A 56430-nucleotide genomic window follows, 5' to 3' on the forward strand; every position below is an offset into this window, starting at 1 on the left:
TTTTAAAAAATAACTACCTCCAATTAAAACTATACATATTATAGCTAATATAGGAACATAAAATTTTATTATGACTCCCCTCCTAAAAAAGCATAGTATGAAACCTATTTTCTTAATGCATAAATAATTGATTCGACATTTTTCACCATTTACCTGCATGCAAAGATAACTACCCGTTTTTCCAATAAAAATCGAGCCACTTTAAACGTTGTCGTTCCTATATTATTTTTGGCCAATCTTAAATAATAATAAGCAATAAAGTCTCTTAGTTTTTCTCCCAATGCCTATATACTTAATTTCCCAATCATTTTTATTTAACTCGTTAATAATTGCAATATTGGGTGTAACATGTCCAGCCGAACCTCCACCAGTAAAAACAATCGTTTTTTTAGACATATGGTTTGAATATCTCCTTACTTTATATAAAATCATTAACTAATAAAATCATATGGTTTTAATACTTATATATAAAGAATTATAAAAACATTTATGATTCTATTTTAAATACAAAGCAAAAATAGCTTAATACAAAAAAAGAGTCGATCACCTTCGACTCTTAAATTTCTTCAACTATAGCGCCAGTTAGTTCAATAAGGATTCTAGGAGACATCTCCCTTTTAGTTTTTTTATTGGGCTAAATATTTATGTAATTCTTGGATAAGAATGTTAGCACCATCTTTACTTAACACTATCCTACCATTTTGAAAAAAAAAGTTTTTATCATCAATTACCCCAGTAATCATACATGTTTTATCCGAATAAAATTGTTTAAGAATTATTCGTTGTTCGTCAATAAAAACCTCTAAAGGTTCATTTGTTTCAAGCTTTAACGCTTTTCTGAGTTCTTTAGGTAATACAACTCTTCCTAATTCATCTACTTTTCTCACAATCCCGCTTTTTCCCAATAAATTATCATACTTAGTAATTATTATCGAATTTTTTTCTACATGAATTTCTAAGGGATCTCTGCCTTCAATATTCATGGTTTTTCTTAATTCTTTCGGTAAAACAATTCTACCTAATTCATCTAACTTTCTAACAATTCCCGTTGATTTCATTAGTATAACTCCCCATTTATCTCTCTTTTTGTATAACAACGTATTAGCTAAAAACATACACGTTGAGTTTAGTTTTATAATATCAAAGTGTTTAAATATTCTCTCCAATTAGCGATAGGTTATTTTTGGTAATTTTTTACAAACAAAAAGAAGATACTCCAATAATGGCTTTATGATAAAAAAAAGAACATGGAATATAATTCCATGTTCTCGCTTTTTATTTGATTAAATACTACTTTCTTATACAACTAACGCGCCAGTTAGTTGTATAACGATTTGTATTTAGCAGTGTACAATTTTTTCATCCATTAAATGTGAAAATTAAGTTTGCTTAACAAAGATTTTTGAGATTTCCAATTTATCATTCATAGCTAATGAATCGATTAAATAATGTATACCTTCTAATCCTGTAATTCCTAAGTCAAAATATGTTATAATTCCCGTTATTAATCCGAACCCACTTGTAAAAAGTTTAATAGATCTAAATCCAAACGATTCTAATATTAGATAACAAGTATGATATGAAAAGGTAAAAATAACGAAAAAAGCAAAATCTCTAATATTTTGTTTCCAATTTATTTTTTTAGATTCGAAATAATAGATTAGACTCTTCCCAATAAGATAAATAACAGCATATAATAATGCATCTTTAAATGTATTATCTACCCCACTAAGTAATAAAACAGCTAAAATTATACTTATAATAATTCCCTTTTTCATTTGTAATTCTCCTAGATGAGTTAAATTCTGAATTTCAAGTTAACATTACTATAAGGCTCCTTAATTAGGAAAAATGTTTGAATACAATATATTGACTTTATTAAGTGTATCTTCCTTCTTTAATTAAGTTGCAATTTACTACTAGAAAAAGTTACCGTGGCGTTTTAAGATTCATGTGCTTTATTATTTCTATTTAGGTACTAGCCTTACCTAAGTAAGACAACTATGCATACTCTATTTATGTAGTTTATTCAAGGAGGAGTTTACGATGTGTAGTTGTAACCGTAATCGATGTGATTGTGACGAGTGTAGAAGAAGAAGTCATTGTGATTGCCATTGCAGATGTTGTATTAGAAGACAATGTTGTGGCTGTATGAGTCCGTTTGTAGGTATTGATTGGGAATATTTGAAAATGATGAAAAATAATAACGATAAAAACAAAAATAATAATAAAGATTAGTCAAAATTTCTTACAATTTTACGATCTTCAACTAACGCTCTCGTTAGTTGTTGAACAGGCTTAGAATAAAATGCACACAAAATGCTTGGATCTCCCAAGCGTTTTTCGTTTATTTATCAAGTTATTTAATTGTTTTTTCTTACGAAGGATAGGATACCGACGATGACAACCATTATATGTGTTAATAAAAAAGTATAAGCATTAAAATAGATGCTATTTGTATACTGATTAAACCAACCAAAACGGTAAATTCTTGATTTAGGATTAGAAGGTGTTCCACCTAAAGCAACAATGAGTTCACTTGTATAATCTACTAATACAAAGATCAATACTGTAAAGCATACGATTAAACTCGATAGAATGACTGCTTTTATTTTTCGATTTTTTGTATTGTTGGCTATTTGCCTTGCCTGTTTATACGTAAAGAAGTAACTCGCAATAAAAATAGGCGAGAAAAACAGGATAGCTAAAATAGCGAGATTTCCATTCCCCGACATAACATTAGGTTTAAACGTAAACACGTTTTCTATGAGATAGAAACCAAGAAAAGAAAAAATAAGACTGAAGCTCCAGTAGATTTCTTTTTTTTTCATATTCCTGCTCCTTTCGACCAATCTATGCTTATTTGAAACTTCTATGCTCAAAGACTTTTATATTCTTTCAAAACCAGTTCTTTTCCCCATAGTTAGCAACATATTCATTATGTAACTAACGCGCCAGTTAGTTTAATAAAGACTAAAATTTAAGTGATAGTATTTAGCTCATTAAAAATTTTCGCATTATGCTTAAATTGAGTCTTCAATAATTCTAATTTATCCTTATTATAAGAAAAGAATGTCCTAAAACCGAACTCCAGCTCATGACCTTCATCGAAATACCTTTCAAATGCGAAAGTGAATAAATGTTTTTGCTTATCGGATAAATTTCCTACTACATAGCGCCAACTCGAATCAATTATTGCAGTCTTTAGAAACTCTTCTAATAAGTCTTCTGCAATACCACGCTTAGCTAGCACCTTTATTATGTATCCACACTTTTTGCTAGAAATCTTCTGTGTATCAACAAGAACCTGTATGTGGGACTCATTTCCAAACTCCTCTAATGCGTCTAATGCTACGTACCAGTGATCCCTACGGTCCATTACCATACTCAGTAGCTCTTCAAGAACAACCTGTTTATCATCAGGAGACAAGGATTTGATTTTCCACAAAAGTATTTCTGTCCAGGCATCATCTCTATAAGATGAACGTTCCTCTTTGTAACTATTCCAAAAAACTTCAAACTCCATAATATAAAATTTTCCTTTCTATCCGTATAAAAAACAAAATACAATTAAAATAACTATAAGAAATATATGAACTCCAAAAAATAGCAAATAGCTACAATATATTCAACTAACGCGCCAGTTAGTTGCATAAGATCATGTACATTTTATAAATCTATATCGAGAGCATACTCTAAAATAGATTGATATACGCTATGCCACTCATGATAGTAAACTTTGATTTCATTTGGATTAATTAATATCCTTTGAACTGATTCATGCATACCTTCAAAAGTATGGAATTGTCTAATGACCATACGGTAGAATACTTGATAACCAACTTTAGGATATTTACTTTTTTCACTCCATTTTGGATTGTCGTTGTGATCAACTATTATATATCCAAGAAGATCACATTCTCCTTCAATATAGCCCTCTTCCATTGCTTCACGTTTAAAACATTCTTCAGGAGTTTCATTTAATTCAATATGACCACCAGGAAAATCCCATCCTCTATGATTTAAATCGACTAATAACAACTTTTTATTATAAAAGCAAAGTCCATGAACACTTGTTATTAGGTATTGTGGAGGTAGTTGATTATCCTGTTTCCAGGTTAATTTTATTTTTGCTTCTCCCCAATTTACATAAGTTGTTTCCATATATATCACCCTTTTTTTAACCAGTTCATACTGCAATAAAACCATATCACCTTATATAGAACTTTTCTCTTTTTTATACACAGAATCCTTTTCTTATTGTACTAGCCGACCATTTACTTGAATAAGAAAAAAAGCTGCCGAAGCAACTCAGTGATGTTCAACTAACGCTCTCTTTAGTTGCATAAGTGGTGTAGAAAACATCTCTACTAATACCTCTACTTTTATCTTTTAATTGCACCAAAGTATTTGGCAATCCCCGTTCAATTAAATAGTCCAAAAATAAAAAAAGTAGGATGGGACTGCTTTTTTGTCTATTTTTTGGGTTTTGGGAGAGATTAGGAACAATAATAACGATAGGAGGAATGAAAATGGAACATTACGAAGCATTTTTACGTAGCAAGAATTGGATCGATAATGATTTGGATGCAAGGTACATAAATATAAACCACCCTTATGCTATTTTAATTTCTGGAGAGGAAGGACAAATTAGCTTAAGAGGAAACACAGGCTTGGATAACGGACAAAACGGGGAAGAAATCTTCTCCTTCACATCATTGAATGAGCTCCAGGAATGGTTTGAAAATAATATAGGCGAATAAAAATTACTTAAGTTATAAATTTTTTCTACTTAAGTTGTTCAATACTCGCGCCAGATTCTTGAATCGAGCATTTTGTTCGTTTTTGCTGCTTTATAGGTATGGAATGAAAAACAATATCCAAACCACACTAATATCTAAATGAAAATAATATTGAATAAAAAATTTTTTAAAGGAGTAAATGATGCAAAAACAAAATATTATATTTAATCTTGACGATACTCTAGTCTATTGTAATAGATATTTTAACAAGGTTATTGGTGAATTTGCCGACCAAATGACCATTTGGTTTCACACCTTAACAAAAGAGCAAATAAAGCAAAAACAGCTTGAAATTGATTTGGAATTAATTGATGAACACGGTCTAACATCAGACCGTTTCCCGGAATCCTTTATTGGTGCTTATAAATATTTTTGTGACCTTACAGGAAAAGAGAAAGTAAAGCATGAAATCGAATTTTTAAGAGAGTTGGGGTTTAAGGTCTTTAACGTTCCTGTAGAACCGCTTCCCTATATGAATGAAACACTACAGCAATTAAAAAAAGCAGGGCACGAATTATATTTACATACTGGTGGAGATGAAGAGAATCAACGCAGGAAAATTACTCAGTTAGAACTCACCACATATTTTGAACATCGTATCTTTATTTCAGTACATAAAGACACAACCGCACTATCGGATATCTTAAAAACAATTGATGCCGATCCTAAAATAACTTGGATGATAGGAAATTCGTTAAGAACTGATATCATTCCAGCACTGGAGTTGAACATCAATGCCATTTACATTCCAGCTGAAGTAGAATGGAAATATAACGAAGTTGAAGTTAAGGTTGAGCCAAAGGCGGCTTTTCTCACGTTAAATTCACTACAAGATGTACCGACTGCAATTCATAAACACATTAAAGAGGAAGGTCTAAACCACTCTTTCGGTCTTGTACCTTGATATAGTTCCATGAATTTTGGGTCAAGATCACTTCCTTTTCCAGTAATCTGGAACATATTTCCTTATTGGCAATACAAAAAGGACCTTCTAGGAAGATCCTTTTTTTGCTGCTTATTGAACTAACTCATACGATATGACCGATAGTAGTACATAAACAGGTGATGCAAATGGTAATTGAGCATTCTGGGAGATGGAATTATACTTCTATAATTTCCTACATAAAAAACAATTATAATTAAAGATAATTTTTATTGAATTATCTTACTAAATAGCACAAGTTTTTGTCAGTTCTTTATAATCTTCGACTATCGCACCCCGTTAGTTGAAAAATACTCAACAAATCTATTTAATTTACAACCTTCTCTGTAAATTTCTCATACTTAAACAGTTTCAATCTTGGTGAAAGTTGAATTTCTTTCGTCTTCTTATAACCGAATTTCTCATAAAAATGATGATTACGAAAACTTTGAAAAGGGGTATATAGTGTCCATAATTTCACATTTGAAAATTGTTCTTCGAGAAATTGCATTGCAACTGTGCCAACTCCTTTATTTTGAACAGAAGGAGAAATAAATAGTTTATCAATATGCATACGTTCATTGTTTCCTCTTACATCTATCCCACCGATAATTGTTTGACCATCTAATATCGTGAAATGATGAAACTTTTTAATATTTTCCGCTAACTTTTCAAATGTTTCACAAGCTGGATTAGTTTCCTTGTCATTATATTTCTCTAAATCCTCCTGAAAAGATTCTTTTTGAATGGTCAGTAATGTGTTAACATCGTCCATTGTAGATTTTCTAAATACCAAAGACATATAATAACCCCCGATTAAATAAATCTTTATATATAAAGATTTATTATTCTACATTTGTTCACTTTTTCCTTGTTCAACTAAACTGTCAATAGTGAAAAAGGAGCTGATCAATTGATCAACTCCGTAACGTTATTCAACTAAAGCGCCAGTTAGTTACATAAGGAACATTTACTCCTGTCCTATTTTACCTCTAAAGCAAAGGCGTAAAAGGCATCTCCGTTTGAAACTTGTTCTTTCTTTTTATCCATCCACCATACTCCGTAATAATAATAATAGATCCCTTTATTTGTAGGCGCAGTAAAACGATTCTTTTCTAATACGACTTCAACATCTGTATTATTGTTCTTCTGAGTTACATGTATTTCATTTGGTTTTGGATTATAATTCATCACGAAAGTGACATCTTCGCCGGGTCGCACTTCAATAGGTTTTTTATCTTTTAATAATTCAACTGGTCCACCTGTATCAACGCATCTCCCTTTGTTTTTTGTATTCCAGCAATAAGTCCCTAGCTTCGTTTCATAAGTTTGCTTACCGATCTGAATCATGACTTTTGGAGGCTTATCTCCTTTCATACCATCATTTGATAAACAACTCGTGAGATTTATAATAAGAAACAGTATAGTTAAAGTTATCCATTTATACATGTAATAACTCCTCTCAATTTGAAATCTTTACAATCCATCACACATCTTGTCTACTTATAGCTATTCAATTAAAAAGGCTAATAGTCCTTTCCTTCATCAAGTAAATGCTAAAAAGTGACAAAGAGGATGATCAATTAATGATCATCCTCTTTATGTTAATGAACTAATGCGCCAGTTAGTTGAATTAGAAAATTTAATAAATTAAGGTTTTGACATACTATCTAACTGTTCTATACTTCTTCTTTGTTTAGAATATATTTGAGGATAGAAATTATAAGTAAGAGCAACGGAATACCCTGTACGACTAAAAATCCTTTGCAAAAGTTTAACATAGTACTATCGGGTGCGTCTGTTGCCATCCCACCAATAAATAAGGACATAGGAATGGCAAATAAATTTATCCCTAAATTATTGAATACATAGTATAATTTTTTATTTTTCTTTTCTATTTTTTCAGCTTTTTTGAGAAGAATAACTCCAATTAAAATGAAAATTGCAGGAATAGCATAAAATAAAATAGTTGCTAACATGAAAAAACCACCCTAATTTAAATATCAAAACAACATAATTTTACAACGACTTTTTAACTTTCCGCTAGTGTTAAAAGACTATCGAAGCAATGAGAAGAAGCCAATGACTTCTTTCTATCTTCAACTAACGCGCCAGTTAGTTGAAGAACGTAAGTAGTAAAAAGTTATTATTTAACTACTCTTTTCCACACTTTATACATCGCTTATCTGTATCGTTTTCACCATACATTCTAATTTCTGTTTTTATTTCACATTTAACACAAACATGTATTTCAATTTGTGGGATTTCACCTCTTTCAACAGCTGGTACCCATTCTTGATTATATATTTTCTTACTCATTCCGTAATCGATCAACACTAATTCATTTTTATCATTTAATCCGTAATTACTGCTATCTTTAAGATCAAATGAATCAAACTCTTTGTCGAGTATTTCCAAGCATTCCTTGTATTGTTTAGGAAAATTACAATATCCCTCTTTCTCATTTATGTCAAAAGTTTGATTATCATACATAGGCAATTCATTGTAGTATTGTTGAATACATACTTCTTCATTTACAAAATATACTGCTGCCAATATTTGTTCAAAGCCAATAGATCTTGATCTCATATATTCATAAATTTGATATTCTCTTAAAGATTGTTGATATCCTATACCGTGAACATTAACCTTAAAAACATAATCACCAAAACGATAAACCTTTCTAGTTGAGCCTAAACCAATGAAATTCTTATTTACACAATATTTATTCCATTTCTGAACAATTCCAGTATTCATTTGTATCCACCTCTAATTTTTAAAGCATCTTACAAATTCACTTCGATATAAGCTAAGAATATCCTGTTTAAATGTAAAAAAGAGCTGAATAATCAGCTCCTCCTTATTGAACTAACGCGCCAGTTAGTTACATAAGAACTTTAAATATAAATCATTTAAGTTGTAGTTCACTTTGAAGTAACCATTTAAACCACTTACCATGACCTTCCGTTTCAGCAATAGTTTGTTTGTGTTCCTCACCGTTTACATAATAATCGAGGTGTAAATTTTTGTCCTGAATATTATTGTAAATATGAAAAACATCTCGATTGTTTCCAATTGATTCAACCGTATTTAACAGTAAGTTTCTTGTTTCTATTGGCATTTGATTTGCGACGTGAGTATGGAAAATACAAACTGTGCAATAAATTGAAACTTTTTCAATAAATCCTTCCAATAAAGAAACGCCATCCCCTTCGACCAATTCAACAGGAAAATCTTTCAGATAACTAGCAGCTTTTTCAAACATCAATAGTCGTTCTTTATGTTCAGGCCAAATTAAAGACTTTAGCCACAAAAACTCTTCCTCATCGGTTAAATCAACTGTATTCAAATCAATACCTGTTCTTGATGACACAGGTGGTGATGTTGTGGTTAAAAAAGGGGTAATGTCTCCTTTTAATTCTGATGAAATATGTAGTTTTGAACCTTTGTTTCCAACAACTTCATTGGTATTATATGAATACGAATATTGATCCCAAAGAAGTTGTAATCCCGCACTTGTTCCTATTTCAATAAGAGCCAATGGCTTTTTAGTTTTTTCATAAATAAAACTAAATACCGGATAAAGGTAGGCGCATCTTCGTACCTCGTTCGTCTGAACAAGTTTTGTTTCTAGGAGTTGTATAATTTCATTTTTGTTTATTAAACAAAATTCTTTAAAGTATACGAACGAATCTTTAAGTGGTTTAGATTCAGCTACAATACTAGGGTAGAAGTCTTTTAGTTTGTGTTCATTTCCTCTTAACAGTAGATAATGTACTGCTCCAAAAAGTAAATTTGGAACCGGTTGTCCATTAAGTGTATTCGCGCACAACTCTAGTAGATCATCATCTTGTGCGATTTCTAATGACAAAAATTCGTATAATTCACTGGACCCTTTACATTCGTTTTCAGCAAATGTCGAAAACCTTTGTGACAGCACTTCTTTAGTTAACATAAATTCTCCTCCACCAAACTGAATAGTACTTATTTAGTCTTTTGGTATATTTCGACAATTAATTTGAAGTATCCTTTTCGGCTTTAGTAAATTCTTATTGAACAAGTTGTCAGGTCCTTGAAAAACAAAAAAGAGCTGCCAAAGCAACTCATTTGTTCAACTAACGCGCCAGTTACTTTAAGTACATATCTTCACAAACTTTCATTTTAAACAATACTCTGTCAAAATAAAAACTTCTCTAGTTTGAGAAGTCGCAAAAAGTTTGCCTGAAAATCATCGAGCAAAAACGTTTAAATATAAATTGTAATCCTCATTCCCGAACATATAAAAAAATTCTTTCAAAAATGAATTGGATGTTCCGATAACCATTGGTTTACTGTATTAACTGCAATCTGAGCAGTTTCTGTTTTAGAAAGAACACCCCTGTTAAAATTGCACAGAAAGCAACGGTTTTTATATCTTCAATTTAAGCTGCTAATTCCAGACAAGAAATATAACAGGATGCTAATCCATCCCTTTGCTGATATGTTAATGTCGTTCCTTTTGGAACAACAGGTCCAACCGTATAATCTCCTTTTTAGGATTACAGATCTGCAAAAAAACCGACTTTATGTCGGTTCTGTTAAGTAAATTTTACTTTGTTTATGAAATTACATTAACAAGTTGGTTGAGTGCTTCGTTAATTGGAGTAACTGGACGACCAAGAACTTTCTCAAAATCATTGCTTTCCACTTCTAGTGAACCGTTGCGAATGCTTTCTTGAATTCCTACTACAATCGGAATCACAAAATCAGGCAAACCTAAACCTTTCATGATCTCTGCATATTTTTCGTCACTAACTTGTTGTACAGGTATTTCTTTACCCAATACATTACCAAGAGCAGATGCCAATTCTTCTTGAGTTAAAAGTGGACCAGAAAGTTCATAAACTGTATTTTCGTGAGCGTTTCCAACAAGAACTGCTGCAGCAGCATCTGCGTAATCTTGTTGCAATGCCCAACCTACTTTACCTTCTCCAGCAGAAGTTACCCATGGAGCTCCTGCAATAGCACCTTGAATGCTTCCAATTTCGTTTTCCAAATACCAATTGTTACGTAAGAAAGAATATGGGATACCCGTTTTAATGATGGCTGCTTCTGTCGCAACATGAGGTGGAGACATTAAATTTTTGCTTTCTGTTGCATTGGCTAAACTTGTATAAGCAATAAATTTTACCCCTGCACGTTCAGCTGCTTGGACAGCATTAGCATGTTGTTGGATTCTTGTTTCATTGTCACCATCGGCAGAAATAATTAATAATCGGTCAATCCCTTTAAAAGCATTATCTAATGTTTCTGGACGGTCAAAATCACCTTGACGAACTTCCACTCCACGATTACGAAGTCCTTCTGCTTTCTCTGGATTTCGGACACTCACCACCAAATTACTTGCAGGTACTGATTTCAATAATGATTCTACAACCTTGGAACCTAATTTTCCTGTTGCTCCAGTTACTAAAATTTTCATTAATATTCCCTCCAGTTAAATTTTATCTGTAACAATTCCAATTACATGTATTCATTCTAGTTACATGCGGTCGGTTTGTCAACAGGCAAATTAATATATATTATTTTGTTCGTATTTTGGTATAATAAAGTTGTAATCAAAACAATTACATGATGAAGAAATAAAATAATATAAGGATTAGGTAAAAGGGGTGGTGACTGAACATGTCCATCAGCAGCCGATTTGCAGTAGGAATTCATATATTGGCTCTAATTAAATTAAATAATGAAGGAGTAACATCTTCTGAATTTTTAGCTACGAGTGTTAACACGAACCCAGCCGTTATAAGAAAACTAATGGGAATGCTAAAAAAAGCTGGTTTGATAGAAGTACACCCAGGAATTGCAGGTGCTAAACTCGCAAAGGAATTATCTTGTATCACTCTGTTCGACGTATATAAGGCAGTGAATGTTGTACAGGAGAAAGAGTTGTTTAGCATACATGAAAGTCCACATCCTGATTGTCCCGTAGGTAGGAACATCCAAAATACAATTGAACCATTATTCACAGCAGCACAATTGGCAATGGAGAAGGTATTAAGAAATGTTACATTAGAAGATGTTGTGAGAGATATTGCTAGTAAAGAAAATATCTGTTAGAAAGGGCATTCCAAAGGAATGTCTTTTCTCTTTCTTCTGAAACTAAACTGCCCCTTTAGTTGAACAAGGCAAAAAAGACCGAACCATAAATGGTTTGGTCTTGGGTTATTTAGTATCGTCTTTTATAAAATGTAAAACTACTATATTAAACAGTATTTGATTCAATTAATTCACTCCATACTCGATTACCATTTCTTTTAATAACTGCATTTTATTAACATAGAGAATGTTCTCTCATTCTCTATATGTTGTTCAACTAAAGCGCCAGTTAGTTACATAAGTATAAGGTTTATTATCTACCTTTTCTTTTGAAAAGATATATCAATATTCCTAATAATAAAAGTGGCGTCGTCACGATAATAATTGGCAAATAGGCAGTTATATAAGAGATATATGTAGCAGACTCTGAAATCTCCAACCGAAAACCTCCTCAATATTCATCTTATTTAAAAGTTAGTTGATATAAGTAAAGAGCAACCTGATCCAATTTTGTTCCAATTCGGTAAAGTACAATACCAATTCCAATTAAACACACTAAATGTAGTATTTTATATAGAGAATCTTTCATAAAAAGTACCTCTTACTTTCTTAATCTTCTTTTTAATATTTATTTAATTGGAAAATAAATCCCGAAGTAACTGGACTGTTTTAGAATCCATCTTGTAAACATACCCTTTATAAGCATAGATGCCTTTCTCGAGATTCGTATTAATTTCCATTGCCTTTCCAGCATCATTAATAAAGTATAGTGTTAATTCAGGTGGTTCGGTTTCTTCGACATCTTGATTTATTGATTTCGCTTTTTTTAGATCGAATGCTTTAACAAGTTTCTTAATAGATTCATAATCAGTTTCTTTCGTAATAACACCGGTATTTCCGTACGCTCCTACAACTGCAATTACTGGTTTAACTTTACTCGCTGTATTTGTTTTCATTGAACAAGCAGATAAAAGGAATATGCAAAACAAAATTATTAAAATACGTTTCATGTGATCCCCCTATAAGCTTTGTTGTTCATATTGTAATTCTTATTGAATTTTCAGTAAATTGGGGGAGTTTTCTATTCGAATATTATATTTTTAGTATAAAACTAGACCATTTTGCTCAATAAAAATTTCGTGAATCTGAAGAAAACGTAAAATTTACTCAAAACATTCAAAATTAAAGATAACATTTTACGAAAAAATCCACTTTAATTTGGGGGAAATCGATTTTCCTCATGAAAACTCTATTTAAAATTAGTTATCAAAGTGATCATATATAAAAAAAGAACTTCTTTTTGAAGTCCTTCTTTGTTTGTTATTCAACTAACGCGCCAGTTAGTTCATTAAGTTATCTAAAATTAGCAATATTAAAACGGAACCAACTTATCCCAACTATTTTAGGAGATAAGCATATCCCTTCGAATTCTATTCTATTTCCTTCATATTTTGATGGTCCAATTACACTCACTTCATTACAAAGACTATTTACTAATTGAAGAACATTATAAATTGCCTTTTCGGGTTCTTCAAATCGTAATTTCGTTTCACTATAAAGTTCATACTTAGTGGCATCTTTCCAATGTTCTTTAAGAGACAAAATTTCAATTTCTCCAATTTCTTGAGATAGTCTTTTGATTACTCTTTTAGCTTTTTCTTTGGAATTTGCATCTATACAAATATGCCAATCAATTGTTTCAAACATAACTTTCATACTCCTATTCTTACTATATATTAACAAAATCAACTAAACAAAATTTCAACCAGGCATATAAAGTACACTACGCTACTAACACATGTGTTAGTTCAATACGAAATTATTGGCTAAATTTATTTTCACTTGGTTTAGCAAATATAATTGTTATTAAGAATAAGACAAAACCACCACCAATAGAACCAATTAATGCTGAATCAATTTCAGAGTCAAAAAAGAAAATTTTAACTAAACAATATACGATAGAAAATGAAATAGCTTGAATTATATTTATGTAAACTCTCTTTTTAGAAATCATGTATACCTCCATGTATTTATACCAAATATTCCCTTTTAAATAATTCAACAATGTTATTAAAACTCCTTTTATCTTATTTAACTAAGTTGACATATACTTAAAAAGAGGATGATCAAATGATCACCCTCTTTTTGTTATACTTATACAACTAACGCGCCAGTTAGTTGTATAAGCATAATTTCATTTTTCCAATAACCTTTTCTCCCACTCCACTAAGAACACCATGGTGATTTTCACAAATAAGCCAATCAAATTTCTTTGAAAAGATATAATACTCAAATGCAAAGGACTCTTCAATTACCTTTTGAATCATCTTTATGTTTCCCTCATAAACCCAGAATTTGGGCTTAGCACTATTTTCCTCTACCATAAAAAATATTTTTTCATTTTCATCAATTAACTTATGAAGATGTTTATATGCATCATCATTTATGAAATGAAGGGAATAGCTATCGTTTTTTAGAAATTGCCAATACCAAGATACTTGAAAAGTATAATGAGGCTTTTTAATAAAGGTCTGTTTAAATTTTTGTGTGATATTTTCCCAATGATGTTTACCCACTTCACTTAGTAACTCTTTTGGAATCATTTTTTCATTAAGAATAGAATTTATCTCTGTTCGCACAACATACTTCATTTATACACCTTCTTATTTAAAACCAGTTTCTTACAACAATACTTCTATTTTTCTTTTTTAATCCCTTCTTGTTCTTACTTATAAAAAAAATAGGAACCTTAATTGGCTCCCAATCGCTATTGAACTAACGCGCCAGTTAGTTCAATAAGATATAACGTTTCAATTATAAAAATAATGATTGTACCTTCTAAATAAAGCGTTTCTTCTTTTATTACTTGGTTCACTATAATGGTCCATAAATCCATTTCCTAAAGACATACTCATAAAGCCATTACTTACTCCAATGGTGTATTTTCCTGGTACAAAAGGGTATTCCTCTACTTACCAGTTTGCATCTTTATTATTTTTCACAACTACTTCTCCAAAATAAATCGCCATTACTTTTTCAAATTCATTTCTAACTATTCCCAGCTTATTGAATTCATTCTTTTCATATAACTCAAAGTACCATTTTTCCAAATTTTTCAAGCTTTCAACTTTATAATCAGCATTAAAAATATCGGATTCTTGGGCTAACTAAATCTAATTGTATTAGTAACTCATTTCATTTATTTCTTGTGAAAATAATAAATAATAACAAGCATGAAAAGACTAATAGAGTCGTATAGCCTCCATTTAAATCTATCCTAATATCGTTTAAATACATATATATAATAGGAGGTATTTCAAATAGAATAATAAAACCTAAAAAATACCACTTTAAATTTTTATCTAAATGTTTTCTAAAGTTCAGCTTCATTTAATATTATTCTCCTCTCACACGGATTTGTTTGAGTTGAAAATCTTTTAAATGATATTATTTAAAACGGATTTTAAATCCCTTTGGATTATAGATTCTAGATAATAGTTCATTTACTTCCTTTGAGTTGAAATAAGTAACTAGTACTCTTTTTATAAAAAATTTTAGCAACAACTACTTTATCGATTGTGGCTAAATGGTTATTGAATGAACCCTGATCCCAAAATGGGCATCTGACTCTCGGTCACATACCGCAATTTGTTGTTTTCTTGAGTTGATAGATAAACTTCCCTGCTCGGTATTTCCGGGATGATTCGGTAGCCGTTCTCCTCAATCCAGGAACCTAGATCGATGCTAACTGGTGTATATATATCTGGACTGCTCATATGTGTCACTGACGCAACCGCCATTTCCGGCAACACCTTCGTCTGAAAGCGAGCCGTGTCCTGAAGCTTGCGCGAGATTGGGCAAGCTATTTCCAAATCGATACTGTATTCACACTTCGTACAACTATACCACAACACCATATGGGTAACAGGTAGCGGAATTCCATTCCATTTTAAATATTCGTCGATTTCTTCGAATAACCCAGGAATACTTGCTCTATCCGTGGTCTCTTTAAGCGTTGCAACCATTAAGGGCTCGACCTTCTTAACCACAACCTCGTAATGAGAAAGACCGTCACTTTGCCGTTCAATTTGCTCCAGTCTTACCTCAATACGCCTTAAACGCTCCATTTCAGACTGAATCAGCGAGTGCAGCGCCTTCTGCTTAAGTCGAAACATTCTGCGAATTTCCTCAGTAGATACATTATCATTCAGAAGCTGTTTGATTTGTCCAAGTGTAAAACCAAGATCCTTAAACGCCAGAATTCGATGAAGATCAAGTAGTTGTTCGCTCTTGTGGTAACGGTAACCGTTTTGTTGATCGGTATAGGCAGGTTTGAGGAGTTCAAGTTGGTCATAAAATCGTAATGTTTTAGCGGGAACTTGGCTTAACTTTGAAAACTCGCTGATTTTAAACATTTGATTCACTCCTTTCTGTACTAGAATTATAAACCTTCCATATAAGTGGAAAGTCAAGCAAAAAAAAAACATTGCAAACCGATATCTACCTATATTTGCAACAAAAGTGAATTTTTAATCACACCACATTTTCCGAATTTTAATAAAAAACGGCAACGGGATAATTCATGCCCTCCAAACAGGTGAAATTATGGTGCAGGATTAGATGTATTTGTCAAAGAACCAATTAATATGGATAATCACCTAGTTTCAATGAAGAATGTTGTTACTTTGCCGCATATCGGCTCTGCCACTTACGAAATTCGCTTTAAAATGGCGATGTTAGCTGCAGCTAATCTCGTATCTGCATAAAAGGAGAAACCCCGGCAAATTTAATTAAAAGGTAAGTATTAATAGCCGCGAGTGACTTTACTAGATTATATTCGCGCTTCTCATAAAAAAAGAAAGGCAACATCACCAATTTTGGGATATTGCCTTTTTACGTTTATTCTAACCAAATTACAACAACAGTTGTTTCTGTCCTATTGTTGATGCCTCAGCCATTTCTTGGTGCACTATTCTCTCCACCTATAGATTCTGCAGTTTCCATTTGAATTATATTTCATTCACCTAAAAAAGAACTCGTTTTACTCAGTTGCTTGACTTTCAATAAAATAATACCAGCAACCAGCAAAGCCTCTCTTTGAAAATGAGTTAAACTGCCGCCGAGTGTAACAACTCATTTTTAACATAGATGAAAAAAACACCCTTCCATTTAGTGTAACTAAAACACTTCAAATATTTCAGTTAACCTTCAGAGAGTGGAACTTACCCTCTCCATTAGGATGCTAAAACACCTTCCTGGTTTTACCTCTTCAATTTTTTTTTGAACCTTAATATTTTATGACTACCTATGGCGCGTGTTTAATACTAAACATATCTAAGGCCTATTTTATTATTAAATATTTGGTTTTTATTTTTAAAGATAAATGATCCGTTTGAATAATCTATTACTAATTGATTATCATACACTTCTTCAAAGTCATTATTAACTAAAAATTCAATGTTATCTACTGTTAAAATTTTTTCATATGCGTCATTTGGTCTTTTGTTAATAACTTTCATTTCGTAAATATTATTTACTATGTCACAGCTCCCACGATCAAATGACAATTGAATAAATTGATTCTCATTCATTTTATTGAACAATACTTCCTTTGCAGAATCAGTTACTTGAAAATCCACTTATAAACCCTCCTTACAGTAAGGATATTGTTCTAACAACAAACCATAATAACACTAATCATATCCATACGATTTAGCTTGATTAAATTAATTCACCATTTAAAAACTCTATAATAAAACCTGGTTACTTCTTGTACTTTTTCTCTTAGTACTTGGGGTAACGATCACCTCTTATTTACTTTACAATCATTACAGCACAATTCGCATGCTGGACCACTTTATGGCTTACACTTCCCAAGAGCAGTTCTGAAAAGAGGCTAAGTCCCCTGCTACCCATTACGATAAGATCGTAATCTCCCTCTTTTGCCTTCTTGCATATCATTTCTGCAGGATCTCCAATATGGTATTCGCTATCATATTGTATAGATGACCCTGAAAGGACTTGTGCGGATTCATCTAAAATCCTCCTAACTTCCTCTACTTGCAATTGTTCAATATCAATATCCACTCCGAAAGCAACTGTATTGATATTGTTACTAGGAATGATATGAAGAAGCGTTATACGGGCATTTATCCCCATGTTTTGCGCCAACCTTTTTGCTGATTTCAATGCATGTTTAGAGTGTTCGGATCCGTCAACTGGAACCAAAAATCGTTCATACATATTGTCACTCCCCTTATTATAAAATCTTATTTTTATGATAAAACCCATGACGGTGATTATCTTTTTTATTAATCAGATCAGATCCTCCGCTTTGATGACAAAACTTGACGGCGATCGTTAATAACATATTTTAATTTGATGCTTTTTAATAGAATCCCTCAAAGATTTTCCATTGTATGCGCAACTTTTTAATTGATCGCGAAATCATAGGGGAGATTCTCCTATCTATAAAACCATATTTGCAGTTGCTTTAATCGTAACTAATAGCTGAAGACCCAACTTGAGAACGTTCATTCTCAAATATCCAAATAAAAATTAATGGTTTGTTTGCATTCCCCCTCTCCGTTCATTATTACATATCATCTTGAAGCTCCTTTATTTGGAACTGTTGTACTATATGTCTCACGTTTAAATCGAACTGAATATAACAAGACATAAACGACAATCAAGGAAGAAAACAGATTTAGCACGACAAGAGAAATGTTTAAATTGAAAATTTGAGTAAGTGCTCCAACAAAAACAGGAGGCACAATAAACCCTATATACGCACACATCCAAAAAGCCGAAATCACACGTGGTTTCGCTTCAGGTTCAGGCAGTTGCCCTGCAAAAAATAGTGCATTTTGGAAAGTCCATCCTCCACCAAGTGCTTGTATGAATATACTGATCCATAATAATGGTAAACTTGCAGTATAACCAGATGTAACAATCAACCAAGAACCAATAACTAAAAGCAAGATCCCCCATCTAATACGTGTAACAGGTTGAGAAGGTCTAGGAATAAACTGTGCGAATGCACCACCACCTAATAGAATTAAAAAGATCAAACCAGAAATAAATAAATTAGATGTGTGAATAACATTTTTCACGAAAGTAGGAATTAGAGCAAGTGCTGTTCCTTGGATCGTAAATACTGTAAAAATAGCAAGTCCAGACATCGACCAAAAGTGAGAACGTATTTTTTTTGGAACGCCAAGTGATATCTTATGTTTTGCAAGCTTTTGTTCTTTCGTAACTACATCCTTTGGTAGAGATCCTAGTATGACAATCGATATAATTAATAATCCAATTAAGATCCAAAATGGTAATCTAAGTGGTTGAATAGGCAAATATTGTAACATGAAAGCCGCAATAGCTGGTCCAAGTCCAAAGCCAACAAGTACAGTAACTCCTGAATATTTAATAGCTTTACCAATTTTTTTGGGTTCTGATTGTCTAATTAGAAAAGCCACAGACGTACCAGTAAACGAACCATACGCAATTCCCTCTAAACTTCTTCCAACATATATCATCCACGCTTCTGTACTACCAATCATGAGCAAAGTTGAAACTATTGAAATTAAAATACTAATGCTAAGAACTTTTTTCAGTCCCCAAGCACTTCCTTTTGCCCCCACAACAAGTAGAGTCGGTAACAGGAATGCAGCATAGATAGCAAACAAAATCGTAATTTGCAAACTGTTTAATTGATAATATTCGCTATACAGAGGAAATAATGGAGTTACAAAAGTTGCTCCACAAGACATCAATAATATAACTAATAACATTCTTTTCACATTCATTTTCCTTTCTAATTCTTAATTTTAATCCTTATCTTTTATAACCTTATTAACAATTTTCTTACTCTATAGCCTTTCGTCACTCTTTTGAGAATGTTCATTCTTAAAAATACAAACCTCCACAACTCCGCGATTAACAAAGGATATACTCACGTTTCGGGAATATCACGATTTGTTAAAGTTCGCAGTTGTTTAAATTCATTAATATAAATTTTTCAGGCTGAATTCATGCTCCAATAATTGTATTTTAATTAACCCTTGTTTTCGAAACTCAATACATAAAAGCTATTTACATTAGCTTCATATACTTTTAATTGTTTATTAGCTATTCATCAATACAATTATTAACTTCCTTCGACGTTTATATTTATAACATATTGTGAACGAACGGTAAAGAATTATTTTTTACCGTTCGTTCTCGAATTATTATTAAAATAAATAGCAACAAAAAAAGTTAATGTCTTTAGATAACTATTTTTCATCACTATAAAATTAGAAATCCGGTCCTAATCTAATACAGAGAGTGTCGTATCAATAATATTTTTAAGTTTATTTTTATCGTTAGTTGTTTTGACTAATACTCGTAAACCTACATAAGAATTATGAATAAACTGAGATAGTTTTTCTATATCATGGTGTTTAGGAATTTCTCCTGAATCTTGTCCACGTAATAGTAATTCAAGTATAATTTTTTCTGTTTTAGAAAAATTTTGTTCAATTTTTTCTGCTACTTCTTGATCATGTATAGTCAACTCAACTGCACTATTAATTGTCAAACAACCAACCGATTTTTCGTTATCTTGGTAAATGGCCATTTCTAATATACTTCTAATAGCATCTTTCACAGTTGATGAATTCTTAACTTGTATATCCATTTTATTCTTCATTTTGTGATCATAATGTTCCAATGCTTTAATAAATAGTGTATGTTTGTCACCAAATGTATCATATAAACTTCTTCGGTGAATCCCCATATGAGAAACAAGATCTTGCAATGAGGTTTTTTCGTAACCTTGATACCTAAATAGTTCAGTTGCTTTTTGTAAAACTTCTTTTTCATCATATTCCTTATGTCTTGCCACGCTAGTACCTCCTTTTGAAAGATTATAGCATACTTAAAAATAAACATTGTATAATCAGTAATACACTTTTTAAAAGGAATTTGACAGATAAAGGATTCTAAATTCAAAATTGCGGTTTAATAAGTGTTCGTTACTTATGTTAAACGATTAAGTATTTTCTAGATTAAAAGGCGTCTTCGTTAGATTTGGATAAACAGGTATTTAATTGAGCAAATAGATGAAGATGCCGCATTATTTGTAACAGAGAGAGCCCCTCACAGTGGATATTAGTGCTCCTCTTGAAGTTATTCAAAGTTTACAATGTCATGTAAAGAGTGAGACGACACACATTTATGCCGAATTAAGTGGAAAACAACGGCAAGAGCATTAAAGTAAATACTTTTAAAAATATGACCTAAAATGGTCCTATAAATTACTAACTCACTTCTTTAACGGAATTTATTATCTTTATTTCTATCTATCCATTTTAACCGTGGTTTAAGTGTTAACACTTCAAATAAATGGTAAAATAAATTACTCCCTTTCGTTAAAATTAGTCCGATATTAGAAAAACACGGATGAATTTAGGTTTTACAAATATAAAAGCACGGTCCAGTTTGCGAATCTTTTCACTTAAACTAAAATGCCATTTAGTTTAAGTGAAATTCCTCACAATCAAAAAAATATATCACTTAAAAAACCCCGCTTTCGTTAGATAAAATATGTCTTTTAAATAAATAATAAAAACCACTAATGCAACTAAAAATTAGCATTAGTGGTCCCCAAATTTGTTTCTAGAATATTACACAGTAAAGAACATTTTTATCTAGAAATAGTGATATATACCCTGCTTCATACTATCGTATTTCTTAACTTTTAACGGCTACTTCCTCATGGATAATATGAAATTCTTTTTTTAAAATGGCTTCTTTTAGCTTTTTATAGTGTTCTTCACTAATTGTTGGAGGGATTGTAATTAAAATTCTTCTATAAACTGAATCACTATCTAAAGTAATACAGCTTTTTACATTTGCATATTTGTTAACGATATTTGCTAATCTAGATAACGCACCCACATGCTCCATCGTACTAACAGTTAATGAGTAACCGCCATCTTTTAGACCCCATGCTTCCTCTAACAGTTCAAATACTGTTTTGTGTGTTAAGATTCCAACAAACTCGTTCAAATCATTTACTACTGCTAAATATGGAAATCTTTTAATCGTAAAGAATACTTTAAAGAAAGGTGAATCCTCAGAAATCGGATCACATTCCTTACGTACAAAATCATTTACCGTTTTTCCTTGTAGTGAGTCGTTTTCTACTAAATACTCAGCTAAATCTACTCTGTATAAGTTACCTACATATTGTTTATCATCTTTACTTAATACTGGGATACAACGATAGTTTGTTTTCTTTAGTAGTTCCCACGCGAATTGTGCCTCTGTTGACACCATACAATGTACAACTTCATGTTTTTTTACGATATTACCTTTAATTCTCACTTTATCCCTACTTTCATTCATTTACTTTCTCATATTGTTTTGTTTTTTAATTTTTACAAAGAATTTTCATAGACAAAAAAGTAATATGCTACCTCAAGTCAAATGAAATCCTTGTTCCATTAATACATTCGCTCTTTCTGTCAAAGTACCTTTATCTTCTGATGCTAGTATGAAAATTTTTATTAGAAAGACATTAGAGCACACAACATGTAAATTATATTGACTTAATAGGGATATTATTCCATGAAAAAACATTTTCTTTTATTTTATCACTTTAACTATTTTCCATTCCTCTAGAGAGTTGACGTTTCTATGACTTTCTAGAACTAATAAAAAAATCACTTATAAAAGTGATTTCATTTTCTCTCGTTCAACTATTTATATAGGATGTCGTCTTTCAATGAAGCAACTTTCGTTAAAGCCTGATTGATATCGCTTTCGCTTACTCCAAAATGTGCTAATGCATCATGTAAATGATTAGCGATAGCATTAAAATGCTCTGGTTGGAGATTCATTCCCTCATGTGCCTTGGCCATAGATTTCCCTGTATATTGATTAGGTCCACCTAGTGCAAAACTTAAAAATTTTGCTTGATGTTTTCTTTGTTTTTCCATATCTGTATGCTCAAAAAAATGATTTACAGTTTCGTCTTTGAGTACTAATTCAGAGTAAAAATAATCTACTACTTTTGAAATAGCGTCCTCTTTACCAAATTTTTCATAAAGTGTTTGTTCCATTAAAATCATTCCTCACGTTCTAAGATAGCAATATTTTCCCCAGTTTGTATTTGACTATTCAATGATTCTTATATACTGAAAAAATACTGCATAGTTCCTATAAGAAAAACAATCAAAAGAAAAGCACAAAAAGAGAAGAGATTTACATCTCTTCTCTTCTCTTCTCTTCTCTTCTCTTCTATTAAGCTTCCTGTTTAAATGTACTTTTTAAATCTTTTTTTAATTGTTCAATTTTATAATCAAATGTTTGAAGGTCAAATTCTGAACGAACTCGAAGCTCTAAATCACGAATTTGCTTTTCAAAATAATTGAAATCAATAGAAGGCATTTTACTGTTTAGTAAATGATGAGTTTCATTGATTTTCTTTGTTGCATGTGCCATATTTTGACGTGACATTAAATCAAACTTTTTTGTATGAAGCTCTTTTAACTTTTTTTCAATTTGATCAACTTGCTCATGCATAAAGTTAATTTCTTCTTCTGTTTTTGAGATTAGTGCAGCAAATTTATCTGCCTGCTCTTTATAAAAAGCAAGGTCCTCATTCGCACGCTTCGTTAAATCTTCAACACCAGCTTCAGTTGCTACTTGTAATTGTTCTTCACGTTTTGTTACCATTTGAAGCGCACCTTCACGTTCTACCTGGAACTTCGTGCGTAATGAATAATGTCTTTCTAGTAACCCTCTTACTTTACTTAATTCATTTTCTGATTGTTTGATGAAATAATTTAATTGAGAAATTGGATTTTTATGTTCCTTTTCATCTAAAATTCCGTGTAAGTCTGCAGATATTTGGTCTTTAATACGAGTAAATAAGTTTTTCATTTTCAACACTCCTCTTAGTTTAATGGTTTGAAATTTTCATCATAAATTTTGTATTCATCATCTTTTAAGCTTTTTTGGTTTCTATAATCCTTATATAGGTAATAAAGCAAAACAGCTGCTGCTACTCCTATTAATGAAGGAAGACCACTAATTGCGATCGATAATCCGATTAAACCAATAATCGCCCAAACTATTTTCATAAAGATTGAATCTGTTTTCATAAACTTTTTAAAACTGTAATACGTAATTAGTAACCCAAGTCCTAATGCAATTAATCCACCTAAATTCGCTAAAGCAACACTAATTAATATTAGTACGAGGATAAACATTAAAAATTTTTTCATTCCCTCGTTCGCCTCCTTTCAACTTATACTCCTATCTTATACAAGTTTTTGCGTATGAATAATGGCCTGAGGAATGGTTTTATATCAGACTTAAGAAGTAGAAGAGTTGTTTTTTGCTCGTAAATAGGCATTTTATCTGCTCATTTCAACTTTCTTCACCTTTTATGTGAGGTAAAGCCTACTCTAACAGTCTTCTTGAGTGCTCATTAACTAACGCCTACTTAAATAGCAACAATGGATATCAAAAAACAGGTCAAACAAAAAACCAGTATCTATTTAGAATCATCTAAAAGAGTACTGGTTTTACATTAGAATTTTGGAAGTTTAACTCCTGCCTTTAATTCCAACAATTGTGATACCGTAACAAATGAATATCCTTGTTTTTGTAAAGCAGGTAAGATTTGTTTTAGGGCATCAATCGTTTGAGTTCGATCACCACCATGATCATGAAATAAGACGATATCACCTTTTCTCGTATCTTTTAATACATTTGAGACGATTTTATAAACGCCTGGATTTGACCAATCAAATGTATCTTGATGCCATGACCACATGACTGTTAAATAGCCAAGCTCATGTACTGCGTTTATTGAACGTTCACTGTAATATCCAAATGGTGGTCTAAATAAAACAGGTTCCACATGTGTAGCATTAATGATTGCTTCATGTGTTTTTTGAAGCTGATTTCTAATTTGTTCGTCAGATAAGTATTGAAGTCTAGCGTGACTAAATGTATGATTCGCCACTTCATGACCCTCTTCAATCTCTCTAAGTGCTACCTCAGGATATCTAGTAACTCTCTCACCAATTAAAAAGAATGTTGCCTTTGCATTATACTTTTTCAATAAATCTAGCACTTGAGGTGTGTATAAATCATTTGGGCCATCATCGAAAGTAATTGCAACCACTTTTTCTTTAACAGGCACTTCCCATATCGCTGTACCTTGCTTCTCATAATAATATCGATTTTTACTTGCAGCACTTACATTACTTGAAATACTAAGTATAAATACACAAAATAAAAGGATAACTTTTAACAGTTTCAAAGCGCCGACCTTCCCTTTACACATAATAACTATATCATGTCACTAAAGTGGTCTTTTATGCGTTTTATACAATCTTATTTAAACTCGGGAAATTTCAAATTCATCAAAATCATTTGCTATAAAAGTGTTCTCAAAAATCGAACGTGCTTCGTTTAATAATGTATTTGATAATTCCCCTTGGTATCTAGCACTAATATGTGTTAAAAACAAAGTATGAATATTTTCCACTTTAGCAATAGTTGCTACTTGTGTGCTTGTACTATGAAAATAGTCGTATGCGTGCTTCGTTTCTTCATCAGCAAATGTAGATTCATGTACAACTACATCCATACCTCTTGCAAGTAACTGACTTTTTCCAGTCATTCTTGTATCACCTGCAATCGCAATTTTTCTTCCTTTTTTTGATGCTCCAATGAAATCATTTCCATTAAGGACTCTTCCATCCTCTAAAGAAACGGTTCTGCCTTCTTTGAGAAGTTTATAAATCGGCCCAGGCTGTACGCCCTGTTTTTTCAATTCAGGAACATTTAATTCCCCTGGTAAATCCTTTTCAATTATTTGATAACCGAATGACTGAACACCATGCTCTAGCTCAATTGCATTTACTAAAAATGTATCATCCTCAAAAATGATTCCTTCTATGATTTCCTGATACTGAATTGGATATTTTAAATATGTTCCACTTATTTTAAAGCTAGTTTCTACATATTCTTTAATTCCTTTTGGTCCATAAATCGTTAATAAATCTTCTCCACCTAAAAAAGTTCTGCTACTTAATAATCCTGGTAACCCAAAAATATGATCACCATGAAGATGAGTAATAAATATTTTCTCAATTCTTCTTGGGCGAATATTTGTATGTAATATTTGATGCTGAGTTGCTTCCCCACAATCAAACAACCAAGTAGTTCCTCTTTCTTCAAGAAGTTGTAATGCGATACTCGTTACATTTCGTCCTTTTGATGGCATTCCTGCTCCAGTTCCTAAAAATACAAGCTTCACGATCATGCCTCCATCTAAATCATTTCTACTAGTTACAGTACCATTTGTTACCTGAAAATGCCAACACTTTAAAGAATGATTTATACATAAATTGGGAAATTTACACAATAGAGTTTTAAATTTAAATTCATGGAGGATTCCAATGGAAAAAAAGTTTTTCCAACTAGTTTCATGTTCTATGATCGCAAGCCTAATCTTCGTGGGCTGTAGTAATCAGAATAATAATATAAATGAGTTGAATAAAAATAAAGATTTAAAGATTGGGATCGTCACAAATAAAACTGGTATAAAAGACCATTCATTAAATCAGGCCGTTTGGGAAGCAATCGAGAAAACGAGTAAAAAACACGGGTGGAAGGAAAATGAGCATTACAAGTATTTAAATGCAAAGTCAGAGGCCGATTATCAAAAGTATTTAAAGAAATTTGCAAAAGAAGACTATGATCTAATATTTGCTGTCGGTTACCCATTTAAAGAACCGCTTAAAAAAGTTATCAGTAAAGATGAAAAAAATAATTATGCATTAATAGACGCAATTGTTGATAAGCCAAATGTAGTCAGTATTACGTTTCATGAAGAGCAATCATCCTTTTTAGCAGGAATCGTAGCAGCAATGTCCACAAAGTCTATGAAAGTTGGTTTTGTTGGAGGATCTAAAGGGAAACTAATCGAAAAATTTGAATACGGTTTTAAAGCTGGTGTAAAATCAATCGACCCAAAAATAAAGGTTATTTCAAAATATGCAAATGCATTTGATCAACCTGAACAAGGAACGAAATTAGCTTCAACTATTTACTCTTCGGGTGCAGATGTTATATATCAAGCAGCTGGCGTTACTGGTTTAGGCGTATTTTCAGAAGCAAAAAAGTTGAAGAAAAATGGAAAAAAAGTTTGGGTTATTGGTGTGGATCGCGACCAATATAAAGAAGGTTTACCAGAGAATGTTACACTTACATCAGCAATAAAAGATGTAGATAAAGCAATTGACGAAGTAATCACAAAAACCATAAAAGGTAACTTCCAAGGCGGAAGAATTTTACGATTTAGCATAAAAGATCATAGTGTCCGACTATCAGATGAAAAGAAAAACTTAAATAAAGATATTAAGGAACAAGTATCATTGTATGCAGATAATATAAAATCCGGAAAAATTGTCGTACCTACTACAAAAGAAGAATTCGACAAATTCTCTCCGGTTAAACCGGAAAAAGAAGCAACTAAGAAAAAGGTTAAAATCATGAATTAACAAAATACAAAGGTTTTCAAAACTCTTTGTCCAAAAATCTTGTTATTGTGCATATAGTATATTACCCGCAAATAAAGGTAAGGTGTTATACAATGACATTACATGATTTTTTCTTACTATTTTACTGTTTTATGATTTTTATTTCTGTACCAATTGGATATCGTTACGTGTCAATAAAAACAAAAAAAACTGGTGAATTCTTACCATATTTAGTCAGTTCACTAGCATTCGTTTTAGCTGATGGCATCATATCAATCTTAATTTGGATTGCGATTACCTCAAAAATGAACACCTTTATGTATTTAGGTGGCCTATTAACAGGCATGATTTTTACATCATTATGCGGATTTTTACTCTTTTTTGTACTACTTTTAAGACGTAATACTTTTTTAGATGCTTATGAAGAGTCTTAATCCCAATGACAATTCAATTATTAAGAAATAGAGTCAGTTTTCCTCTATTTCTTTTTTGTGGTTTTTGAATTTTGCATTCAAAATACATATAAATTGTGATTTTCTAATAAATATGTTTATACTTTCATTAATAGATTTAGGAGGTTTAATATAGTGAAAGTAACCGTTTATTCTGATTATGTATGTCCGTTTTGTTATTTAGGGAAACACCCTTTAGAAGAAGCATTGAAAGAAGTTGAAAATGTTGAGGTAGAATGGAAGCCGTTCCAATTACGCCCTGAAGGCTCTGAGCCGCTAAGTCCTAATAGTTCATATATCCAACAAGGATGGAAGTTTGGTGTTCAACCACTTGCTGAAAAATTAGGTGTTGAAATGATCTTACCTACAATGGATCCTCATCCTTCTACTAAAAAAGCTCATCGTGGTTTCTTATTTGCAAATGAACATGGCAAAGGTTCTGAATATGCACAAGCTGTTTTAGCTGGATTTTGGACAAAAGGAAAGGAAATCGGGGATGTAAATGTATTAGCTGATATAGCTGAAAATTTAGGACTTGATCGCGCTTCATTTATTGACGCTTGTTCAAGTACATCTTATGATCATTCAATTCAAAATCCATCATTTATCAATGCAGTACCTTCTTTTATTATCGGAGACACGGTATTACAAGGTGTGCAAAGTAAGGAAGCATTTATCCAAGCTTTAAATAATCAAAAACAAGTTGAACAGTCTTCATTAAGCTGTGATATTGATGGGAACTGCTAAAGAGGTGTATATTTACACCTCTTTTGACTGCCCGCCAAACGCTCGCTTTCTTCGTTACTAGCCTGTCTGCATTGCTCATTTCCTTTTACGTAAATTCTCTCCCCATCAGTCTTGGTGACTCGAAAGATTAGCGTATTCAATCAGTCTAAATATCTGCTTTTTTATCATTGTCTACACTTTGTCTCACTTGATTCCAATCAATTAAGTATGGATTTCCGCTTATAACTTTTCTCGTCTCACCACTCATCAATAATTGATTTTTTAATAATTCGGATTGAAAAAAGAAATAGCCATGACCACTACCATCATAATAGAAAGGTTTTATTCCCATTACTTCACCCCCAGTACTTTTTTACTATCTTTATTCACCCTCCTTAAGAACTATCCCTTTTATTCCGTCTGAATTTTTCGATACTTTTGTCACATAAACAAAATAAACTTCAAGAAAATAAGCATTTATTTTTTCGAATAAAACTCCCGTCTTTAATAAATGTATTTTTCTTACTATAATGAAAATAAATCCATTTTTGAAAGGTGTTTTTACATATGATTAAAGTTGGTATTATTGGTCTTGGAGCAATCGGTCAACGATTAATCCCTCTATTTTTAAATCATCCAGAAATAAAAATCGTTGCGATCTGTGATACGCTCAAAGAGAGACTACAAGAAACTGCTAATCAGATAGAGTCTGTTCATACTTTTACTAATCACAAAGAGATGCTTTCAGATACTGAATTAGATTTGGTTTACGTTACTGTTCCTCCAAAATATCACCATACTGTCGTTTCTGATGTGATTGACAAGGGAATTAATGTTTTATGTGAAAAGCCTTTAGCAAACTCTATTGAAGAAGCGCTTAGTCTTTATCATCAAGCGAAAGAAAAAGGAATACTACATGCGATGAATTTCCCTTTAAACTACAACGCAGGTAGTAAAACATTCGCTTCTCTTATTAAGGATGGATATGTAGGAAAGTTAAGGAGAATTGAATTAAAAATGCATTTTCCAAGCTGGCCAAGACCTTGGCAACAAAATGAATGGGTAGCAACAAAAGAACAAGGCGGTTATGTACTTGAAGTAGGCGTACATTATATTCAACAAATTCAAAAGATTTTTGGAGATATGAAAGTCATACATAAAAATATACAATACCCAGAGGATCCAAAAGCCTCAGAAAATGGTATTATCGCAAATTTAGAATTAAATGACAAAACGCCAATTTTAATAAATGGTCTAAGTCAAATTGCAGGAATTGAAGAAATCAAGTTCACTGCGTACGGAACTGAAGGTACATTATCATTAGTGAACTGGGCAGATGTTGAAGGTGCTAAAATCGGAGATCCTATCCAAAAGATTGAGACCGATGATTCTTTAAAAGATTCATTAATTAATAATATTGTAAAAAGCCCTTAAAGGCGAAGAAGCAGTCATTATTGACTTTGCCAAAGGCTATGAAGCACAAGTTGTCTTAGAAGCTTTAAGAGGATAAATATGACACAAGTAAATTTTCACGAATTAGATGAAATAGACGATAATGATCTGTCATACGCAGTTATAATGGCAAGATATAATGGAAAATGGATTTTTGTAAAACATAAAAATAGATCGACTTGGGAAATCCCTGGCGGAAAACGCGAAAAACATGAAACAATAAATGAAACAGCTAAAAGAGAATTAAGTGAAGAAACTGGCGCAATAAACTTTCGAATTGAATCCATTTGTATTTACTCTGTGAGTATTCAACAAACTCAAACATATGGTCAGTTATTCTTTGCCGAAGTAAATCATATTGGAAACTTACCTAATTTAGAAATAGGTGAAATTAATTACTTTGATGAAATTCCAGAAAATCTAACATATCCACTTATTCAACCTTTTTTAGCAAAAAAAATTGAATACATACTAAAAAATTGTAATTAAAAAATAGTGCAGCCAAATTGGTTGCACTATTTTCAATTTATTTATTTAACTGGAATCCAGATTTCTGAATAGTAATCCTCACTAAACGGATTACCTCCTGGATACATTTCAAATTCTGGAATTCCTGCGTGTTCATAGCCACTTCCTGGAAACCACTCTGAAAAAATTTGTTTCCAAGCTTTCTGCATCGCATGAGGCATAGCTCCGTTTACCGCAAAGACAGCCCATTTTGAAGCAGGTATCTCATGATGTTGGAAACCTTCAGGTACGATTCCCTCATATTCAGTAGCAACCCAATAATCAAGCAGATTTTTTTCTTTTTGTTCTTGGTTCATTGTACAAACACCTAATACACCTTTAATCTGGCCATTGTTCAACTCATATAATTGATCACTTGTACCGTTAGTGTTCACTTCATCCCACAATTTTGGGATTTCTTGTTGTTGCTGGTCATTTAAACATGAAAATTCTTTTTTTACACCAATAATTTGAAAACGCCCTTTTTCCACAATATTAAATTGCACTGGTTCTGCTCCCTTCAAACTCACCTGTATAACTAGGCGGTTATATGATTTTAAATTGCCGATAAACTTTCTTGCTTCACTTGGTGTCACACCATGTTGTTTGCGAAATGCTTTTGTAAAAGCTTCAGGAGAGTCATAACCATACCTTAAGGCAATATCTATGATTTTATGATCAGTAGTTGTTAATTCTTTTGCCGCTAATGTCATTCTTCTTCGTCTTACATACTCTGCAACATTCGTATCAGTCAAGATTGAAAATGTCCGCTGGAAATGAAAAACAGACGAATTCGCTTGTCTTGATATGTCTTCGATCGATAAATCCTCTAATAAATGTTCCTCTATAAAATCAATTGCCTTTTGTAATGATTCAACCCAAGCCATGTGACTCACTCCCTTAACTACATCCTATCAATGTATTTCAATGTCTTCCTGTCTTTTTGTGCTTTCATTTGACAGGTCTCTCGTTTATTCTTTCTATTTTATTAAAAATCACTTCTTCCTTTTTCTTGAACGAAACTGTACAAGTGAATAGCCAACAAGATTTTGTTGGCTACTTTTCACAAACTAGGATAAAGATTCGTCTTTATTTTTTGCAATTGATAAAATCACAATCGTAAATATAATGCACAATGATCCGATCCAATCAACTACGCCAAATTCTACCTTGAGCCAGATTACAGATAGAACGGCTGCTGATAATGGTTCAACACTAGCTAGTAAACTAGTTTCAGAAGCAGTAATATATTTTAAGCTTTCTAAATAACAATAAAATGCAATTAATGTTCCAAATATAACAATAAAAATGACTGCAAAATATGAACTAATTGACCAATGACCCTGAAATTCCCAAGGTGGATTTATAAAGCTAAAACTAATGCCTCCAATTAACATTCCCCAACCAACAACCATCGTCGAGCCCCATTTTTTTAATAGGTTTTGAGGTTGTAAAGTATAAAAAGCTAATGCAAATGCAGAGCCTAGTCCCCAAAATAGTGCCCAACCAGTAATGGATAGTTCATTTATATTCCCATGAGTTACTAATAGAAAAGTACCTACAAGTGCTAAAGCGACAGCAAGTAACTCTTTATATGTAGGGATTTTTTTAAAGCGAATGGCTATATAGCATGTAATCATAACCGGGGCTAAATATTGTAATATCGTAGCAGTAGCTGCATTTGAGCTATTAATTGCTGCAAAGTATGTATATTGTACAGCTAGCATTCCTAATATACTAAATAATAGTAAACTCAACATATCTTTTTTATTTTTCCAAATATCTACTATGTTCTTTTTTTCTTTCAATCTAGCAAGCATTAATAAAATAATCCCTGAAATCAGTAAACGAATAACGACTAACCATTCGGGACTAAATCCGCTTCTTTGAAATAAGAATTGTGCAACCGTTCCAGATACTCCCCATAAAATCGCTGCAGTTAGGACAAGAAATATCCCTCTTGATCTTGAATATGATAATGCTATTTTGTCAGAACTCATATAAACTCTCCTCTAACGAATAACTAACTTGAATGTAATAGAAGAATCGTAACACACTTTAAATATTCAGAAAATATAAATCGTACAAAAAAGCATGAATTTATCCTTTTTCTGATTAGAATTGTCCGTTATGGAAAAATTGAACAGTATAAGACGTATTTAGGAGAAATATAAAAATGAAGGAAATTTATGAATGCATCATCATTGGAGGCGGTTTTGCAGGGCTACAGGCTTCTATACAGCTCGGACGATATAAGCGCAAAACACTTGTGATTGACACGAACTACGGACGCTCCACATACTGTAAAAGCTACCGTAATATTTTAGGATGGCCAAATGGGATTAGTGGATTACACTTAAGAGAACTAGGAAAGAAGCAAGCAACTGAATATGGTGTTTCATTTTTAGAAGATAAAGTTATTTCTGTGAAAAAAAGTGATACAACCTTTGAAATCAAGACAGAAAAAGGACTCACCTTTGATGCAAAGACTATTTTATTAGCAACGGGTCTATTAGATCGAATTCCTGATATTAAACATATTTTTGATTGTCTTGGCACATCAATTTATGTATGTCCAGATTGTGACGGATATGAAATCTCAGATAAGTCTGTATTAGTATTAGGAGCAGGTATTGCTGGTGCTAATATGGCATTAGAAATACACTATTGGACGAATAAAATTACTTATATTAACCATGATGGCGAAGAATTAGAGACAGATGTTTTAAATCAGCTTAAACATAAAGGGATTGTTTATCAAAAAGAAAAAATTATAGAAATCGTGAAAGACAAAGATTCAAATTTTAAAGGAATTACACTAAAAAATGGTGATGTTCTATTAGCAGACCGCGCTTTTATTGGCTTCGGTGGGAATAAAATATCTAATGAACTTGCAAAACAACTCGGCGTAGAATTGTTAAACAATAAACATGTCATTGTAAATCCTCGAACAAAGGAAACGAATGTTTCAAATGTATGGTCAGCTGGTGATCTTGTAGCACATTCCCAACAAGTCACCATTGCCATGGGTGAAGGTACTCAAGCAGCAGTTTGGATCCATAAGCGTCTACTAGAAATAAATTGATTCATTATAAAGAAATTTCTAGCTGAATATCTAAAGGTTCCTTCTCGTAAATTTTTTGATGTATCTCATCAGCGTAAGTACAACCAACTGATTGATAAAAATATTGAGATTCGATAGATGGGTGTGCTGCTATATATAGCTTTTTTGCACCCATCTGCTTCGCTTTTTCTTTGCATAAATGAAACAGTTTCTTACCAATTCCGTATTGTCTAAATTCATTAGAAACATGGATATACGGTAATTCTAGGTATTGGCTATTACTTCCGAAAAATTGATTTTCAATATTAGCGAAACCTACTACATCATCTTGATGATAAGCACCGATAACTGCCCCTCCTACTTTTAAACAATTTTGTAGAGTTTGGATCACTTGTATCTTTTTTTTCTTCATTCCATTCCTCCACAAAATAATCTTCCTTAATATTATATTGTTGGCCATCTCTATACCAAACTTTATTCGTAACTTGATATCGATTAAAGGTCTTTAAAAACTGCAAATCCAATTCTTGTAATGATAGAAAACGATATTGTATATTTATTTGATTTTCCATTTTACCCCTCATTTTATGAACTTTATGAAAAATTCCTTTAAATTGATTTTGCCATAATAATATTTGTGATTTCATACCCAATTTTCTCATAGAGCAAGCGAGCAATTTTGTTATGACCAAATACATGTAATTCCATTCTATTCATCCCGATTTCTTTTGCTTTTTGATCTATTTCTTGCATTGCCTCTTTCCCATATCCTTTACCTTGAAACTCATCAAAAATAACAAAATCATAAATATATCCTTCAGTTTTTCTTTGAGGAGACGCTTGCCCTAACCAGATTACTCCAACCTTCTGATTATTTTTAAGAATTGAATATATATAATGATTTTCCGTTTTTTCACCATTTGGCAATAAATAAGTAAATTCTTTTTCAGCGCGTTCAAACGCTTCCTCTTCAGTCCAATTACTTGAAGCAACTTTCTCCTTCGCATAACCAATGATTGCTTGCTTAAAATATTCATCGAAATCTTTTTCGCTTATTAGGTTTAATGTCAACATGAACTGACCCTCCTCATATTTTAAAAAGCAACTTTTATATATCTTTAGTTCAACAAAAAAACACTACTTCCTTTTACAGAAATAGTGCTTTATGAAAGAATTTATGTCATTAACATTAATTTATAAATGAGGAATGAGCATCGTTAACATGCTGATAAATGACAAAACAAAGGCTAATACAGGAATAATAATTCTTAGCGCAATTGATGGAAAAGCAAATCTGAAGTATGTATCAACAACACATAAATAACTTCCTATATAAATTAGTCCTGCTAATATACATCTGTATATTTCTTTATTGGTTAATGATTTTAAAGACTGATGTAACAAATGTTGATCTAAATATATATGTACCAATTCAAACATAGAAAATAACAAAAAGTACAAAATAAATGCTTTTACATAATTGATAGTATGAATGTTCTCTTGATCTTGATAAGAATGTCTTTTAAAAAATTGTTTTCTATGTCTTTCTTTTCTCGGAATAAAATGTTCATCCATTGGAGTACTTCCTTAATAAAATATTTATTTACATACTTTTATTTTACCTAAAAATGCTTCTATTTAAAATATTTCAATATTATATCCATTATATTTGTAAAATATAGTAAAAAATAAAATCAAATAAAATAAATAACAAAAACACTAATACAACCTGTTTCTGGTATTTACATTTTTCTTACTTTCATCTTAGCACTTCCATGTGCTCTAATTAAACACCTCCAACATATTTATTCTTATAAATATTTATTTACGGTTTGATCTTATCCAAATTATACCAAATTTTATCTTCACTCTAAACTTTTGCTCCACAAAATTAAAAAGGATGTGACATACAAATGTACATCACACCCTTTTTAATTTGCTTTTATTTTTTTGTTCCTGTGTAAATATGAACTGCATCTCTTAAAAATTCTGCTGTTCCAGGCTGTTCCTTATCGTAGTATGCTGTAAATCGTTCATCATCTACATACATTTGTGCAAGACCTGCATGTGCTTCTTTACTGTATTGATTCCAGTAATAAGATAACCATTTTTTATGCAAATCCGCTGCTTTTTGAGCTAAATCCCCTGCTGGATTCCCTGTTTTAAACGCTTCTGCTAATGTTACTTCTATCTCTTTTGCAAGTCTCGTTACTTCTTCATGTTGCTCTTTTGTCATATTTAATAATTTTTCATTCGATTTATTAACAGCTTCGTCTCCGTATTTTTCACGTACTTCTTTACCGTATTTTTTTTCATTTTCATCTATTAAATTTTGTTTAAAGCCTTCAAATTTCTCTTGATCTGACATCGTTATTCTCCCTTCGGTGGATGCAATCGATTTTTCTACATTTTCGATTAAAGCATCTAATTGTTTTCTCTTGTCAAGAAGTCGTTCACGATGTTCAATAAGCGCTTTGGCACCATCAAATGAAGGTGAACTAACTATTTCTTTTATATTTTCTAAACTAATTCCTAGCTCTCTATAAAACAGTATTTGCTGGAGTCGATCAACTTCTGTTTGACCATATATTCGATATCCTGATGAATTGATTCTTGCCGGCTTAAGAATTCCAATTTCATCATAATACCTTAGAGTTCTAGTGCTAATCCCTGCTAATTTCCCAAGCTTTTGAACTGTATATTCCAAGTGCTTCTACCTCCTGACAACTTTACTTTACACCTTTACGCAACGTTAAAGTCAATTGATTTTCTAAACATTTTTTCAGTTTTTCATCATATTTTTGCATGCTATTAAAAATTGAAGTCAAAATAATGAGAAGAATAAAAGAAAAGTAACATCAGGAGGAACTTACATTCATGAGATATCTCTTCACATCTATCGTTGTATTTTCACTTTTTTTTGTAAGTGCATGTACAAAAGAAAAACCTATTTCACACTCCCAACTTCAGAAAAAAAGCCAAAACCAAAAAACTCATGAAAACCCTCAGTCTTCCCAAAAGGACTTACATAATATAGAGAAAATGAATGTATCGAATAATAGGAATGCTGTTAAAACTGTTGCTCAACCAGCAGCCGTTAATGTACTAGTAAATAAAAAATACTTTTTACCTAAAAATTATGTACCTAAAGATTTGGTTTATCCAACTGTTTCATTTATTTTTAAAGAGAAAATTGAAAAACGTAAAATGAGAAAAGAGGCTGCTCTCGCTTTGAACAAATTATTTACAGGAGCAAAAAAAGATAACATTTATTTAAGTGGTGTGTCTGCGTATCGTTCCTATGTAACACAAAAAGCTGTTTTTAATCGATATGTAAAAGAGGATGGTTATGCAAATGCAAGAAAATATTGTGCATTACCAGGTTCAAGTGAACATCAAACTGGTTTAGCGATAGATGTTAGTAGTAGTACCGGAAAATGTGCTGCCCAAAGTTGTTTTGCAAATACAAAAGAAGCAAAGTGGCTACAATCGAAAAGCACGAATTATGGATTTATCATTCGTTATCCGAAAGGAAAAGAATCAATAACAGGTTATAAATACGAACCTTGGCATATACGTTATGTTGGCGTTCCACTAGCCAAACAAATGAAAAAACGAAACATAACGTTAGAGGAATATTACAATGTATATCCAGTTTCAAAATAAAAAAATCCCCCTTTTAGGGGATTTTTATTTACCTACAAATACTTGCATACCATTATCTCCATTATATTGACCGCCACCTGGGGCAGTGACATAACAAATGATTAACTTAAATGTTTTTTTAGAAGGAATATTATCTTTGAAAGTTAATAGGAATGAATTATTATTTCCTTGTACTTTCGTAATTTTTACTTTATCCTCTGTTAATGAATTTTTAGGATAAACAGTATCATTTTTACCAATTGAAGCAATCCCAGTTGGTTTGATATCACCACTTTGGATCCAATAATTCGACGCTTTCGTACCAGCATTCAAATCAGCAGGTCGGTCAAATGTAACTAATAATTGATTTGTTGACACTTGAAATAATTCCGATAACATAGGAACCTGTCTTTTCAATTGGTTGCTTGCAATCGTGCTTGCTTCTTCACCCTCACTAACAATTTCTGCTTTCACTTCGTTTTGTGAAGGAATTTTTATAGAAATCATTAATAATGCAGTTACAATCAAAATTATTAATTTCTTCATCCCATACCTCCATCATAAATTCTTTAAACACAATATAGACTTTGATAAAATGTAAAAATTTATTCATAGAATTTTATATATGTTCACAAATACAAATAATTAGGTATCCATACTTATTAAAAAACATATGGCTTCCATAACGTGTAGCCTTTTTTTAATAATGGCTCTGTTAATATTAATTGTTGATTTTAGCTATATACATTAAGAGTATGAAAAGAGAATAGCTGGTTCGAGAGTAATTGGAATGGAAGGTGCTTAGACTCCTATGGGAGATGTGGGAAACTTGAGACCCGGAGGCTCAGGGTTACGCTCCATGGAAAGCGAAGTACCTGGAATGGAAATCAACATTCTTTTTTAACAGAGCTTTAATAGTAATAGATAAATTTCAATTCACTACAATCAAAAATTAGATAATAAAATTGCATTCTCAAACAATTAATGGCAAACTAATGATAAATACTTCAAAGAGAGATGAATAGGTGTTAATAATGATAGAAATCAAAACTTCCACACTAAGCGATGGAGAATTTAATCGTGGCGTCTTTGCTACTCGTGATATTTCTAAAGGAGAATTATTACATGAAGCCCCAGTAATAGCTTACCCTAATGATCAGCATGAACATATTGAGAAAACTTTACTTGCAGATTATGCATTCGAATATGGAATGAATCATTCTTGTATTTTATTAGGCTACGGAATGTTATTTAACCATTCCTATGATGCAAATGCAGATTATGAAATCAATTTTGATAATCATACTTTTGAATTTTATGCTTATAAAGATATAAAAGCTGGCGAAGAAATATTAATTAATTATAACGGTGATATGGATAACACAGATCCACTATGGTGGGATAAAGATTATAAAGGTGATGATGAAACCAATTAATTCTTAGAATTAATTGGTTTTTTTATGCAAATTAAGCTTCGGTAATGTGTTTTTACTAACAGCTCTTTTGCTTTTGATTCAACTTCCTTTTTAATTCAATAAAATTGTTATGTAAACTAAAAAACGAATCAAACTTTATTAACTTATTCTAAACATCCATTCTCATAGAGAACTTTTTCTTTTAAATATTCATTTTTATCAAAATAAAAAAACCAAAATCAAAGATTTTGGCCTATAAATTTATCGCACCATATGCTAATGCCACAAATACAATTATAGCTGGATGTATTTTTAATTTTTCCATTAATAAAAAGGTACATAATGCTATAAAGATTACTTGTAAAATTCCAATTGACAGTATAGATTCTGAAAATGACTCATAAGTGAGAAGTCCAAGTAAAACGACGATTGTCGGTTTAACATATGACGTCATTCTCTTCACTCGAATTGAATGACGATTTTTATAAAGAATGCTCATCATTATAATCATTAAAAAAAGTGAAGGAATAACAGTTGCGAAAACAGCCACAAAAGATCCAAATAATCCACCAACTTTATAGCCAATATACCCGGCCATTTTGGTTGCAATTGGTCCTGGTAATGAATTCCCCATTGCAAATGCTTCTTGAAAATCTTGTGAAGTAAGCCAGTGATGTCGATTAACAACATCATTTTTGATTAATGGAATCGTAGCTGGCCCACCACCATATCCTAATAAATTAGTAATAAGAAAAGAAAGAAAAAGCTTCCAATATATGATCACGTTGCCTCCCCCTTTTCCGTTTTACTATTTGAGGAGGTTGTTTTAACTGGTTGGAAAACAGCAAATAATAATAAACAAGCTATTATGATACCTGGATGTATATGTAAAAATTGGATAAGAATCAATCCAACAATTAAATGTATCAGAATCGTTGGTGTTTTTAATCCATTCTTTGAACTCTTATAAAATTGCCATGTTAATACGCCAAGCATTACCCCAACAACAGGTACGATCGATTCCTTCATCCCATTTACCCATTTAATATCTTTAAAAGAAGTTAAGGTTGTAAGTAACAAAATCATTAATATAATCGTAGGTAAAATGGTTGCAAGAACTGCGTTAATCATTCCGACGATACCTCCGATTCGATAACCAATATAGCCCGCTAATTTCGTATTAATTGGTCCCGGAAGCATATTTCCAATCGCCAATACATCTGAAAACTCTTCATCCTTCATCCATTTAAACGTTTCAACAACTTCTTTATATATAAGTGGTATTGTTGATGGTCCACCGCCATAACCAAGAATACTACTGCGAAAAAAAGCAACGAATATATCTTTTTGTTTCATCTAATCTAGTCCACTTCCTTTTACCAACTAGCAATACTTCCATCCGTTCTAGATTCAGTACCACCCATTAACACGCCAGTTTCGTTGTTTCTCCAAATAATTTGACCACGTCCAAAACCGCCTGTATCTTTTGCAATTTTAATATCATGTCCTTTTTCTATTAACTGTTTAACAATTTCAGTCGGGAAATTTGGCTCAACCTCTATTTGTTTCCCCTCTATCCATTGCCATCTTGGTGCATCTAAAGCCTCTTGAGGATTTAAATGAAAATCAATACTATTCATGATTACTTGTACATGGCCTTGCGGTTGCATATACCCACCCATTACACCAAATGGTCCTATCGCATTATTATTCTTTGTTAAGAATCCAGGAATAATCGTATGATATGTCTTTTTCCCACCTTGAAGTGCATTTGCATCGAGTTCATTTAAACTAAAGTCATGGCCCCTATTTTGAAGCGCGATACCAGTTCCAGGCACAACAATACCGGAACCAAATCCCATATAATTGCTTTGGATAAATGAAACCATATTCCCCTCACCATCAGCAGTTGCTAAATACACCGTACCTCCACTTGAAGGTTTCCCTGGTATTGGCAGACTTGCGGATTCATTTATTTCTGAATATCGTGCTTTTCCATATTGTTCACTTAATAACTCATCTATTGTCACCTTCATAAAATTTGGATCGGTGATATATTCTTTTCCACATGAGAAAGCTAATTTCATCGATTCTAATTGTTTATGATATGTAGATATAGATTCTTTCTCGATAAACTGTTCATTTTTTAATATATTTAATGCCATTAGTGCAACGATTCCTTGACCACTAGGAGGAATTTCCCACACGTCATAACCTCTGTATTGAACACTAATTGGTTCTACCCATTTAGGTTTAAATGCCGTTAAATCTTCCTTCGATAAAAATCCGCCATACTCTTTACTTGCAGCAACAATTTTATCAGCAAGTTCTCCACTATAAAACGAAGCGCCATTTGTATTTGCAATACTTTCTAATGTATTTGCATGATCTAATGAAGACCACATCTCCCCTACTTCAGGAGCGCGTCCATTAGGTGCAAATGTTTCAAACCATGCTTCAAATTCTAAAGAAGTACATTGTTTTTTATATATTTCAAAAGCTCTTTTCCAAAACTTTCCTAATGTTGGTGAAATTGGAAAGCCATTTCTTGCGTAGTTTATTGCAGGTTTTAAAACTTCTTTTAGTGGTAAATTACCAAAGCGTTTTGAAAGTTCAGCCCAACCTCTAGGAGCACCAGGTACAGTAACTGGAATCCAACCAAATTTAGGCATTTTATCGTATCCTAATTTTTTTAACTTTTCAATTGAAATATCCTTTGGTGCAGGTCCGCTTGAATCTAAACCATACAATCGGTCCTTCATCCAAACTAATGCGAAATTGTCTCCACCAATTCCATTTGAAGTTGGCTCTACTACCGTCAAGCAAGCAGCTGTAGCAATTGCAGCATCTACAGCATTTCCTCCCATTTTTAATATGTCTAAACCAGTCTGTGCTGCTAATGGTTGGGAAGTCGCTACCATTCCATTCCTTGCGTAAACAACATTACGATTTGATGGGTATATTTGATTCATACTTTTCATTTTTGATAACATGCGTTTTCCTCCATACTACTAAAAATGTGAATTATTATGTATAAGCAAACAAATGAATTCTATTAATACATTCGACAATTTTTCTCTAAACCCTACTCACACAAAAAAGGATCCTTTAAAAAGATCCTAACTTTAACTATTCAGTCGACTTTAATATATCCAGTATATTATTACGATCAATTTTCTTCTTTTTTTGCTTTCCAAGTCCTATTACTTGTTCTCCATATTTACTCTGTAATTTGTGTAGTGTTTCAAATAAGGGTTCTTGTTTTGCATCTTTTTCAAAGGAGAAAAGGTCTAATTGTTTTGACACTTCATCGACTGGATTTAACTGCGACATCGTAACCCCTATTAAACGTAAAGGTTCGCCATTCCAATGTTTTTTCCAAAGATCCATCGCTTCCTTAAAAATTTCAGATCCCTCTTGAATAGGTGATATTAATTTTTTACTTCTATTAATTGTTTTACGGTCTCTGAATCGAAGAGTGATTGTTAATGTATCTGCAATTAATCCCTTTTTCTTTAATTTATCACCCACCCTATTTGAAAGGCTTTCGAATTTTTCAGCTATCGTTGGTTCTTCTATAATATCAGTTGAAAATGTTGTTGAATGTCCAATTGTTTTATAAGAAAGCATACGACTTGGATCTACCTCACGTTCATCAATTCCATTTGCTTTATTTCTTAAAGAAATTCCATTGATTCCAAGTAACTCATGTATTTTCTCTTCATTGGATTTCGCTAAATCTTCAATTGTAAAAATTCCAATGGAATGTAATTTTTCTTCCGTTTTTAGTCCAACGCCATTCATTTCTCCAACATTTTTTGGCCATAAAATGAAAGGAACATCTCTTTTCCGAAGAACTGTAATGCCAAGTGGTTTTTTCATATCTGATGCTGTTTTCGCAAGAAATTTATTTGGAGCTATTCCGATACTACATGGTAAATCTAACTCTTGTAGTAGCATCTTCTGAATTGATTCAGCAATTTGAATCGGATGTCCAAGCTCCTCACAATCTGTAATATCGATATACCCTTCATCAATTGAAGCTACTTCTACTTTTGGACTAATTGAACCAAGTTTTTCAAAAATTTGTCTTGAAACTTTTCGATATAATTCATGATTTGGAGTTTTAACAATCATCTCAGGGCATTTTTTTCTAGCTTCCCATAAAGGCATTGTAGCTCTAATCCCAAAAGCACGCGCCTCATAACTTGCCGTTACAATAATCCCTCTTCGTTCCTTCTCATTACCTGCTACTACAACCGGTTTACCTTTTAATGTAGTATCATTTGCAATTTCCACCGAAGCAAAAAAAGAGTTCATATCAACATGTAAAATAACCTTTCCACTCTTAGGGGCCCAAGAATTCATTGCTACACCTCCAATACAATATATCTACTCATTATCCTACCACATTAAGGAAAAGAGATTAAATATAGTGAATTCAGTAAAACAACAAAAAATTTTTAATTGTATTTCCTAGAATAATATGTATTTGTGCATGGGAAAGCAAGCATTCTAAAATTGAATTCAACACTCTACTGTATTAGAGGATTTAGATAGGATTGAGTTTATTTCAAGAAGTTTAACGGAAGACCTTAGATAAGATTATGTTTTTATTTAAGAAGCAATTTATTATGTTCTTACTCAATAAATTAAATGGAACGGAAGGATCGTCGACTCCTTTGGGAGATGCGGACAGCTGAGACCCCAAAGGAGGCCCACAGGAAGTGGGTCATTCATGCGTTTCGACAGGACGTCGTGGTTTTAGCATGCCTTCCATTTTCGAGGAGGCTCAGCGCCCGCTCCATGGAAAGCGAGCATCCTGAAGTGGAATTCAACACTCTTCTTTTCATTTTACAGATCCACTAGATAATCTATTTTACTTCTCTTACAATATAAAAAACGTTAAAATAGTATATATAAACATTACGTTTTTATTGGAGGATCAATCATTGAGTAATCAAAATCAAACGATGTACGAATATATAGGTAAAGAAAAACTTGAGGAGCTTGTTGATACTTTTTACTCTTATGTATCAAAGCACGAGCGTCTTGCGCAAATTTTCCCAGGAGATTGGGAAGAAACAGCACGTAAACAAAAACTTTTTTTAACACAATTTTTAGGTGGTCCGCAATATTATAGTATGGAACGTGGTCACCCTAGAATGAGAGCAAGACACTTACCATTTCCAATCACAATTGAACTTGCACACGATTGGCTAGATTGTATGTCCAAAGCAATGGACGATGTAGATTTAGATGAAGAAATCAAAGAACCACTATTACAGCATTTAAGAAATGTTGCTTATCACATGGTAAACCAAGAATAAATAATAGGAGCATAAAGGTGGAAGAAAAACCGATTATTTTATTTGATGGAGTATGTAATTTCTGCAATAGCGCGGTTCAATTTATCATTAAACATGATAAACAAGGCATATTTCAATTTGCTTCACTCCAGTCATCAATTGGAAAAAAACTAATCGAAACAAATCCGGAACTGAAAGATATAGATTCAGTCATTTTATTGCAAAACGCTATCATCAAAACGGAATCTACCGCAGCACTTCATATCTCAAAGAAGTTAAACGGTTGGCCAAAAATATTTTATATCTTTATCATAATTCCAACACCTATTCGCAATTATTTTTATCAGCTTTTTGCAACAAATCGTTATAGATTATTTGGAAAAAGTGAAACATGTATGATTCCTACTAAAGAGATACGAGATCGTTTTTTATCATAAAAATTATTTATAAACAACAAACAAACCACTGTCAATATTGAACAGTGGTTTTGTTTAATCTGCTAATTATTTCATCCATACTCTTGTCAAAGCCATACCTATAAAACCAGCCCCCAAACCTATTAACCAACCAGAATGAGGTTCTCCTAATAAAGAGCCTATTCCCCCACCTAAGAACATACAACCAACAAATACAATTCCACCTATACTAGATTTTGAATGACTCATTTTGGACACTTCTCCTCTGTATTTTTATGCTTACTTTAACTTTTGAAATTCTCAATAGACTGCACGATCCATACTAAACGTTTAATGAGCTATTTCTCTAATAAACACTTATGAATCCTTCTGTTTTTTTGCGATTATTTCAAGCTTTTCCTCAATATTACTTAGCATTTTTTTTAATGATTTAAAATAACTAATAACATTGATGAATAGGAAAATCAAAAAAATGAAAAGGAACAAACACATCATGATTTTAAAAAACATAAAAATAACTTCCATATTACACTCCAAGAATATTAAAATTTGATTTTTAAGACTTGATACGAAAAAACAGTCTTTTATTAATTATTTTGATACATAGGATAAAATTCCTTCTTTTTCCAATTTTATTTTAAAACGATCATTAAAATTAAAATAACATTAAAATAATAGTTAATAGTTTACAATTTTATTACTATTTAATATCAAAATCTTATATAATAATAGAAGGACAGTTTCCATATTATTTTGATTTTTAGAAATTATCGTTTTTTACGGTAGCTGTTCAAAGAAAAAGGCATATATATTTATACGGAGAGTGATTAATTTTGCAGAAACACCGAAGACGCAACACAGTAGCATTTACAGTTTTATCCTACTTTACATTAGTAGCAGGTGTACTTTTATTTTGTATTGGATTATATAATGCAGACATGGAACTTAATGAAAAAGGATATTATATCGCGGTTATGTTATTAGTAGCTGTTGGTGCAATTCTAACTCAAAAAGTAGTTCGTGATAATGCGGAAGATGACGATATTATTGCTGATCAAGAAATTCAATTAAAAATGAAATTAGATAACTCTAAAAAAGAATCAAATTAAATTTTCAACTAACCGCTGTCTTTTGACAGTGGTTTTATTTTGTTTTATGAAATTAAAAAAGCATCTAATTATGTTAGATGCTTTTACTTCCAAACTCGTCTTAATTTGAAGAATTCCTGTAAATATCCATATAATGAAACAGGTGACATAATCATTTGATAAAAAAGAATAAACAATACAAAACCTAACTTGTTAATTCTAATTCTTAAATTTAAATGTCTAAAAACATAATGCTTTTGATATAAATAAAGTATTGAATAACTAACAAATGTTAGTGGTAAAACCAATAAGGTCATAGGTCCCACAATCCAGTGGATACCGAAAAAAGCTAAAACTAAACCTGGTAGCCAACATAATGTATATACTAAATCTAAATATAGCATTAGTAAATTAATCCCAGTTAGGTATCTTGTATAAACTTGTGGTTGTTGCCAAGGTTTGATTTCTTTTAATCCTTCAACCATGCCTCTTGCCCATCTTGAGCGTTGTTTTGCGAAATGAGCAAGGGTAGAAGGTGCATCTGTAAATGCTACTGCTAAAGGCTCAAAGTATACTTTCCATTCCTTTTGTAACAGTCTCCAAGTTAAAACAATATCTTCACCTATTGCATCTGGCCAACCGCCAACTTCTTGTACGCATGGTGTTTTATATAAACTAAATGCACCTTGTGCAACTAATGTTCCTTGATATAACCCTTGCAATCTTTTGATTGAAGCGATTCCTAAAAAATAATCCCATTCCTGTATTTTCGTCCAAATTGTTTCTCGACTATTTCGTACAAGCATTGATCCGGCTACAGCACATACATCTTCGGGACTACTTTTAATTCTTGAAACTAAATAACGAACTGCTGATGGATGAATTAAAGTATCAGCATCTAATGTAATAACATAAGGTGTTTGCACATATTGTAATCCTGTATTTAAAGCATTAAATTTCCCCGGATTTGGTTCATGTAAAATTGAGATATTAGCTTTTAATTCCTTTTTAGCTCTTAATACTTCTTCCGTTGTTTGATCTGAGGAGTTATTATTAATCACAATCACTTGTATCTCACCAGTGTAATCTTGGTCTGTAACATACTTTAATGTTTGATAAATGCCTTTCTCTTCATTATAAGCTGCAATTAGTAACGTAACTGATTCAGTTGGAAACTCATTCTTAAAATTAGGCTGCCTATCTAAAATCAAACTAACAATTAAAAATGCACTCATATATCCAGGGATATATGCGATTCCAGTGATAATAAAAATTGCTCCAGGCATCGTCACAACATCAGATAAATCATATAACCATGGTAATGATAAATATATAGAAAGTATTAACCACATGAAGGACATCATGTGACTAAACCAAAATTTCTTTTGGATTGTAAAATAGTATTTTCTTTTTTGCTTTTTAATAGGAGTAAGATTAGACTTCATTTTTCTCCCCCCATCATTCACTTTTTAATTGATAAGTGAAAAAGGTTTCATGTTTCGTATGATAATGACATTATATCACAATAACAAAAATGTAGTTAAGAAAATTATTTTATAAACTATTCTTAACAAAAAAGCAATTATATCAACATAAAATGGATTGCAAATAAACATTCAATAATACAAATAAAAATCCAAAAACGCATAACGTTTTATTAGTATAATATTTTAGCGCATACAATGTTGTTACTAATTATTTTTTAAAAGTAGGTATCTTATTGTTTCCTTTTTCGCTATTGAAATTCAAGAGTAACTCTACACATTTTTATTTATTATTTGATCCAAATTTTTCTTGATCATTTTTCAAATAATTTGTTTAAAAATACTGCTAATTATAAAATAGATACAAAACTAACATTTAAAAATGAGGTGTTTCCGATCGAAAAGAAAATAAATTTATACTGTATTAGACATGGGGAAACGTATTTAAATCGATACAAAAGAATGCAAGGTTGGGCTGATAGTCCTTTAACGGAAGAAGGTAAGCTAGTGGCCATTGAAGCTGGCAAAAAGCTATCTACTATCAATTTCGATCGTGTATATACAAGTGATTCTGGTCGTACAGTTGAAACTGCTGAAATCCTACTTCAACAAAATCAATACAATAATCCTGTCATTCAAAAAAGAAAAGCATTCCGGGAAACATTTTTTGGTAGTTTTGAAGGAGAATTTTCGGAGGTTGCATTAGGTAAGGTAGCAAGTGACCAAGGTTATGGCAGCTTTAAAGAAATGTTCCGTAATCATTCACTTGAAGAAATAACGAATTTCATCAAAAAGTCTGATCCATATCATCATGCAGAAGATTATCACGAACTATGGGAACGCTTAGAAGAAGGGTTAAATGAAGTTGTATCTGAAAGCTTTAATCTAGTTGAAAATATTTTACTTGTCACTCATGGAAATATTATTAGAAATATCGTTAAAAAATTTTCCGAAGAAGTAGATATACAAGTTGAAATTAAAAACTCAAGTATTACCATACTAGAATATACAAACGATTTATATAAAGTTGTATCTTTTAATCAATAAAAAAGACGAAACAAACGTTTCGTCTTTTTATTATTATTATTTAGCTACTTCTTTAACAATTGCTACAACCATTTCAGCAGATTTAACTAATTCTTTGATTGGCATTTTTTCATTTGTTGTGTGGATTTCTTCATAACCAATTGCTAAGTTTACAATTGGGAAGCCGTGTCCTGCAAAAACATTCGCATCAGAACCACCGCCACTTTGTTGTAATGCTGGAGTACGACCGATTTCTTCAGCAGCACGTTTTGCTACTTCTACAACATGATCACCTTCACCAAATTTGAATCCTGGGTACATAATTTGAACTTCAACTTCCGCACGTCCACCCATTTCAGATGCCGCTTCTTCAAATGCAGCTTTCATTTTAGCAACTTGTGCTTCCATTTTCTCGCCAATTAATGAACGAGCTTCTGCAAGAATATTCACTTGATCACAAACGATGTTTGTTGCACTTCCGCCTTCGAAACGACCAATATTAGCAGTTGTTTCTTCGTCAATACGACCTAATGGCATTTTAGCAATTGCTTTTGAAGCGATTGTAATTGCAGAAACACCTTTTTCAGGAGCTACACCAGCATGAGCAGTTTTTCCGTAAATCGTAGCGATTACTTTCGCTTGAGTTGGAGCAGCAACGATGATATTTCCTACTTCTTCATCGCTATCTAAAGCATAGCCAAATTTAGTTGTGATTAATTTTGGATCCATTGCTTTTGCACCATGTAATCCTGATTCTTCACCAACTGAAATGATAAATTGAATTTCACCATGTTCAATATTTTGTTCCTTGATTACTTTAACCGCTTCTAAAAATGCAGCGATACCAGCTTTATCATCAGCACCAAGAATTGTTGTGCCATCAGTTACGACTTTACCATCAACGATTGAAGGTTTGATGCCTTTACCTGGTGTTACTGTATCCATATGACATGAGAAGAAAATACCATCTACTCCTTCTTTAGTAGCAGGAATAGTTGCAACAATGTTACCAGCACCATGACCAGTCACACTCATTGTGTCATCTTCAAATACATTCATTCCAAGTGCTTCTAATTTTTGTTTTAAAACCTTTGCAATTTCAGCTTCAAACTTAGTTTCAGAGTCAACTTGTACTAATTCTAAAAATTCGTCAACTATACGTTGTTCATTAATCATATGTGATACGCCTCCAATAAAAGTATGTAGAAAAATGTCTATAAGGGTATATTACCATGTTTTTTGGCTGGGCGCTTTTCATTTTTCGTTTTTAATACTTCTAATGACTGAATCAACTTTTTACGAGTATCACGAGGATCAATCACATCATCTACTAAACCATATTTTGCTGCTACGTATGGATTAGAGAATTTTTCTTTGTATTGGTCCATCCATTCAGCTCGTAGTACTTCAGGTTTTTCACTCTGACTGATTTCCTTGCCATAAAGTATATTAACAGCTCCTGCAGCACCCATAACTGCAATTTCAGCATTTGGCCAAGCAAAAACTAAATCCGCTCCAATTGACTTACTATTTAAAGCTACGTATGCACCACCAAAAGCTTTTCTAGTTATAACTGTAATTTTTGGGACCGTCGCTTCAGAATATGCATATAACAGCTTCGCACCATGTCTTATTATACCTCCATGCTCTTGTTTTACACCGGGAAAAAATCCAGTAACATCAACAAATGTAATAAGAGGAATATTAAAACTATCACAAAAACGAATGAATCTCGCTCCTTTATCAGCTGAATGGATATCTAATCCACCAGCCATTACTTTCGGTTGATTACAAACTAATCCTACAACTTCTCCGTTTACCCTAGCAAATCCGATCACTAAATTTTTAGCAAATTCTTTTTGTACTTCTAAGAAAGAATCATCATCTACGATCATTGAAACAATATGTTTAACGTCGTAGGGGCGACTACTGTCATCTGGAATACAGTCTAATAAATCTTCTAAATCCTTGTTATTTTTTGAATAACTTGGTGTTTTTTCTTCCCAATGAGAAGGTAAATAATCTAATAAACTTCTAACTACACGAAGAGCTTCCTCTTCGGTTTTCGCTTGAAAATGTGCATTTCCACTTATTTCATTGTGAACTTTTGCGCCACCTAAATCTTCTGCAGAAATTTTTTCTCCAGTCACACTCTCTATTACTTTTGGTCCTGTTATAAACATTTGGCTACTTTCATTGACCATGATGACAAAATCAGTAATCGCCGGTGAATATACTGCTCCTCCAGCACATGGTCCCATAATAACGGAAATTTGTGGGACGACTCCAGAATAAATTGTATTGCGATAAAATACGTGGCCATAACCATCTAAGGATAAAACCCCTTCTTGTATCCGTGCACCTCCAGAATCATTTAATCCAATAATGGGTGCCTTACATTGAACTGCCATGTCCATCAATTGACTTATTTTTTTTGCATGCATTTCACCTAGTGCTCCACCAAACACTGTAAAATCCTGTGAAAATACAAAAACTGTTCTTCCTTTAATTTTCCCATATCCAGTTACGACACCATCACACGCACCACTTTGTTCGTCCATTCCAAAATCGGTACAACGATGTTGTACAAACCCATATAACTCAACAAAGCTATCCTCATCAAGTAATAGCTCGATCCGTTCTCTAGCCGTGTATTTTCCTCGTTCATGTTGTTTTTCAATCCGCTCATATCCTCCACCAAGCTCAACTTCAGACTTTTTTTCATACAATTCATAAATTGCATCATATTTACTCATCTCAAAGTTCTCCTTTTTCTACAATTTCAATTAACATGCCAAATTGTTTCGGATGAATAAAAAATATTTTCGAACCATGACTACCTTTTCGAGGTGTATCCTGGAGCAAATGAAATTGACGATTTTTTAAATCTGTAATGGCTTCGTCAATATTCTCAACTCTAAAAGCAATATGGTGCAGTCCTTCGCCTTTTTTTTCAATATATTTATAAACTGGGCTATTTGGAGAAAGTGGCTGAATTAATTCAATATTTACATTTGCCGTTTCAAAGAATGCTACTTCAACACCTTGTTCTTCAACAATTTCTCGATAAGTGCAATTTAGCTGTAATTCAGTTTCATATTTATAAATGCTATTATTTAGGTCTTTTACACAAATTGCCATATGATCAATATTTGTGAACATTGCTTGTCCTCTCCCTCAAAACAAATGCTTTTCTATCATTCATATGCTAAAATGGGACAAGACTTGTATAAATTTTAAAAATTTAAAGTGAAAGTTTATTTAATTAGTAAGGTGGTAATAAACATATGAGAAAAAGAACACAAAAAATCGTCGTTATAATCATGTTAATTTCAATGCTTGCGACTACTTTATTAGCAGGAATCTCTTCTTTTCTATAGACAAACAAAAAAGGTTGTGCAAAACTGGATTTTTCTAGTTTTACGCAACCATTTCTTTATTTAATTGCTCCTTTTTCTTTCGCGATTTGACCAAATGTTTTAGTGGTAGTTGTAATAAATACTTTAGTTCCATATGGGGTCTTGTCATAAAGCTCATTTACATCGTTTGTATGCATTCTTACACAACCATTTGAAATGTATTTACCAATAGAAGATGGATCATTATTACCATGTATTCCATAAATTGATCCGTCAGAATTTAATGCATCAAACCCGATCCATCTCGAGCCTAATGGATTCTTGGGATCGCCTCCTGGAATATTTTTTTTCTTCCAATAAGGAAACTTAGCTTTATACATAGCATTAAACATGCCTTCAGGTGTCAAGTCGGCTGTTTTACCTGTTGCAACTTTATATACTTTTTGAATTTTCCCGTCATCAATAAAAGCTAATTGATTTACTTTCTTATTAATAATGATAAATGGATCGCCTAGCTTTGGGTTTTGCCCAAGTGGCCAAACGGGACTAATGACAAGAAATAGTGAAATTACAACCTTAAGCAATTAGTACCCCTCCCTCTTAAACACTTTTAGCGTATTTTTCCTTAAACTTAGCTTTCATAACCAAGAAACTTTCCATTTCGTGAATGATCATCAATATAGCAGCCCTCGTTTCTAAATCATCAGGTGTATGAGGTAGTGGCATTGATCGAAACATTTTATAAATTTCTTCTAATTGATGAATACAAATTACACCAGTAACTCTAGGATTTAAGGAATAGCATAAATCTTTAAAGAATTTTGCTAAAATATCTGATTGGTCGTTACTTACTTGAATGACTGACAATGTGTGAATGATTCTTTTTAAAATGACTAACTGTCTTTCTCTCATTAAAAAATAATCATAGTCTTCATCGTTTGTCGTTCGTATATAATGGTTTTCTATTTCGAGTTTAGCCACTTTTTTTGCCTTTTCTAGCAAAGCACATGTTTCTTCATATTCTACTAAATGACTGCTTTTGGAAGGATCTTTTAAAAAAGTAGAAATTTTTTCGAATATAAAACAAAACTTCGAATCAATCTGTTCTTTATATATTTTTATTTCGTCCTCCAAACTTGGCATATATAAATTACATAACAGTGCAATTCCCATCCCAACTAAAATAATGCTTATTTCATTAACTATGATTGATAATGTCATTTTTTCTAAACCGTATAAATGAAGCATAATGACTGCACTGGAAATAACCCCTTCTTGAATTTTTAAATACACCAAAGTAGGGATAAAAAATAATAATAGTAATCCAATTGCAAAGGGATTATAACCTATTAAGTGGAATATGATGAAACAAAACATTATAATTAACAAGCATGCTAAGATTCGTCTTAATACTGTTTCTAAAGATCGTTTCTTAGTTGGTTGAATACAAAGTATTGTTAATATGCCCGCTGAAGCGTAGAAACTTAAACCAAGCGTTTGAGCAACAAAGATAGCCACTGAGCTACCTAATGCAGTTTTCACTACTCGAGAACCTATTCTATACATAAAATCACCTAGTTCTATGATTTTACTTTCTGCAGTTTTTAATTCTCTTTTATTATGAATTAACTATTTCTATCAATGACTCTATTTTATAAAACCATGCTTATCAGCTTTTTAGTTTGGTGAAAATAGAAATAATCTAAAAAAAGGTGTGAGCTTATGAGTTCAAAATATTGCCACGAATCTCGTGCTACATTAATTATTCGCGTATTTCCTACTGATCTAAATAATCACCGTACATTATTCGGGGGAAAAATTCTTGCTGATATGGATATGACAGCTTCTATTACTGCTTCTAGACATGCAAGAACAAAATGTGTAACAGCGTCAATCGATCACGTTGACTTTTTACATCCAGTAACTGAACAAGATTGTATATCTTATGAATCATTTATTGTTTTAACAGGCAGATCATCAATGGTTATCTTTGTAAAAGCCATTGCAGAGAATCTTCTAACAGGAGATCGCCGAGTTGCTGCTACTTCATTCTTAACATTTGTAGGGATGAAAGATGACAAAACTGTACCAGTTCCATCAATCATTTTAGAAACTGAAGAAGAAAGAGAATTAGCTGAGATTGCAAAAGCTAGAATTGAAAAATCGAAAAAACAACAAACTGATTAGTAAAAATATCGCAAGTATTATTTCTACAAAACCATTAAAATTAAGACAAAATGAAGAATAAATCATAAAATAAAAAAGCTGAAGGAACCACTCCTTCAGCTTTTTATATTCCGACCAATTTTTTTAACGACTGAATCATTCGTTAATCATTTAATGAGATGAAACACCTTCAACACCGTGACCAGTATTTGATTTAACAAGAATCTCATCGAACTTTGCTTCGCTTTCTTTTTTACTTGAAAGGATTGTACCTAAAAATGCCGCAATAAAGCCTAACGGAATAGAAATGATACCCGGATTCGTTAAACTAATTAAAGGATCACCAACAAAAATAGCTTTCCCTTCAATAGGACTCCAAATATTTGGGCTAATCGCTACTAAAATAATCGCAGAAATCAAGCCTGTTAACATTCCCACAATTGCTCCAGTAGTATTGAACCTTTTCCAATAAATTGTAAATAAAATAACTGGTAGATTTGCACTTGCAGCGACTGCAAATGCTAATGAAACTAAAAATGCAACGTTTAATGATTGTGCAAAAATCGCTAGGATGATTGACAATATTGCAACACCAATAGATGCATATCTTGCCATTGATACTTGTTCTTTTTCAGTTGCCTTGCCTTTTCTTAGTATTTCATTATAGAAATCATGGGCAAAAGCAGATGCCGCTGTTAAGACTAAGCCTGCTACTACTGCTAAAATTGTAGCGAATGCAACTGCTGAAACGAAGGCAAATAAGAAATTACCGCCCAATACTTCTGCTAATAATGGTGCTGCCATGTTTCCAGCTGGATTTGCTTTAATAATTTCCGCGTTCCCTACAAATGCTGCAGCTCCGAATCCAAGAAAAATTGTCATAATATAGAAAGCACCAATCAACCATGTAGCATATACAACAGATTTACGTGCTGTTTTTGCATCTCGTACGGTAAAGAATCTAACAAGAATATGAGGTAAACCCGCAGTACCAAGTACAAGAGCTAAATTTAACGAAAGTGTATCTAAGCCATTTGTATATTTCACACCAGGATTTAAAAAAGTTTCCTTAAGAGGAGTTGCTGTTTTCATTTGACTAAACATTTCTGTAATACTGTAGTTAAATTTTGCAAATACGATAATTGAAATCACTAAAGTTCCAAGCATTAGAAGAACAGCTTTTACAATTTGCACCCAACTTGTAGCTGTCATACCACCAAAAATTACATACACAGTCATAAGTACACCTACAATTAATACTGCAGTTGTATACTCAATTCCTAATAATAATTTAATCAGTGCGCCTGCTCCTACTAGCTGTGCAATCATATAGAAAATAGAAATTGTCATTGTATTTAAAGCTGCTACACCTCGTACTTTTCTTTGATCGAATCTTGCAGCAATCATATCCGCTAAAGTGTATTTACCAAGATTCCTTAATGGTTCTGCTACCAAATAGAGTACGACAAGATAAGCAACTAAAAAACCGATACTATAGAAGAATCCATCAAATCCCGTTAAAGCAATTGCACCAGCTATCCCTAAAAATGAAGCAGCAGACATATAGTCACCTGCAATTGCAAGTCCATTTTGCCAACCTGTCAAACCACCACCTGCAGTGTAGAAGTCCTTTGCATCCTTCGTTTTTTTAGAAGCGTAATATGTAATGACGAGTGTCCCTAATACAATGATTAAAAATAGCGTAAAGGCATACGTATTCAAAATTACTCTCCTCCCTTATTTAACTTCTTTACAATTCCTTCAGACATTTCATCGAATGATTTTGCCTTTTTATGATAGATCATACACAATCCCCATGTCATAATGAATTGCGCAAATGCAAAAATCCAAGCCCAGGTAATATCACCAATCGCTTTTGTATTTAGAACTTTAGAATAAGACGTCATTAACGGTAAAGCGATGTAAAAGCAAAAAAAGAAAATTGACATCGGTAAAATAAATTTTCTTTTTGCTTTTAATAGTTCTTTAAATTCTGGGGATTTCGCCACTTCGGAGTAAACGCTTTCAGTTTTTACATTATTTTTTTCAATTTCCATTCACATATCTCCCTTCAATTTTTTGTTTCTTGAATATGAGTAGAAAAACAAGTCCAAAAAAGAATAAGAAGAAAGTTAGAAAATCCTAACAAAGCGAAAGAATTAAATATTCAGAAACTTATATTTATTGTATTTCATTTGTTAGAGATTAATAAAATGTTTTCGTATGACAAAAAACATGAAATTTCTCTATTAGATAGCGAAATTGAAAGTAAATACTTCTTTGAGAGTGTATATTTTAACTATAAAAATTCTAGTTGTTATCATGACACTGATTACCAAAACGGATATATAAGCAACCAAAAATATAAAGGGAAAACCAATTTGGTTCCCCTTTCTTAAGCAATTTCTATTTTTAGTATTTTGATTATTTTCATTGGAATAGCTTCATTTATTCATTCCCAGCCAAATGATAGATTAGCTGCACAACGCCAGAAGAGAATGTGCGTGTGTTCACCATTTTTAAGTTCACTCTTTTGTTTATGTCAATAAACATCGGTTTTCCTTCTCCCAAAATAACAGGGTGAACAGATAATCTAAATTCATCTACAAGCCCTAAATTCATAAAAGTTGTGATGAGACTTGCACCACCATATAACCAAATGTCTTTACCAGGCTTACTCTTTAATTTCATTATTTCTTCAAGAATATTTTCATTGATATATTTTGCTTGATGATCCTCTTTTTCTGTTCTGGAAAACACATACTTTTCCTTACTATGAACCAATTTCCACATTTCTTTTTCTGTATTAGAGTCATTCGGGTGTGGCGTATATTGTCCCCATAATTCATAGCTTTTTCTACCATATAAAATCGTATCAATTTCATTCAAAAAATCAGTAAAACCCATTTCTGGGTCCATAATGCACCAATCCACTTCACCATTTTCCCCTTCAATAAAACCATCTAATGTAACT

The 56430-nt window shown here is 32.2% G+C and carries 69 protein-coding genes and 1 pseudogene (2 of these 70 only partly in view); 18 read left to right on the top strand and 52 right to left on the bottom strand.

Annotation, left to right across the window (positions count from 1 at the left end):
* From ABID96_RS13275 to ABID96_RS13305, 7 genes are all read right to left on the bottom strand, one after another.
* On the bottom strand, positions 1–159 hold the beginning of the coding sequence (locus ABID96_RS13275) for a hypothetical protein (RefSeq protein WP_192602454.1). The gene continues 264 nt to the left of window position 1, outside the view; the window shows 159 of its 423 coding nt (coding positions 1–159); its start codon is at positions 157–159; the stop codon falls past the left edge of the window.
* Positions 160–222: 63 nt separating this feature from the next.
* Positions 223–396 carry a glycosyltransferase gene (locus ABID96_RS13280; RefSeq protein WP_377896893.1) on the bottom strand — a complete coding sequence of 58 codons (174 nt, stop codon included), beginning with the start codon at positions 394–396 and terminating at the stop codon, positions 223–225.
* A gap of 230 nt (positions 397–626) precedes the next feature.
* Positions 627–1058 (bottom strand): AbrB/MazE/SpoVT family DNA-binding domain-containing protein, encoded by a 432-nt coding sequence (locus tag ABID96_RS13285; protein ID WP_377896894.1) that lies wholly within the window; start codon positions 1056–1058, stop codon positions 627–629.
* Positions 1059–1379: 321 nt separating this feature from the next.
* A complete protein-coding gene (locus tag ABID96_RS13290) occupies positions 1380–1778 on the bottom strand; it encodes a hypothetical protein (RefSeq protein WP_192602455.1) in 399 nt (132 codons plus the stop codon).
* Positions 1779–2363: 585 nt separating this feature from the next.
* Complete coding sequence (locus ABID96_RS13295; protein ID WP_192602457.1) at positions 2364–2831, bottom strand: hypothetical protein; 468 nt, start codon at positions 2829–2831, stop codon at positions 2364–2366.
* Between the two features lie 149 nt (positions 2832–2980).
* Entirely contained in the window at positions 2981–3526 is a 546-nt protein-coding gene (locus tag ABID96_RS13300; protein ID WP_192602458.1) for a hypothetical protein, read from the bottom strand.
* 143 nt (positions 3527–3669) lie between these two features.
* Positions 3670–4164 carry an NUDIX hydrolase gene (locus ABID96_RS13305; protein WP_192602459.1) on the bottom strand — a complete coding sequence of 165 codons (495 nt, stop codon included), beginning with the start codon at positions 4162–4164 and terminating at the stop codon, positions 3670–3672.
* A gap of 368 nt (positions 4165–4532) precedes the next feature.
* On the opposite strand from ABID96_RS13305, the gene ABID96_RS13310 reads away from it, so the two are divergent.
* Positions 4533–4763, top strand: a complete 231-nt coding sequence (locus tag ABID96_RS13310; protein ID WP_192602460.1) for a hypothetical protein — start codon at positions 4533–4535, stop codon at positions 4761–4763.
* 181 nt (positions 4764–4944) lie between these two features.
* Positions 4945–5706: an HAD family hydrolase gene (locus tag ABID96_RS13315; RefSeq protein ID WP_192602461.1), complete on the top strand. Its 762-nt coding sequence runs from the start codon at positions 4945–4947 to the stop codon at positions 5704–5706.
* A 346-nt stretch (positions 5707–6052) separates the two neighbouring features.
* Here the strand turns inward: ABID96_RS13315 and ABID96_RS13320 are convergent, their stop codons facing one another.
* From ABID96_RS13320 to ABID96_RS13345, 6 genes are all read right to left on the bottom strand, one after another.
* On the bottom strand, positions 6053–6526 hold the full coding sequence (locus ABID96_RS13320) for a GNAT family N-acetyltransferase (protein ID WP_192602462.1): 474 nt from the start codon (positions 6524–6526) through the stop codon (positions 6053–6055).
* Positions 6527–6705: 179 nt separating this feature from the next.
* A complete protein-coding gene (locus tag ABID96_RS13325; RefSeq protein ID WP_192602463.1) occupies positions 6706–7173 on the bottom strand; it encodes a hypothetical protein in 468 nt (155 codons plus the stop codon).
* A gap of 230 nt (positions 7174–7403) precedes the next feature.
* Positions 7404–7703 carry a hypothetical protein gene (locus ABID96_RS13330; RefSeq protein WP_192602464.1) on the bottom strand — a complete coding sequence of 100 codons (300 nt, stop codon included), beginning with the start codon at positions 7701–7703 and terminating at the stop codon, positions 7404–7406.
* A gap of 175 nt (positions 7704–7878) precedes the next feature.
* Positions 7879–8481, bottom strand: a complete 603-nt coding sequence (locus ABID96_RS13335) for a protein kinase (RefSeq protein ID WP_192602465.1) — start codon at positions 8479–8481, stop codon at positions 7879–7881.
* Positions 8482–8632: 151 nt separating this feature from the next.
* The gene (locus tag ABID96_RS13340) at positions 8633–9679 is read right to left on the bottom strand and encodes a DUF2332 domain-containing protein (protein WP_192602466.1); all 1047 of its coding nucleotides are present in this window, start codon (positions 9677–9679) and stop codon (positions 8633–8635) included.
* 642 nt (positions 9680–10321) lie between these two features.
* On the bottom strand, positions 10322–11185 hold the full coding sequence (locus ABID96_RS13345; RefSeq protein WP_192602467.1) for an SDR family oxidoreductase: 864 nt from the start codon (positions 11183–11185) through the stop codon (positions 10322–10324).
* 203 nt (positions 11186–11388) lie between these two features.
* Here ABID96_RS13345 and ABID96_RS13350 point away from each other — a divergent pair, with 203 nt between their 5' ends.
* A complete protein-coding gene (locus ABID96_RS13350) occupies positions 11389–11823 on the top strand; it encodes an Rrf2 family transcriptional regulator (protein WP_192602468.1) in 435 nt (144 codons plus the stop codon).
* 292 nt (positions 11824–12115) lie between these two features.
* Here ABID96_RS13350 and ABID96_RS13355 read toward each other — a convergent pair whose 3' ends face one another.
* From ABID96_RS13355 to ABID96_RS13385, 7 genes are all read right to left on the bottom strand, one after another.
* Positions 12116–12241 (bottom strand): hypothetical protein, encoded by a 126-nt coding sequence (locus ABID96_RS13355; RefSeq protein ID WP_377896895.1) that lies wholly within the window; start codon positions 12239–12241, stop codon positions 12116–12118.
* A gap of 24 nt (positions 12242–12265) precedes the next feature.
* Complete coding sequence (locus tag ABID96_RS13360; RefSeq protein ID WP_377896896.1) at positions 12266–12391, bottom strand: hypothetical protein; 126 nt, start codon at positions 12389–12391, stop codon at positions 12266–12268.
* Positions 12392–12434: 43 nt separating this feature from the next.
* Positions 12435–12812 (bottom strand): hypothetical protein, encoded by a 378-nt coding sequence (locus ABID96_RS13365; RefSeq protein WP_192602469.1) that lies wholly within the window; start codon positions 12810–12812, stop codon positions 12435–12437.
* A gap of 343 nt (positions 12813–13155) precedes the next feature.
* A complete protein-coding gene (locus ABID96_RS13370) occupies positions 13156–13509 on the bottom strand; it encodes a hypothetical protein (RefSeq protein ID WP_192602470.1) in 354 nt (117 codons plus the stop codon).
* Positions 13510–13621: 112 nt separating this feature from the next.
* Positions 13622–13867, bottom strand: a complete 246-nt coding sequence (locus ABID96_RS13375; protein ID WP_377896897.1) for a hypothetical protein — start codon at positions 13865–13867, stop codon at positions 13622–13624.
* A gap of 109 nt (positions 13868–13976) precedes the next feature.
* Complete coding sequence (locus ABID96_RS13380; RefSeq protein ID WP_192602472.1) at positions 13977–14453, bottom strand: DUF6756 family protein; 477 nt, start codon at positions 14451–14453, stop codon at positions 13977–13979.
* A gap of 939 nt (positions 14454–15392) precedes the next feature.
* Positions 15393–16217: a MerR family transcriptional regulator gene (locus ABID96_RS13385; RefSeq protein WP_192602473.1), complete on the bottom strand. Its 825-nt coding sequence runs from the start codon at positions 16215–16217 to the stop codon at positions 15393–15395.
* Between the two features lie 231 nt (positions 16218–16448).
* Here ABID96_RS13385 and ABID96_RS13390 point away from each other — a divergent pair, with 231 nt between their 5' ends.
* Complete coding sequence (locus tag ABID96_RS13390; RefSeq protein ID WP_377896898.1) at positions 16449–16568, top strand: hypothetical protein; 120 nt, start codon at positions 16449–16451, stop codon at positions 16566–16568.
* Between the two features lie 558 nt (positions 16569–17126).
* On the opposite strand, the gene ABID96_RS13395 is transcribed toward ABID96_RS13390, so the two are convergent.
* The 10 genes from ABID96_RS13395 to rnz form a co-directional block, all read right to left on the bottom strand.
* Positions 17127–17441, bottom strand: coding sequence for an iron-sulfur cluster biosynthesis family protein (locus ABID96_RS13395; protein ID WP_192602474.1), 315 nt, complete (start codon positions 17439–17441; stop codon positions 17127–17129).
* A gap of 175 nt (positions 17442–17616) precedes the next feature.
* Positions 17617–18045 carry a universal stress protein gene (locus tag ABID96_RS13400; protein WP_088041935.1) on the bottom strand — a complete coding sequence of 143 codons (429 nt, stop codon included), beginning with the start codon at positions 18043–18045 and terminating at the stop codon, positions 17617–17619.
* A gap of 359 nt (positions 18046–18404) precedes the next feature.
* On the bottom strand, positions 18405–19607 hold the full coding sequence (locus ABID96_RS13405; protein WP_192602475.1) for an MFS transporter: 1203 nt from the start codon (positions 19605–19607) through the stop codon (positions 18405–18407).
* 503 nt (positions 19608–20110) lie between these two features.
* Positions 20111–20686, bottom strand: coding sequence for a TetR/AcrR family transcriptional regulator (locus ABID96_RS13410; RefSeq protein WP_192602476.1), 576 nt, complete (start codon positions 20684–20686; stop codon positions 20111–20113).
* 848 nt (positions 20687–21534) lie between these two features.
* Complete coding sequence (gene cbpA, locus ABID96_RS13415) at positions 21535–22191, bottom strand: cyclic di-AMP binding protein CbpA (RefSeq protein WP_192602477.1); 657 nt, start codon at positions 22189–22191, stop codon at positions 21535–21537.
* Positions 22192–22544: 353 nt separating this feature from the next.
* Positions 22545–22907, bottom strand: a complete 363-nt coding sequence (locus ABID96_RS13420; RefSeq protein WP_192602478.1) for a group I truncated hemoglobin — start codon at positions 22905–22907, stop codon at positions 22545–22547.
* A 181-nt stretch (positions 22908–23088) separates the two neighbouring features.
* Positions 23089–23730: a PspA/IM30 family protein gene (locus ABID96_RS13425; protein WP_087999052.1), complete on the bottom strand. Its 642-nt coding sequence runs from the start codon at positions 23728–23730 to the stop codon at positions 23089–23091.
* 14 nt (positions 23731–23744) lie between these two features.
* A complete protein-coding gene (locus ABID96_RS13430) occupies positions 23745–24074 on the bottom strand; it encodes a lmo0954 family membrane protein (protein ID WP_192602479.1) in 330 nt (109 codons plus the stop codon).
* A 308-nt stretch (positions 24075–24382) separates the two neighbouring features.
* The gene (locus ABID96_RS13435; RefSeq protein ID WP_377896899.1) at positions 24383–25120 is read right to left on the bottom strand and encodes a polysaccharide deacetylase family protein; all 738 of its coding nucleotides are present in this window, start codon (positions 25118–25120) and stop codon (positions 24383–24385) included.
* 78 nt (positions 25121–25198) lie between these two features.
* A complete protein-coding gene (gene rnz / locus ABID96_RS13440; protein ID WP_192602481.1) occupies positions 25199–26122 on the bottom strand; it encodes a ribonuclease Z in 924 nt (307 codons plus the stop codon).
* A gap of 142 nt (positions 26123–26264) precedes the next feature.
* Between rnz and ABID96_RS13445 the strand changes: the two genes are divergently transcribed.
* The 3 genes from ABID96_RS13445 to ABID96_RS13455 all read left to right on the top strand — a co-directional run bounded on the left by ABID96_RS13445 (position 26265) and on the right by ABID96_RS13455 (position 28546).
* On the top strand, positions 26265–27368 hold the full coding sequence (locus ABID96_RS13445; RefSeq protein WP_192602482.1) for a BMP family lipoprotein: 1104 nt from the start codon (positions 26265–26267) through the stop codon (positions 27366–27368).
* Between the two features lie 92 nt (positions 27369–27460).
* Complete coding sequence (locus ABID96_RS13450) at positions 27461–27781, top strand: hypothetical protein (protein ID WP_192602483.1); 321 nt, start codon at positions 27461–27463, stop codon at positions 27779–27781.
* Between the two features lie 153 nt (positions 27782–27934).
* Positions 27935–28546 carry a DsbA family oxidoreductase gene (locus tag ABID96_RS13455; protein WP_192602484.1) on the top strand — a complete coding sequence of 204 codons (612 nt, stop codon included), beginning with the start codon at positions 27935–27937 and terminating at the stop codon, positions 28544–28546.
* 145 nt (positions 28547–28691) lie between these two features.
* Here the strand turns inward: ABID96_RS13455 and ABID96_RS13460 are convergent, their stop codons facing one another.
* The gene (locus ABID96_RS13460; protein ID WP_192602485.1) at positions 28692–28877 is read right to left on the bottom strand and encodes a hypothetical protein; all 186 of its coding nucleotides are present in this window, start codon (positions 28875–28877) and stop codon (positions 28692–28694) included.
* Between the two features lie 215 nt (positions 28878–29092).
* Here ABID96_RS13460 and ABID96_RS13465 point away from each other — a divergent pair, with 215 nt between their 5' ends.
* Positions 29093–29959: a Gfo/Idh/MocA family protein gene (locus ABID96_RS13465; protein WP_377896901.1), complete on the top strand. Its 867-nt coding sequence runs from the start codon at positions 29093–29095 to the stop codon at positions 29957–29959.
* Between the two features lie 78 nt (positions 29960–30037).
* Positions 30038–30466: an NUDIX hydrolase gene (locus ABID96_RS13470; protein ID WP_192602487.1), complete on the top strand. Its 429-nt coding sequence runs from the start codon at positions 30038–30040 to the stop codon at positions 30464–30466.
* Between the two features lie 41 nt (positions 30467–30507).
* Here ABID96_RS13470 and ABID96_RS13475 read toward each other — a convergent pair whose 3' ends face one another.
* Together ABID96_RS13475 and ABID96_RS13480 are read right to left on the bottom strand one after the other, a co-directional pair.
* Positions 30508–31371, bottom strand: coding sequence for an AraC family transcriptional regulator (locus tag ABID96_RS13475; protein WP_192602488.1), 864 nt, complete (start codon positions 31369–31371; stop codon positions 30508–30510).
* Positions 31372–31554: 183 nt separating this feature from the next.
* Positions 31555–32484: a DMT family transporter gene (locus ABID96_RS13480; RefSeq protein WP_192602489.1), complete on the bottom strand. Its 930-nt coding sequence runs from the start codon at positions 32482–32484 to the stop codon at positions 31555–31557.
* A 176-nt stretch (positions 32485–32660) separates the two neighbouring features.
* On the opposite strand from ABID96_RS13480, the gene ABID96_RS13485 reads away from it, so the two are divergent.
* Entirely contained in the window at positions 32661–33569 is a 909-nt protein-coding gene (locus ABID96_RS13485) for an NAD(P)/FAD-dependent oxidoreductase (RefSeq protein ID WP_192602490.1), read from the top strand.
* Between the two features lie 4 nt (positions 33570–33573).
* Here the strand turns inward: ABID96_RS13485 and ABID96_RS13490 are convergent, their stop codons facing one another.
* The 4 genes from ABID96_RS13490 to ABID96_RS13505 all read right to left on the bottom strand — a co-directional run bounded on the left by ABID96_RS13490 (position 33574) and on the right by ABID96_RS13505 (position 36255).
* Positions 33574–33960 (bottom strand): GNAT family N-acetyltransferase, encoded by a 387-nt coding sequence (locus ABID96_RS13490; RefSeq protein ID WP_377896902.1) that lies wholly within the window; start codon positions 33958–33960, stop codon positions 33574–33576.
* A 197-nt stretch (positions 33961–34157) separates the two neighbouring features.
* Positions 34158–34622, bottom strand: a complete 465-nt coding sequence (locus tag ABID96_RS13495; RefSeq protein WP_192602492.1) for a GNAT family N-acetyltransferase — start codon at positions 34620–34622, stop codon at positions 34158–34160.
* Positions 34623–34742: 120 nt separating this feature from the next.
* A complete protein-coding gene (locus ABID96_RS13500) occupies positions 34743–35123 on the bottom strand; it encodes a hypothetical protein (protein ID WP_192602493.1) in 381 nt (126 codons plus the stop codon).
* A 367-nt stretch (positions 35124–35490) separates the two neighbouring features.
* Positions 35491–36255, bottom strand: a complete 765-nt coding sequence (locus tag ABID96_RS13505; protein WP_192602494.1) for a MerR family transcriptional regulator — start codon at positions 36253–36255, stop codon at positions 35491–35493.
* A 170-nt stretch (positions 36256–36425) separates the two neighbouring features.
* Here ABID96_RS13505 and ABID96_RS13510 point away from each other — a divergent pair, with 170 nt between their 5' ends.
* Positions 36426–37214 carry a M15 family metallopeptidase gene (locus ABID96_RS13510; RefSeq protein ID WP_192602495.1) on the top strand — a complete coding sequence of 263 codons (789 nt, stop codon included), beginning with the start codon at positions 36426–36428 and terminating at the stop codon, positions 37212–37214.
* Between the two features lie 24 nt (positions 37215–37238).
* Here ABID96_RS13510 and ABID96_RS13515 read toward each other — a convergent pair whose 3' ends face one another.
* Positions 37239–37739, bottom strand: coding sequence for a hypothetical protein (locus ABID96_RS13515; RefSeq protein WP_192602496.1), 501 nt, complete (start codon positions 37737–37739; stop codon positions 37239–37241).
* 488 nt (positions 37740–38227) lie between these two features.
* Between ABID96_RS13515 and ABID96_RS13520 the strand changes: the two genes are divergently transcribed.
* Positions 38228–38629 (top strand): SET domain-containing protein, encoded by a 402-nt coding sequence (locus ABID96_RS13520; protein ID WP_087999033.1) that lies wholly within the window; start codon positions 38228–38230, stop codon positions 38627–38629.
* 232 nt (positions 38630–38861) lie between these two features.
* Here the strand turns inward: ABID96_RS13520 and ABID96_RS13525 are convergent, their stop codons facing one another.
* From ABID96_RS13525 to ABID96_RS13540, 4 genes are all read right to left on the bottom strand, one after another.
* Entirely contained in the window at positions 38862–39389 is a 528-nt protein-coding gene (locus tag ABID96_RS13525) for a chromate transporter (RefSeq protein ID WP_192603143.1), read from the bottom strand.
* Complete coding sequence (locus ABID96_RS13530) at positions 39389–39964, bottom strand: chromate transporter (RefSeq protein WP_192602497.1); 576 nt, start codon at positions 39962–39964, stop codon at positions 39389–39391. Before ABID96_RS13530 ends, ABID96_RS13525 begins: the two co-directional genes overlap by 1 nt.
* A 20-nt stretch (positions 39965–39984) precedes the next feature.
* Complete coding sequence (ggt, locus tag ABID96_RS13535; RefSeq protein WP_192603144.1) at positions 39985–41589, bottom strand: gamma-glutamyltransferase; 1605 nt, start codon at positions 41587–41589, stop codon at positions 39985–39987.
* Between the two features lie 148 nt (positions 41590–41737).
* Entirely contained in the window at positions 41738–42976 is a 1239-nt protein-coding gene (locus ABID96_RS13540) for a DNA polymerase IV (RefSeq protein WP_192602498.1), read from the bottom strand.
* Positions 42977–43581: 605 nt separating this feature from the next.
* On the opposite strand from ABID96_RS13540, the gene ABID96_RS13545 reads away from it, so the two are divergent.
* Both ABID96_RS13545 and ABID96_RS13550 read left to right on the top strand, forming a co-directional pair.
* Positions 43582–43938: a globin domain-containing protein gene (locus ABID96_RS13545; protein ID WP_192603145.1), complete on the top strand. Its 357-nt coding sequence runs from the start codon at positions 43582–43584 to the stop codon at positions 43936–43938.
* A 17-nt stretch (positions 43939–43955) separates the two neighbouring features.
* Complete coding sequence (locus ABID96_RS13550; protein WP_192602499.1) at positions 43956–44354, top strand: thiol-disulfide oxidoreductase DCC family protein; 399 nt, start codon at positions 43956–43958, stop codon at positions 44352–44354.
* Between the two features lie 66 nt (positions 44355–44420).
* On the opposite strand, the gene ABID96_RS13555 is transcribed toward ABID96_RS13550, so the two are convergent.
* Positions 44421–44582, bottom strand: coding sequence for a hypothetical protein (locus ABID96_RS13555; RefSeq protein ID WP_192602500.1), 162 nt, complete (start codon positions 44580–44582; stop codon positions 44421–44423).
* A 584-nt stretch (positions 44583–45166) separates the two neighbouring features.
* Here ABID96_RS13555 and ABID96_RS13560 point away from each other — a divergent pair.
* Positions 45167–45442 (top strand): YiaA/YiaB family inner membrane protein, encoded by a 276-nt coding sequence (locus ABID96_RS13560; RefSeq protein WP_087999029.1) that lies wholly within the window; start codon positions 45167–45169, stop codon positions 45440–45442.
* An 83-nt stretch (positions 45443–45525) separates the two neighbouring features.
* Here the strand turns inward: ABID96_RS13560 and ABID96_RS13565 are convergent, their stop codons facing one another.
* Positions 45526–46866, bottom strand: a complete 1341-nt coding sequence (locus tag ABID96_RS13565) for a glycosyltransferase family 2 protein (protein WP_192602501.1) — start codon at positions 46864–46866, stop codon at positions 45526–45528.
* Between the two features lie 426 nt (positions 46867–47292).
* Between ABID96_RS13565 and ABID96_RS13570 the strand changes: the two genes are divergently transcribed.
* Positions 47293–47952, top strand: coding sequence for a histidine phosphatase family protein (locus tag ABID96_RS13570; protein ID WP_377897064.1), 660 nt, complete (start codon positions 47293–47295; stop codon positions 47950–47952).
* Positions 47953–47988: 36 nt separating this feature from the next.
* Here the strand turns inward: ABID96_RS13570 and ABID96_RS13575 are convergent, their stop codons facing one another.
* Genes ABID96_RS13575 through mce form a run of 3 tightly spaced genes read right to left on the bottom strand, consistent with a single transcriptional unit; the run spans position 47989 to position 51093 of the window.
* Complete coding sequence (locus ABID96_RS13575) at positions 47989–49107, bottom strand: M20/M25/M40 family metallo-hydrolase (RefSeq protein ID WP_192602503.1); 1119 nt, start codon at positions 49105–49107, stop codon at positions 47989–47991.
* A gap of 38 nt (positions 49108–49145) precedes the next feature.
* Complete coding sequence (locus ABID96_RS13580; RefSeq protein WP_192602504.1) at positions 49146–50687, bottom strand: acyl-CoA carboxylase subunit beta; 1542 nt, start codon at positions 50685–50687, stop codon at positions 49146–49148.
* A 1-nt stretch (position 50688) separates the two neighbouring features.
* Positions 50689–51093, bottom strand: coding sequence for a methylmalonyl-CoA epimerase (gene mce, locus ABID96_RS13585; RefSeq protein WP_192602505.1), 405 nt, complete (start codon positions 51091–51093; stop codon positions 50689–50691).
* 125 nt (positions 51094–51218) lie between these two features.
* Between mce and prli42 the strand changes: the two genes are divergently transcribed.
* Entirely contained in the window at positions 51219–51311 is a 93-nt protein-coding gene (gene prli42 / locus ABID96_RS13590; RefSeq protein WP_087999023.1) for a stressosome-associated protein Prli42, read from the top strand.
* A gap of 56 nt (positions 51312–51367) precedes the next feature.
* On the opposite strand, the gene ABID96_RS13595 is transcribed toward prli42, so the two are convergent.
* Complete coding sequence (locus tag ABID96_RS13595; protein ID WP_192602506.1) at positions 51368–51874, bottom strand: L,D-transpeptidase; 507 nt, start codon at positions 51872–51874, stop codon at positions 51368–51370.
* Positions 51875–51890: 16 nt separating this feature from the next.
* Positions 51891–52856, bottom strand: a complete 966-nt coding sequence (locus ABID96_RS13600; RefSeq protein WP_192602507.1) for an aromatic acid exporter family protein — start codon at positions 52854–52856, stop codon at positions 51891–51893.
* A gap of 156 nt (positions 52857–53012) precedes the next feature.
* Here ABID96_RS13600 and ABID96_RS13605 point away from each other — a divergent pair.
* A pseudogene (locus tag ABID96_RS13605) lies at positions 53013–53538 on the top strand (acyl-CoA thioesterase).
* Positions 53539–53627: 89 nt separating this feature from the next.
* Here ABID96_RS13605 and ABID96_RS13610 read toward each other — a convergent pair.
* The 3 genes from ABID96_RS13610 to ABID96_RS13620 form a co-directional block, all read right to left on the bottom strand.
* Positions 53628–55178, bottom strand: coding sequence for a solute symporter family protein (locus ABID96_RS13610; RefSeq protein WP_192602508.1), 1551 nt, complete (start codon positions 55176–55178; stop codon positions 53628–53630).
* Between the two features lie 2 nt (positions 55179–55180).
* Positions 55181–55513, bottom strand: a complete 333-nt coding sequence (locus ABID96_RS13615) for a DUF485 domain-containing protein (protein WP_192602509.1) — start codon at positions 55511–55513, stop codon at positions 55181–55183.
* A 391-nt stretch (positions 55514–55904) separates the two neighbouring features.
* Positions 55905–56430 carry the 3' portion of a dihydrofolate reductase family protein gene (locus ABID96_RS13620; protein WP_192602510.1) on the bottom strand. It continues 44 nt past the right edge of the window, so 526 of the gene's 570 nt are visible here — the last part of the coding sequence; the start codon falls outside the window, past its right edge — the gene reads right to left on this strand; the stop codon is at positions 55905–55907.

The organism is Gottfriedia sp. OAE603 (assembly GCF_040543965.1).
Lineage (GTDB): Bacteria > Bacillota > Bacilli > Bacillales > Bacillaceae_G > Gottfriedia > Gottfriedia solisilvae.

Excerpts from the sequence above, each read along its gene's own strand:
- ABID96_RS13280 (WP_377896893.1), bottom strand. The coding sequence starts at position 396 with ATGTCTAAAAAAACGATTGTTTTTACTGGTGGAGGTTCGGCTGGACAT.
- ABID96_RS13285 (WP_377896894.1), bottom strand. The coding sequence starts at position 1,058 with ATGAAATCAACGGGAATTGTTAGAAAGTTAGATGAATTAGGTAGAATT.
- ABID96_RS13290 (WP_192602455.1), bottom strand. The coding sequence starts at position 1,778 with ATGAAAAAGGGAATTATTATAAGTATAATTTTAGCTGTTTTATTACTT.
- ABID96_RS13295 (WP_192602457.1), bottom strand. The coding sequence starts at position 2,831 with ATGAAAAAAAAAGAAATCTACTGGAGCTTCAGTCTTATTTTTTCTTTT.
- ABID96_RS13300 (WP_192602458.1), bottom strand. The coding sequence starts at position 3,526 with ATGGAGTTTGAAGTTTTTTGGAATAGTTACAAAGAGGAACGTTCATCT.
- ABID96_RS13305 (WP_192602459.1), bottom strand. The coding sequence starts at position 4,164 with ATGGAAACAACTTATGTAAATTGGGGAGAAGCAAAAATAAAATTAACC.
- ABID96_RS13310 (WP_192602460.1), top strand. The coding sequence starts at position 4,533 with ATGGAACATTACGAAGCATTTTTACGTAGCAAGAATTGGATCGATAAT.
- ABID96_RS13315 (WP_192602461.1), top strand. The coding sequence starts at position 4,945 with ATGCAAAAACAAAATATTATATTTAATCTTGACGATACTCTAGTCTAT.
- ABID96_RS13320 (WP_192602462.1), bottom strand. The coding sequence starts at position 6,526 with ATGTCTTTGGTATTTAGAAAATCTACAATGGACGATGTTAACACATTA.
- ABID96_RS13325 (WP_192602463.1), bottom strand. The coding sequence starts at position 7,173 with ATGTATAAATGGATAACTTTAACTATACTGTTTCTTATTATAAATCTC.
- ABID96_RS13330 (WP_192602464.1), bottom strand. The coding sequence starts at position 7,703 with ATGTTAGCAACTATTTTATTTTATGCTATTCCTGCAATTTTCATTTTA.
- ABID96_RS13335 (WP_192602465.1), bottom strand. The coding sequence starts at position 8,481 with ATGAATACTGGAATTGTTCAGAAATGGAATAAATATTGTGTAAATAAG.
- ABID96_RS13340 (WP_192602466.1), bottom strand. The coding sequence starts at position 9,679 with ATGTTAACTAAAGAAGTGCTGTCACAAAGGTTTTCGACATTTGCTGAA.
- ABID96_RS13345 (WP_192602467.1), bottom strand. The coding sequence starts at position 11,185 with ATGAAAATTTTAGTAACTGGAGCAACAGGAAAATTAGGTTCCAAGGTT.
- ABID96_RS13350 (WP_192602468.1), top strand. The coding sequence starts at position 11,389 with ATGTCCATCAGCAGCCGATTTGCAGTAGGAATTCATATATTGGCTCTA.
- ABID96_RS13360 (WP_377896896.1), bottom strand. The coding sequence starts at position 12,391 with ATGAAAGATTCTCTATATAAAATACTACATTTAGTGTGTTTAATTGGA.
- ABID96_RS13365 (WP_192602469.1), bottom strand. The coding sequence starts at position 12,812 with ATGAAACGTATTTTAATAATTTTGTTTTGCATATTCCTTTTATCTGCT.
- ABID96_RS13370 (WP_192602470.1), bottom strand. The coding sequence starts at position 13,509 with ATGTTTGAAACAATTGATTGGCATATTTGTATAGATGCAAATTCCAAA.
- ABID96_RS13380 (WP_192602472.1), bottom strand. The coding sequence starts at position 14,453 with ATGAAGTATGTTGTGCGAACAGAGATAAATTCTATTCTTAATGAAAAA.
- ABID96_RS13385 (WP_192602473.1), bottom strand. The coding sequence starts at position 16,217 with ATGTTTAAAATCAGCGAGTTTTCAAAGTTAAGCCAAGTTCCCGCTAAA.
- ABID96_RS13390 (WP_377896898.1), top strand. The coding sequence starts at position 16,449 with ATGGATAATCACCTAGTTTCAATGAAGAATGTTGTTACTTTGCCGCAT.
- ABID96_RS13400 (WP_088041935.1), bottom strand. The coding sequence starts at position 18,045 with ATGTATGAACGATTTTTGGTTCCAGTTGACGGATCCGAACACTCTAAA.
- ABID96_RS13405 (WP_192602475.1), bottom strand. The coding sequence starts at position 19,607 with ATGAATGTGAAAAGAATGTTATTAGTTATATTATTGATGTCTTGTGGA.
- cbpA (WP_192602477.1), bottom strand. The coding sequence starts at position 22,191 with ATGAATGAAAGTAGGGATAAAGTGAGAATTAAAGGTAATATCGTAAAA.
- ABID96_RS13420 (WP_192602478.1), bottom strand. The coding sequence starts at position 22,907 with ATGGAACAAACACTTTATGAAAAATTTGGTAAAGAGGACGCTATTTCA.
- ABID96_RS13425 (WP_087999052.1), bottom strand. The coding sequence starts at position 23,730 with ATGAAAAACTTATTTACTCGTATTAAAGACCAAATATCTGCAGACTTA.
- ABID96_RS13430 (WP_192602479.1), bottom strand. The coding sequence starts at position 24,074 with ATGAAAAAATTTTTAATGTTTATCCTCGTACTAATATTAATTAGTGTT.
- ABID96_RS13445 (WP_192602482.1), top strand. The coding sequence starts at position 26,265 with ATGGAAAAAAAGTTTTTCCAACTAGTTTCATGTTCTATGATCGCAAGC.
- ABID96_RS13450 (WP_192602483.1), top strand. The coding sequence starts at position 27,461 with ATGACATTACATGATTTTTTCTTACTATTTTACTGTTTTATGATTTTT.
- ABID96_RS13460 (WP_192602485.1), bottom strand. The coding sequence starts at position 28,877 with ATGGGAATAAAACCTTTCTATTATGATGGTAGTGGTCATGGCTATTTC.
- ABID96_RS13465 (WP_377896901.1), top strand. The coding sequence starts at position 29,093 with ATGATTAAAGTTGGTATTATTGGTCTTGGAGCAATCGGTCAACGATTA.
- ABID96_RS13470 (WP_192602487.1), top strand. The coding sequence starts at position 30,038 with ATGACACAAGTAAATTTTCACGAATTAGATGAAATAGACGATAATGAT.
- ABID96_RS13475 (WP_192602488.1), bottom strand. The coding sequence starts at position 31,371 with ATGGCTTGGGTTGAATCATTACAAAAGGCAATTGATTTTATAGAGGAA.
- ABID96_RS13480 (WP_192602489.1), bottom strand. The coding sequence starts at position 32,484 with ATGAGTTCTGACAAAATAGCATTATCATATTCAAGATCAAGAGGGATA.
- ABID96_RS13485 (WP_192602490.1), top strand. The coding sequence starts at position 32,661 with ATGAAGGAAATTTATGAATGCATCATCATTGGAGGCGGTTTTGCAGGG.
- ABID96_RS13490 (WP_377896902.1), bottom strand. The coding sequence starts at position 33,960 with ATGAAGAAAAAAAAGATACAAGTGATCCAAACTCTACAAAATTGTTTA.
- ABID96_RS13495 (WP_192602492.1), bottom strand. The coding sequence starts at position 34,622 with ATGTTGACATTAAACCTAATAAGCGAAAAAGATTTCGATGAATATTTT.
- ABID96_RS13500 (WP_192602493.1), bottom strand. The coding sequence starts at position 35,123 with ATGGATGAACATTTTATTCCGAGAAAAGAAAGACATAGAAAACAATTT.
- ABID96_RS13510 (WP_192602495.1), top strand. The coding sequence starts at position 36,426 with ATGAGATATCTCTTCACATCTATCGTTGTATTTTCACTTTTTTTTGTA.
- ABID96_RS13515 (WP_192602496.1), bottom strand. The coding sequence starts at position 37,739 with ATGAAGAAATTAATAATTTTGATTGTAACTGCATTATTAATGATTTCT.
- ABID96_RS13520 (WP_087999033.1), top strand. The coding sequence starts at position 38,228 with ATGATAGAAATCAAAACTTCCACACTAAGCGATGGAGAATTTAATCGT.
- ABID96_RS13530 (WP_192602497.1), bottom strand. The coding sequence starts at position 39,964 with ATGAAACAAAAAGATATATTCGTTGCTTTTTTTCGCAGTAGTATTCTT.
- ggt (WP_192603144.1), bottom strand. The coding sequence starts at position 41,589 with ATGAAAAGTATGAATCAAATATACCCATCAAATCGTAATGTTGTTTAC.
- ABID96_RS13540 (WP_192602498.1), bottom strand. The coding sequence starts at position 42,976 with ATGAATTCTTGGGCCCCTAAGAGTGGAAAGGTTATTTTACATGTTGAT.
- ABID96_RS13545 (WP_192603145.1), top strand. The coding sequence starts at position 43,582 with ATGTACGAATATATAGGTAAAGAAAAACTTGAGGAGCTTGTTGATACT.
- ABID96_RS13555 (WP_192602500.1), bottom strand. The coding sequence starts at position 44,582 with ATGAGTCATTCAAAATCTAGTATAGGTGGAATTGTATTTGTTGGTTGT.
- ABID96_RS13565 (WP_192602501.1), bottom strand. The coding sequence starts at position 46,866 with ATGAAGTCTAATCTTACTCCTATTAAAAAGCAAAAAAGAAAATACTAT.
- ABID96_RS13575 (WP_192602503.1), bottom strand. The coding sequence starts at position 49,107 with ATGATTAATGAACAACGTATAGTTGACGAATTTTTAGAATTAGTACAA.
- ABID96_RS13580 (WP_192602504.1), bottom strand. The coding sequence starts at position 50,687 with ATGAGTAAATATGATGCAATTTATGAATTGTATGAAAAAAAGTCTGAA.
- mce (WP_192602505.1), bottom strand. The coding sequence starts at position 51,093 with ATGTTCACAAATATTGATCATATGGCAATTTGTGTAAAAGACCTAAAT.
- prli42 (WP_087999023.1), top strand. The coding sequence starts at position 51,219 with ATGAGAAAAAGAACACAAAAAATCGTCGTTATAATCATGTTAATTTCA.
- ABID96_RS13600 (WP_192602507.1), bottom strand. The coding sequence starts at position 52,856 with ATGTATAGAATAGGTTCTCGAGTAGTGAAAACTGCATTAGGTAGCTCA.
- ABID96_RS13615 (WP_192602509.1), bottom strand. The coding sequence starts at position 55,513 with ATGGAAATTGAAAAAAATAATGTAAAAACTGAAAGCGTTTACTCCGAA.